This is a genomic window from Chitinophaga sp. Ak27 (assembly GCF_012726295.1).
Classification (GTDB): Bacteria; Bacteroidota; Bacteroidia; order Chitinophagales; family Chitinophagaceae; genus Chitinophaga.
Genome location: NZ_JABAOB010000001.1, coordinates 1,787,814 through 1,845,484, shown reverse-complemented (window position 1 = coordinate 1,845,484; position 57,671 = coordinate 1,787,814). Strand labels below are relative to the sequence as shown.

Here is a 57,671-nt window from a genome sequence, read left to right as displayed (position 1 = left end):
CCGGATCACGCTTTGAATGGGAAAGCGGGCTGGGTGCTGGTTATCTTCATGATCGAACGATACCTGCTCCAGGTATTCCAGCAGGGTATCGCCCTGGTACCAGCTGATGGTACCGGTGCGGCTGGCTACGTTTTCGCCATATAGGGACGAAATGGGAATGAATTTTACTTCCTGGCCTTTGAAAGAGGCGTTGCTCAGCATTACCTGGAAATCTTCCACGATCTGGTTAAAACGTGCTTCGCTGTAATCTACCAGGTCCATTTTATTCACACATACCACCAGGTAAGGGATGCGCAGCAGGTTGGCAATAAAGAAGTGACGGTGGGTTTGTTCCACAATTCCCTTGCGGGCGTCGATCAATATCAGCGATACCTGTGCATTGGAAGCACCTGTTACCATGTTGCGGGTATATTCAATATGTCCCGGGGTATCTGCAATGATGTATTTGCGGGTAGGCGTGGAAAAATAGATATGCGCCACATCGATGGTGATGCCTTGCTCACGCTCGGCTACCAGTCCATCGGTGAGCAGCGACAGATCCGTAAAATCAAGTCCTTTTCTTTTGCTGGCGGCGTGGAGCGCCTCCATTTTATCCTGGGGAATAGAATTGGTATCGTATAATAAACGGCCTATTAAAGTACTTTTACCATCATCTACACTACCGGAAGTGGCTATACGTAAAACCTCCATAATATTTTAGCTTTAAGATGCAGCGGCTTGCCGCTCAAAAAATGTGTTCAGTTAAATGAAAATACCCGGATACTAATTAAAAATATCCTGCCTGTTTTCTCTTTTCCATGGCGGCTTCTGAGCGTTTGTCGTCGATACGCGCACCCCGTTCAGAGATTTTAGCTTCCATGATTTCGGCAATAATATCTTCCAGTTTGTCTGCTTCGGAAAGTACTGCTGCGGTACAGGTCATATCGCCCACGGTACGGAAGCGTACTTTCTGGCGGAAAGGCACTTCATCGGCAGTTGTATTAAGGAAGGAGGAGTAAGGCCAGTAAAGACCATCCCGTTCAATGATTTCTCTTTCATGAGAGAAGTAGATAGATGGTATTTCCAGCTTTTCACGTACAATGTAATTCCATACATCCAGCTCAGTCCAGTTGGAGATCGGGAATACCCTTACGTTTTCGCCTATATTGATTTTTCCGTTGAGGATGTCGAACAGCTCAGGGCGTTGCATTTTAGCGTTCCACTGACCGAATTCATCTCTCACCGAAAATATTCTTTCTTTAGCGCGTGCTTTTTCTTCATCGCGGCGGGCGCCTCCGATACAGGCATCAAACTTGCCTTCTTCAATGGCATCCAGCAGGGTAACAGTTTGCAGGGCGTTTCTGCTGGCATATTTGCCGGTTTCTTCCTGCACTTTTCCCTGGTCAATACTGTCCTGTACATTTCTTACAATGATATCCAGCCCCAGTGTATTTACCAGCCAGTCGCGGAAAGCGATGGTTTCAGGGAAGTTGTGGCCGGTATCTACGTGCAGCAAAGAAAAAGGAATTTTACCGGGATAAAATGCCTTTTGGGCCAGTCTTACGAGGGTGATAGAATCCTTCCCGCCGGAAAACAGGAGCACCGGTTTTTCGAACTGTGCTACGGTTTCGCGGAGTATATAAATGGCTTCATCTTCCAGTGCCTGTGGAAATTCCCAATTGATTTGATTAGTCATAGACTATAAATGATTTATGCTGAATTCTAAAAGCTATACTTGATCATTTTATCCGTGCAGGCCGCATTCTTTGTGCGACTGTTCCCACCACCAACGGCCGGCGCGCGGATGTTCTCCCGGCTCAATGGCGCGTGTACAGGGTGCGCAGCCAATGCTGATGAAGCCTTTATCATGCAGCTTATTGTAAGGGACATTGTACTTTTCCAGGTGGGCCAGTACTTCGTCGTAACCCCAATGAATCAGCGGATTGTACTTATAAAGGTGGCGTTGCGCGTCCCACTCAAGGGTTTCCATACCCTGGCGGTTATCGGATTGTTCTGCCCGGAGCCCGGTGATCCACACTTTTACGCCTTCTAGTGCCCGGTTGAGCGGCACTACTTTGCGGACACCACAACATTCCTTGCGGTTTTCCACCGATTCGTAAAAGCTGTTAGGCCCTTTGGCAGCCACCAGTTTTTCTACGGCAGCCGTTTCAGGATAAAATACTTCTACAGGTTGTTTGTAGCGGGCCATGGTGAGGTCCATTACATCGTATGTTTCCTGGAACAGGCGCCCTGTGTCGAGGGTAAAAACTCTAACCGGCAAATGGTTACGCCAGATAATATCTGCTATTACCTGGTCTTCCTGACCAAAGGAGGTTGAGAAAGCCACAGCCCCTGGGTATTGCTCTACCAGGTACTGTATCGACTCCTCCACCGATTTGTTGGCCAGTGCGGTGGTAATGTCTGTCATGTAGCTCTTCCTTATAAATTGATGTGTGTAGTGCCAGCGGAGCAATTACGGTCACTCCCGTAACAAAAATACATAAAACCTATAAAAAAGATAGACTAATAGGGTAAAAATTTATTTCTTTCTTTTAAATGAGCCATGGGAGGGAAGCTGGGATGGCAGCACTTAAAATAAAAAAGCTATTAAAGCAAATAATACCTGCGAAGTATTAAGATATTCGCTTATATCATTTGCTTTAATAGCTTTTTGCTTTCTGCTTTAAGCTGGTCGCTTTAGGCCTAGCTCCGTGTCAGGATATCTTTCAACGTCTTGTTTTCCAATATTTTCAGGGCGGAATCCCTTACTTTCCCCATCACTTCATTCAAGCCGCAAACGGCTTCGTCACGGCAATTTTCGCAACGCTCGTAGTAGTTGAGGCTCACGCAGGGAAGCAGGGCGATAGGACCATCCAGCAAGCGGATAATCTTAGCCAACGCAATCTCTTTGGGAGGCCGCATCAGGTAATAACCACCTCCTTTCCCTTTTTTACTGCCGAGAATCCCGGCATTCTTCAATTCCAACAGGATATTTTCCAGGAATTTGATAGAGATATTTTTCTCCTGGGCTATTTCAGAAATAAGGATAGGGCCCTTATCTACATTTTCTGCCAGGTGTACTAAAGCGTGAAAAGCGTATTGTGTTTTTTTTGATAACATACTGACTGATTTGCATCCCTCCCGGATGAACGAATAGTGCAGCGGGCACTTTTTTATTATTCCTGTAAAGATAAGCAGTTTTTCGCTAGCAGCCAGTGGGGCTAAAAGCAGAGGCTCAGGCACTATAGGCCCAATACCTCCCGCATAGTAAACACACCGGTTTTGCCCTTCAGCCATTCTGCCGCTACTACAGCGCCCGCAGCAAATCCTTCGCGGGAATGCGCCGTATGCGTAATGGTAATATCATCGATGGCAGAAGTATAACTGATAATATGGGTCCCCGGCGCCGGATCTATTCTTTTAGAGATGATGGACAGCGTGTCGGGTTGGTTGCTTTCTTCATTTACCCACTTGGTTTTGCGCGTGACAGACGACATTACCTGTTCAGCCAGGGAAAGTGCGGTGCCGCTGGGGGCGTCTTTCTTTTGGGTATGGTGAATTTCTTCCATCCACACATTATACTGTGGCTGATGCGCCATTAGCTCGGCCAGTTTTTTATTGACTTCAAAGAAGATATTGACGCCTATGCTGAAGTTGGTGGTATGTAAAAAAGCCTGTTTCTTTTCTTCACACAACGCTTTTATGGCCGGCAATTTATCCAGCCAGCCGGTAGTACCGCTCACTACGGGTACATTGGCTTCAAAGCAGGTGATAATATTCTGGTAGGCGGTTTCCGGAACGGTAAATTCAATGGCTACATCTACCCCTGCCAGCTGTTCCCTTGTCAGCGGCTGCTGGCTGCTGGTACGGAGCACTATTTCATGCCCTTTCGCCGTAGCAATGGCGTCTATAGCCTTTCCCATTTTCCCATATCCGATGAGCGCTATTTTCATGACCCTTTGTAGTTGTATGTTAGATGATGATTGATATATGTATGATCAGCGACCGGCAAAGTACCGGCTTCCTTTGGACTTTTTATTGCCAATGGAAAGATGAATGCCGATGCCCAGTGTACGGTTATTAATCAATGTTGGAGATATCCGCATGCTGAGGTCATCAGACATATCGAAATTACGCAGGTGCGCAAACACCGTGGCATCCACGATGTTTAAGCCATAAGCCAGTACAAAAAATAATACGGAATAATCTACATACTGCCGGAACTGATCCCGGTTGAGCTTCAGCGATTCGGTATCGAATTTCACGGTTTCCCCGGTATCATTGGTATCGGGGTTTCCGTCTACCCGTAACCGGTATGCGTCGCGAAACATTTTGTAGGTCTTCATATTGTCTATAAAGAAATACGTACAGGTACCGACAGCAGCGTATACCAGCGGTACTTTCCAGTATTCCTTGTTGTAAACCTGCCCAAGGCCGGGCAGTACAGCCGAGTAGAGAGCTGCTTTACGCGGACTATGAGGCAACCTGGAATCCGGAACATAGGAGGAATCGGTCAGCAATGCTTTATTCGCTTTTTTTACCGTGTCTGTACCGGGCGCCGGAACGGGCCGGATAAGGGTGTCCATGGTTTTGGCAATAGGGCGCAGGGTATCCTGTTGTGCCCGAAGCGGCAAAGCCGCTACCATGATGAACAAAAGCAGTAAGCAAAAACGTTGTGATAAATGAAGTATTTGTTGAGCCGTGTTAGCCACCGTATATATCTATTTTTTCCAGGATGCTATCCAGTTCTTCGTCCGAATAGAATTCAATCAAAATACTGCCTTTGCCGCTCTTACCCCTGTCCAATTTTACTTTGGTAGAGAAATGAGAGGAAAGCTTATCCTGGATCTTCTGAAATGCAGGAGGTAACTTTAATTTAGCAGATGGCTGCTGACGGTTTTTGTCGGTTTGATTAATTCTGCGGGCCAGGTCCTCTGTTTGTCGCACCGACAGACCGGCTTTCAGAATTTCGTTATACAGGAAAAGTTGGTTTTCCACATTTTCCACGCCGGTCAATACACGGGCGTGTCCCATGCTTAACTGGCCATTGCGTACAGCCACCTGGATATCAGGCGGGAGTTTAAGCAGGCGTATATAGTTGGTAACGGTACTTCTTTCCTTGCCCATACGGTCGGCCACCTGTTCCTGTGTAAGGGTACATTCTTCCATTAACCGTTTGTAGCTCAATCCTACCTCGATAGCGTTGAGGTTTTCGCGTTGGAGGTTTTCCAGCAATGCCAGTTCCAGCAGTTCCTGGTCGTTCACCTGGCGAACATAGGCGGGGATATCTTTTAAACCAGCCAGTTTGCTGGCTCTCAAACGTCTTTCGCCGGCTATCAGCTGGTATTTCTTGCTGTTGACTTTTGCTACTGTAATAGGTTGAATAATGTCGTGCAGTTTGATAGACTGGCTCAACTCCTGTAAAGAAACTTCATCAAAGTCGCGACGCGGCTGTTTCGGATTGGTTACAATCAGATCCAGCGGTATGCGTTCAATACCGGTAGCAGCAGCTACTACCTTATCACCCAGGGTACTGGCAGTATGCTTCAGGTCTGTATCAATGTTTTGAAGCAGAGAGCGGATGCCCTTACCCAACGCCTCTTTCTTACTTGGATTGGTCATCGTTAATAGCTAGGATTTTATCTTTGGATTTAATTTTGGTGTAGTTATGTTTTTGCAGGATTTCCTTGGCCAGGTTCAGGTAATTGATAGCTCCCGTGCTGGCTGCGTCATACATAATTACAGATTTACCAAAGCTGGGAGCCTCTCCCAATTTGGTGTTACGGTGAATGATGGTATTAAACACACTCTCTTCAAAATGTTGTTTTACTTCATCCACTACCTGGTTACTCAGGCGCAAACGACCATCGTACATGGTCATCAGGATGCCTTCTATTTCCAGCGCGGTATTTAAGCGGCTTTGTACAATTTTTATCGTGTTCAGCAATTTACCCAAACCTTCCAGGGCAAAGAACTCGCACTGCACGGGGATAATCACCGAGTTGGAAGCCACCAGGGCATTTACCGTGATCAGGCCCAGGGAAGGAGAGCAGTCCACAATCACAAAGTCATAGTCTGCCGCTACACTATCAATCACCTGTTTCATTACCCGTTCCCGGTTGGGGTGGTTGATGAGCTCCAGTTCTGCTCCTACCAGGTCGATATGGGAAGGCAGCACTTTTAGGTTGGGAGTATCTGATTCCAGTACTACGTCTTTGGCTTGCACATCGTTCACCATACAATCATACAAACTCTGCTGCACATTGCGCAGGTCGAAACCCAGCCCCGTAGTGCTGTTGGCCTGCGGGTCGGCATCTACCAACAGTGTTTTAAATTCCAGCACAGCCAGGCTGCTTGCCAGGTTTATTGCACTTGTAGTTTTTCCTACGCCACCTTTCTGGTTAGCGATTGCGATTATTCTAGCCATTGTGTTGTTTAAAAATTCTAAGGTTATTTATAGGATAAAGGATAAATCAGCTATGATCACTTCCTCCTCAAACCTCTATAGTACTCCCTATTTCAGGAAGTATCAGATCCAGACCAGCATCTCCGAATTGCCCGATAGCTTCCACGGGATCAATTTTTACGTAGCCAAAAGTATTGTAATGAACACCCACTATCCTGTCGCATTCTATTAATTCTGCTGCTGCAATGGCATCTGTAATACCCATCGTGAAATTATCGCCAATGGGTAGTACGGCAAAATCCAGGGTAGCAACAGACGGCACCAGCTCCATGTCCAGGGTGAGCGCCGTATCGCCGGAATAATAAAAATTTCCTTCTTCCGTCATAAATATAAAGCCCATTGGGTTGCCGCCGTAAGTGCCATCCGGTAAACTGCTGGAATGCTGCGCCACCACACATTTTACGGTGCCAAACTCAAAGGCCCATTTACCACCGGTATTCATGGGATGTAGTTTTGTTAATCCCTGCTTACCTGCCCAGGTAACAATTTCATAATTGGAAACCACGGTAGCCCCTGTACGCTTTGCCAGGTCAATCAGGTCGGCGGTATGGTCTTCATGCCCATGGGACACAAAAATATAATCCGCCTTTATGGCATGAATGTCTACTTTTTTTGCCAGCTCGTTATGCGTAATAAAAGGATCAAAAAGAATGTTTTTTCCTTTGATTTCCACTGCAAAACAAGAATGTCCGTAACAAGTATACTTCATAATCAATTCATTTGAATAAAACCACTTACCAATGGCGAACGATAAATCGTCCGGTAACTGGTAATTAATCTACGCCTTATATTTAAAAGTAACGATTAAAAGTAGCTCAATCGGACAAAAATACAACGATTACCTAAAAATCGGGTGCTGCAGTATATTTATTTATACACAAACTGTTCGCAAAACAGGCCCCCGTCTTCTGTTAACGGGTTAATTTTTAGCCGGTTTCGGTCTCCGCATGACTAATATATTATTAAAATATTAAAGTTATCTTCGTTAACCGGTCAGCCAGCAAATGTACTGTTTCCCCTAACTTAACAAAAAAAATAAAACATACAATTCTCCTCCTTGTTATTCGTCTATATACTTGCAAGACCTGTTTTAACTTTTTTGAGCAGTTTACTTGCGCTAAATTGCTATCTGGTTATAAACTATATTAAAAATTCATAATGCGACCTGGGTTGAACTCTATTATTCTGATTTTTTTTCTACTGTTGTTAGATATTTACGTTTTCCAGGCCATCAGAGCCATGGTTTATATGTCGGCTCCGCGGGTCAGGAACATTACCTATACCGTTTACTGGTTTATTTCTATCAGCTGCCTCCTGATGGTGGCCCTGTTGCCCTATATCAACTGGCATAGCTGGCCGCCGGTGTTAAAATCGTATCTCATGGCCATTTTTATGGGCCTGGTGGTAGCCAAACTCCTCGTATCCGTGTTTTTATTGATCGACGATCTCCGGAGAGGGGTGGTTTGGATCATTCGCCGGTTTTCAGGTAGCACACCAGCCTTACCTGATGGCAGCGGGGTAGTGAGTGGGCTCACACGCTCCCAGTTCCTTAACCGCCTGGGGCTCATTGCCGGAGGTACCCTCTTCGCCTCCCTGGTATACGGGTTTTCCAATAAATACAATTACCGCATTCACCGAATTAAAATGGGCTTCCGGCACCTGCCCGATGCCTTCAGAGGCATGCGCATCGTGCAGATATCCGATATCCATTCCGGTAGTTTTGCCAATCGGGAGGCCGTACTCAAGGGCATTAAAATGATCAACGATCAAAAGCCGGACCTGGTACTATTTACCGGCGACCTGGTCAACGACCGCGCCGTGGAAATGACCGACTGGATGGATGTGTTCAGGGAGGTAAAAGCGCCTATGGGCGTGTATTCTACCCTGGGCAACCACGACTATGGCGATTATTACCCCTGGCCCGACAAAACGCCCAACGGCTATAGCGCTATGCAGCATGCTAACCTGGACCGGGTAAAGGCCTTACACGGCGAGCTGGGATGGAGACTGATGATGAACGAAAACGTAGTACTGGAGCGCGGGGGCGAAAAAATAGCCCTGCTCGGGGTGGAAAACTGGAGTTCCATCAAGCGTTTTCCCCGTTATGGCGACCTGAAACGGGCCTATGAAGGCGTGGCAGACATTCCCTTTAAAATACTGATGTCGCACGATCCTACCCATTGGGATGCACAAGTGCGGCCGGAATATCCCGACATTTCCCTGACCCTCGCTGGTCATACCCACGGTATGCAGTTTGGCGTGGAAATCCCTGGCTTAAAATGGAGCCCCGCACAGTACTTTTATAAACAATGGGCCGGATTGTATAAGAAAGGCGATCAGTTCCTGTACGTCAACCGCGGATTCGGCTTCCTCGGTTATCCTGGACGGGTGGGCATATTGCCGGAAATTACAGTAATAGACCTGACCTGATTTTCTGGCCGGACGACAGAAAAGCGCTGTTTAACCCCCTATTCCCCTTATTCACGGGATAGGGGGTGTTAAATCCTGAATTACTCTTATCTTGCAGTCTGTACTTTTATAACATGCGCCTATACTTCTTAACGTTCCTGTTGTTATGTAGCCGTGTTGCAACGGGACAGACTTTAGCAGAGCTGGAGAAACAGCTGGACTCATTGCTGCAGAAGCAGCAAAAGAGCGAAGTGGTGGTGGGCGTTGGGTATGGTAATAATCCTGCTTACGGTAGTAAAGTCACCAACTTTGAGTTGCCAATTGTTTTAAAAACATTTGTAGCTCCCTCTCTGAGTTATTATCATAAAAGCGGTATATATGCAAGCGTTAGCGCTTATTATCTTTTCAATTCAGATCACCAGCCATGGTTTGAATGGGATCTGACTGCCGGTTATGACTATACGAAAAACAAGAATTTTCTCACTGGTATTTCCTATACCCGTTACCTCTTTGCCGATTCGACAGATGTGCCTGCCACACCTATCCGGAATGAAATATTTACTTATTTTTATTATCGTCGTTGGTGGCTGCAGCCTGGTGTGAGCCTGGATTATGGATGGGGAAAGGACGTATCCGAAGGTATGCACAAAAGAGAAACCCTGCGGGGCAACGATTTTAATACTATCGTATCGGTACGGCATCCATTCATATTTTCCAGTGTATTAGGCCATATGGATATATTGATGCTGACCCCTTCCGTTAACTTCACAATGGGCACCGCCAACTATTACAGCAATCTCAAAGCATTTCAATATATCACCCGCTCTCCCAAGTTGAGTAAAATAGTAAAGCACCCGGGAAAAGAGCTGAATTTTGAAGATCATACCGAATTTGCGCCCCGCGCCCTGGATCTTACCCTCAATTTATCGTATTTTATTGGTCGCCTTAACCTGGCTCCCGCCTTCACTGTTTTCAAGCCTTTCACCGGTGTGGATCAGGGAATTATGAGTTACTTCACTGCCCGTATGGCCTACAGTTTTTGATTTTTTTAACAAATAGCACGGAATTTGTAATTACGGAAATCGTAATTACAAAATAGGGGTAACGTTTCCCTGGGACGTCTATATTTTAACCATTACTAACAATTCAAGATTTATGAAAAAACTGTTTTTCGCCGCAGCGTTGCTGACGATGACCGCCGTAACCGCCGTAAATGCCCAAACCACGAAGTTTCTGCGCTTCGGTATCAAGGGCGGTGCCAACCTTGGAAAGCTTGACGGAACTGGTTTTCAGGATGGATTTAAATTAGGCTACCACCTGGGAGGTTTCGCCCAGTTAAACCTGGTAAAAGGATTTGGAGTACAAGGAGAGGTGATTTTCTCTTCTACCAAAACTAAAACTACCAGTGATTTCAGCACTATTTATAAGGATGTACCAGGTATAAGTAGCTCAGACAATGACAAGAATGTTAATCTGAATTATCTGAGTATTCCAATATTGGCAAATATAGATTTAGGTACACCACGTCTGAAATTACAGGTGGGACCCCAGTTTGGTGCGATGGTAAGTGATAGAAAAGTGTTTGATGCTGCCAACAAAGCTTTCAAAGGTGGGGAAGTTTCCGGTGTTGCCGGCTTATGGCTACAACTACCTATTGTTAACGTGAGTGCCCGCTATATCATTGGCTTCAATGATGTCAAGGGAATAGGAGATGTTACAAACACCAGCAACTGGAAAAACCAGAGCATTCAGCTGGGTGTAGGAGTAAGCTTTTAATAGTCGCGCAAAGTATAGCTTTCCATAAAAAGCAGCGAAGACAGATGTGTGTCACATTTGTCTTCGCTGCTTTTTTGCTATTAGCTGGTTAAGGGGCCTAACAGCGGTCTGCCAGAGCGTCACTTGGCATCAAACTTGACAATGTAGGGGTATCTAAAAAATTGAAGACTTTTGTGGGAATGTCTGACAGAATGTCTTTTTAAATATCACAGATGAACAAATTTTATTTAGGAAATTCGGAAGATGAAATGGAGTTCATGCCTATTATCCCTTTGAATGAAGATGGGGAGGGACAGGAGGATGAGAAGATTCCCGATGAACTGGCATTATTACCATTACGAAATACAGTATTATTTCCGGGTGTTGTGCTGCCAATTACGGTAGGCCGGGATAAATCGATAAAGGCGGTAAACGATGCGTATAAAACCGACAAAGCGATCGGGGTGGTAGCGCAGAAAGATAGTACGATAGAAGACCCGTCGGTGGCAGATCTGAGTGATGTGGGTACGGTAGCGCGTATTGTGAAGCTGATCAAAATGCCCGATGGGGGTACCACCATCATCATCCAGGGCCGCAAGCGCTTTAAGATAGATGAAATTGTGTCGGAAGATCCTTATTTCAAAGCCAAAATCAATATACTGCATGATGAGGCGGCGGAAGATGACTCCGAATTTGAAGCCTATATTTCTTCCATCAAAGACCTGGCAGGGCAGATTATCCAGTTATCCCCCAACTTGCCATCTGAAGCCAGCATTATACTGAAGAATATAGAGAATCCTTCGTTCCTGGTGCACTTTGTTTCTTCCAACCTTAATTCAGACCTGAAGGAAAAGCAGCAGTTATTAGAAATCAATAACCTGCGTACCAGGGCTGAATTACTGATGAAATTGCTGCAGACAGAGTTGCAGCTGGCAGAGCTGAAGAATAAAATTACCAATAAAACCAAGGCAGACCTGGACAAGCAGCAGCGGGATTACTTCCTGCAGCAGCAGATGAAGTCGATCAAGGAAGAACTGGGCGGAGATGCCAATGACCGCGAGCTGAAGGAAATGAAGCGCAAGGCTGAAGAGAAGAAGTGGCCTGCCGCCGCAGCCGAAGCTTTTGCCAAAGGCATTGAGAAACTGGAGCGCATGCATCCCAGCACCCCTGATTACAGCGTGGTATACAACCACCTGGATCTCATGCTGGACCTGCCCTGGAACGAATATACTACCGATAGCTACGATCTGAAAAAGGCTAAGAAAATACTGGACCATGACCATTATGGCATGGAAAAAATCAAGGAACGTATTCTGGAATACCTGGCAGTACTGAAGCTGAAAGGGGATATGAAGTCACCTATCCTGTGCTTTGTAGGCCCTCCGGGTATTGGTAAAACCTCCCTGGGTCGTTCTATTGCTAATGCAGTAGGACGCAAATATGTGCGTTTGAGTTTAGGTGGACTACATGATGAAAGTGAAATCCGCGGTCACAGGAAAACCTATATCGGCGCCATGCCAGGTCGGGTGGTACAGTCGATCCGCAAGATCAAGTCATCTAACCCGGTAATGATCCTGGATGAGATTGATAAAATTGGCAATGACATGCGGGGCGATCCTAGTTCTGCGCTGTTGGAAGTACTGGATCCTGAGCAGAACGGTACTTTCTATGATAACTACCTGGAGCTGGAATATGACCTGAGCAAGGTGTTGTTTATAGCGACCGCCAATAACATCAATTCTATTCATCCTGCGCTGCGCGACAGGCTGGAAATTATTGATCTGAGCGGGTATTCAATAGAAGAGAAAGTAGAGATAGCCAAGCGGCATCTGTTGCCTAAGCAGAAAGATGCCCATGGCCTGAAGGATATCAAAGTCAAAATCAGCAGCCAGGTGATTGAGCAGCTGATTTCGGATTACACCCGTGAGAGCGGAGTACGTGAGCTGGACCGGCAGTTTGCCGCCATCATGCGTAACCTGGCTAAACAGGTAGCCATGGATAAAACATTGCCGGATAGCCTGACAGAGGCCGATTTGCAGCGGATACTGGGTAAGCCCCGTTATTCCAATGAAATCTATAAAGTGGGCAATCCTCCTGGAGTGGCTGTAGGCCTTGCCTGGACGTATGTAGGAGGTGAAATCCTGTTTATTGAAAGCAGCCTGAGCGAAGGAAAGGGTGATCTGAAGCTGACGGGTAACCTGGGCAATGTGATGAAAGAGTCTGCGGTAACAGCGCTTACTTACCTGCAATCACATGCAGCGGAGTTGAAGCTGGATCCGAAGCTGTTTTCAAGCAAGAGTGTGCATATACACATTCCGGAAGGGGCCGTGCCCAAAGATGGGCCGAGCGCGGGTATCACGATGCTGACAGCGTTAGCGTCGGTATTTTCCGGTCGTAAGGTTAAATCGTACCTGGCTATGAGTGGTGAAATTACGTTACGCGGACAGGTATTACCGGTAGGAGGGCTCAAGGAGAAAATACTGGCCGCCAAAAGGGCAGGTATCCGTGAAATCATCCTCTGCTGGCAAAATGAAAAGGATATTAAAGACATTAATCCTTCTTATATCAAGGGCATGAAGTTTCATTATGTAAAACAAATGAACCAAGTGCTGGAAATAGCGTTATTAAAGAAGTAGACCGCGTAACATTGCCGTCACTCATGGCGGCAAATTATATACAGTTCATATCGGTTTGTTGTGACCCCGCTATGAACTCATGTTGATTGTTTTAAGGGTTGACAAAACCATTCCGGGGAACCGGAATGGTTTTGTTTTTTGAGCAGAAGGCAGAAAGCGGAAAGCAAAAAGCTATCGTAGCAAGTGAACAATGCGATTTCAATATTCGCAATAATCATTCGCTACGATAGCTTTTTGCTTTATGCTTTCGGCTTTCCGCTTAATCTACCAATTGTCGTTTGTAGAGTTGGATGGTATTTTCCAGTCCGAAATAAAGGGCATCTGCAACGAGGGCATGCCCGATAGATACTTCTTTCAGCTGGGGAATGTGGAGCTTAAAGAAACGGAGGTTATCTAGATTCAGGTCATGTCCTGCATTGAGGTCCAGACCGATGGCGGATGCTTCTTTAGCGGTGTTTTTATAATCGTTGAAGAGCTGCAGATTTTGTGGTTGCGTGCGTGCGTTCGTATACTCTTCCGCGTAAGGGCCGGTGTATAATTCAATACGATCGGCTCCTGCACTTTTAGCGCCCTCCACTTTGCTGACATCCGGGTTGAGGAAAATGGATACGCGGATGCCGGCTTTTTTTAATGTACCGATTACTTCTCTTAATTGCGATTGATGTGCAATGGTATCCCAGCCGGTGTTAGAGGTGATGGCATCCGGCGGATCTGGCACCAGGGTGCATTGGTGCGGCTTCACGGCCAATACCAGGTCCATAAAGTCTTTCGAAGGATAGCCCTCAATATTGAATTCTGTAGTCACCAGTGGTTTCAGGTCTCTTACATCCTGGTATCGAATATGACGTTCATCTGGTCTGGGGTGAACGGTAATGCCATCGGCACCGAAGCGTTCGCAATCCTGTGCCACTTTTAATATATCCGGAAGATTGCCACCGCGGGCATTGCGCAGGGTAGCAAACTTGTTGATGTTTACGCTCAGCTTTGTCATGCTGCAAAAATACTGAAAAAGCAGTAAGCAAACTGTAAATAGCCAAAAGCTTAAAGCATAAAGCGAAAAGCTATTGTGGAGAATGATTAAAGCGAATTTAAATACTCGCTGAGTTCTTCTCCACAATAGCTTTTCGCTTTATGCTTTAAGCTTTTGGCTATTAGTATCTGTAATAATCAGGTTTGAACGGACCTGCTACAGGAATACCGAGGTATTCAGATTGAGCAGAAGTGAGGACATCCAGTTCTACGCCAATTTTCTTAAGATGTAAGCGGGCTACTTTTTCATCCAGGTGTTTAGGCAGCACATACACTTCGTTTTTGTAGTTTTCTGAGTGCAGCCACAGTTCCAGCTGAGCCAGTACCTGGTTGGTGAAGGAGTTACTCATTACGAAAGACGGGTGACCGGTAGCGCAACCGAGGTTTACCAGGCGGCCTTCAGCCAGGAGGATAATGTCTTTACCATCGATGGTATATTTATCTACCTGTGGTTTGATTTCTACCTTAGTATTACCGTAGTTTTTATTTAACCAGGCTACATCAATTTCAATATCGAAGTGACCGATATTGGAAACGATGCATTTATCTTTCATCAGTTTGAAGTGTTCGCCGGTGATGATATCGCGGCAACCGGTAGTGGTAACAATGATATCTGCTTCTTTTACGGCATCGTTCATTTTCTTTACTTCATAACCTTCCATTGCGGCTTGTAATGCGCAGATAGGATCAATTTCAGTAACGATAACGCGGGCGCCTGCACCTCTCAGTGATTCAGCAGAACCCTTACCCACATCTCCGAAGCCAGCTACAACAGCTACTTTACCGGCAATCATCACATCAGTAGCGCGACGGATCGCATCAACGCAGGATTCGCGGCAACCGTATTTGTTATCAAATTTAGATTTGGTAACGGAGTCGTTGATGTTGATAGCGGGCATTGGTAAAGTACCTGCTTTCATGCGCTCGTATAAGCGGTGAACGCCGGTAGTGGTTTCTTCACTCAATCCTTTGATATGCTGGATAAGTTCAGGGTATCTGTCGAAAACCATGTTGGTGAGGTCACCACCATCATCCAGGATCATATTCAGCGGGCGATCAGGGCTGCCAAAGAACAGGGTTTGTTCAATGCACCAGTCAAATTCTGCTTCGTTCAGTCCTTTCCAGGCAAATACAGGGATACCGGCAGCGGCAATGGCAGCAGCGGCGTGGTCCTGTGTAGAGAATATGTTGCAGGAGCTCCAGCGCACCTCGGCACCGAGGTGAACCAGGGTTTCAATTAAAACAGCTGTTTGAATAGTCATGTGCAGGCAACCGGCAACGCGGGCTCCCTGTAATGGCTTGCTGTTACCGTATTCCTCTCTTAAAGACATCAGGCCAGGCATTTCTGCTTCTGCCAGTTCAATCTCTTTACGACCCCAGGCCGCCAGAGACATATCTTTTACCTTGTATTCGAGGCTAAAGTCAATGTTTGATTTTGCTATTGTTGACATTCTGAATTCTTTTTTGCAAATCTAGGGTTATTTTAACTTTTAACATAATGATATGGCCCTGGCTCCTGTCACAGGAAACTTAAATTTTTGTTAACCACTGCGCCTATTTTTCCCTGATCCGCCCTAATAATTTAATTTGATTTAATATAAATAATATTATAAATTTGCTAATTAAAATATATGATTTTATATCTAATTGTTTGATAATATGCCACAGGTGGAAGGGTATAGAATAATTATAGAAATCATAAAAAGTGCCCTAAGAGCGCTTGAATATCCCTCTACCCAAAGATTTGAGATATATAGAAAATTGCCGGCGGCTGGTTTTTCAGTTATAACAGCGGAGTAGAATAGTATTAGCGCAGCCGGGAGAGCCAATTAGAGATTCGCATATAGGGTTTTACTAAGGACTGTTTCCACATTTTTTGACTAAAAATCTATATGTATAAATAGAAATTTACGAACTTATATGTTACTCCTTTCCCATCCTATGAAATCGACGAAGCAAGGTATGCCCCTTCGTATCTGCCTGTTTATGAAGAAGGTAGGGTACCTGGCGATCATTTTTTCCCTCATCACCGTTGGAGTATATGCACAGCAATTCCCGATAATTATTAATCCTACCGGGGGAACATCGGCCAACAGTGAACTGAAAATACAGATCAATGCCAACGGTACTTACCAGGTATTCCGGAAGGGAAACACTGAAACCGGATTTGCAGATCCCTATGATTCTACTACCCTGGGAATAAAAACGGCATTTAAAATAGAGAACGTTTATACAGGAAACCGTACGGAAGATCCACTACCCGTTACGTTTTGTGAAGCCTCTGACATTATGGGTACCGGTACCACCGCCGACCCTTATAAAGTTTGCCTGGTGGGGAAAACATCTTATGCCGACGGTAGCACCGTGGTTAACGATGCCACTGTATTGATGACGATCAGCTACGATCGTTCCAAGACTTATTTTCTCCTTGATTATACTTTTTATAATAACCTGATCGGACAACAGGTACATCTCTTTTTGAGTGAATACCTGGCGATGCAGGACCCTTTGGCCCCATTAGGCCCCATAAATGCTAATAATACCTGGGCGGTGAGCTACCGATTGCCTGTGGGTTCCGCTACTCCCAGCGTAATAGGTTTTTATAGAAGTGCCAGCGGCGACAATAACATGGATCCTGCCGGCACCCCTGGACCACTATCTCATACTTATCATGCTTACAATACGTTTAACTCTTTTTCCGCCGTATCATCATGGGATAGAGAAGCTACCAACGGGTTTAACCTGTTGAATAATTTTGACGGAGGTGGCGTGAATACATCCAATAAGGGGTTGGGAGCTGAGGTGTATATGGGACAAAAACCCGATAATGCAGCGATTGGAACCAGAGTAGCCATTGATTATGAAGATAATAAAGCGCCCTCACAGATTATCCTCACCGGTGGAGCACCGCTCAGCACGGGTACCCGGCCCATTACCCTGTCTTTTGAAAAAGACTCCGTGAGCGGGCCTGAAAACAACAGCGGAAATATTTCTACCGCTGTTATCAATGTAAAAGTAGGCGCAGCTACTGTTATCACCGCTCCACTATATATTAAAATGGAAGTGGCGCCTCCAGCCGCCGGTGAACAGCATGTGGCCCAGCAAGGAACAGACTACCTTTTTACCGGCGCCTATATGATCCCCGCAGGCACTTATGCTGCGAATCAGCTGATTCAGTTGCAAAATATCCGCATTATTGGAAATGATGTGTTGGAATACAACCGGCATATGACCTTCCGCCTGGTACCCATGCCCTGCAACCAGCTGGTAAATATTTCCGGGAGAACTACCTGCACATACACCATTGTAGACGATGAGCCAAGAAATATCACCCTGAGTGCGCCGGCAAAAATCCTGGAAGGTACCAGCAACAATATGCGTGTAACCCTGCCTCCCGGCGTATTTGCTTCGGAACCAGCCACGGTGGACCTGACACTGGACGCCGGTACAGTAGCCACCGAATTAAAAGATTTTACTTTTCCTCACCAGGTGACTATTGCCAAAGATTCCAACGGTGTAAATATTCCGGTATTGGCGGTAAAAGATAGTGTGCTCGAAAATGATGAACTCATAAACTTCAAGGCACAGGCAACTGTGATGGGACAGGTGCAAACATCCACCAAGTCCTTGCTGATACAGGATGCTACGCGATTAGATGCTACCCTTACCACCATCTCCCTGGCAAAAGATGCACCGGCGCTGTTAAAAGAACCGTATAATGGACAGGTGACAGCTACGTTGCCATTTAATGTTACTACCGACATCCCCATCGATATCACTCTTACCCGGGATAATGCATCTATCGCTACCGTAGACGATTATACGTTATCCGCTACGGCACAAATTCCGGCAGGTGGACATAATGTTCCTCTTCCATTTACCATCGTAGATGATAGTAAAATAGAAGGTACAGAATCACTTATTTTAGCTATTTCCGCTACTGATCATATAGCGGGGACTACTTATACTGCTGCACCAGATACTACTCAAATACTGGATGCGCAGTTGCCCATGACTGCACCGATCGTGTTACATCTTTCTGCCATCTCAATTAATGAAGGAACATCTGCTAATGTGTGGGCAGAACTGCCAGCCAGCTTATCCACCCAAATCCCGGTTAAAGTGAAATTTGCCCGTGGAGGATCTTCTACCGCCGCTGCCGGTACTTACGACTTTCTGGTAGATTCGGTGACTATTCCCGCCGGGGCTACCATTTCCAATAAAATCAATATCAACACCACTACCAACCAGGTATTCGATGATACACGCGACCTAGTACTGGTAGGCTGGACACCAGATAACGGTATCCTGGTAAAAGACAGCCTGAAGTTGACCATTACCGATGCCACCGATGCTACGCAGAAGAAACTGGTAGTAGCGCCGGTAAGCTATCACCTCAACGAAGACGACAGCACCCGCTTTACCATTGCCCTACCCGCCGGTTACACTTCTGCTAAAGATGTTATCATTAACCTGGGAGTAGGCGCTGGTACGGAAGCAGCTGCTACTGATTATACCCGTTTACAAACCAGTATCAAACTGCCTGCTGGCGCGGCTTCTCCGTTTACCACCCAGTATGCGGTTATTGCTACCACGAAAGATAAGATCATAGAAAAGGATGAACGCCTGGCGCTCACGGTGGCTGCTGCCGGTTACACCGTAGCCGATACCGCGATGATCATCGATGACGTTACCCGCCGAACAGCGGCTAATACAGCGATCACGTACACACTCTCAGCTACTGGTGTAAATGAAGGTACCACGCCTGCGATCAACTTTAATTTGCCAGCCGGTGTCACTACAGAAATACCGATTAAGATATCTTTACCTTCCAATGTGGCTACGGAAACGGCTACCCGCGGAACAGACTATGTACTGCCTGCCAGCTTTACCTTTAGCAGTGGAGGTACCGGTTCAGCTACACTCGATGTGAAAGCCGACAACCTGGTGGAAGATGTGGAAAAGATCAGCATCACGCCATCGGCGAGCGACGATTATGGTACGGCTACTTATGCCTTTACGCCTGCTTTATTTGACCTGAATATTAATGACGCGCAATATCCTTTCCCTGCCGGTGACTCTGTGTTACTGACCAGCGTACCGGATACCGTATTAGAAGGAAACAATGTACAGATCACCGCTACCTTCCCGCATGGTTGGATTGCCGGTAAAGACTGGACAATCACCCTGGCGAAAGATGCGGTGAAATCAACTGCGGCTGATAGTCGCCATGGTACCGTGCCTGCGAGCATTACTATTACTAAAGCATCTAACTCCGGCACCGCTACTTCTACGGCGTTTAATACCACTACCAATAACGTATTTGACGATGATGCCATTCTTGCAATCAATGGCAATGTAGGTAATACCAACATGCCGGCTAAGACTGCCAGCGTATATATTAAGGATAATACCAACCCTGCCCAGAAGAAATTGGTAGTAGCACCGGTAAGCTATCACCTCAGCGAAGACGACAGCACCCGTTTTACCGTTGCCTTACCCGCCGGTTACACTTCAGCCAAAGATGTAGTGATCACCCTGGGAGTAGGCGCTGGCAGCGAAGCAGCTGCTACTGATTATACCCGTTTACAAACCAGTATCAAACTGCCTGCTGGCGCGGCTTCTCCATTTACTACCCAGTATGCGGTTATTGCTACCACGAAAGATAAGATCATAGAAAAGGATGAACGCCTGGCGCTCACGCTGGCTGCTGCCGGTTACACCGTAGCCGATACCGCGATGATCATCGATGACGTTACCCGCCGAACAGCGGCTAATACAGCGATCACGTACACACTCTCAGCTACTGGTGTAAATGAAGGTACCACGCCTGCGATCAACTTTAATTTGCCAGCCGGTGTCACTACAGAAATACCGATTAAGATATCTTTACCTTCCAATGTGGCTACGGAAACGGCTACCCGCGGAACAGACTATGTACTGCCTGCCAGCTTTACCTTTAGCAGTGGAGGTACCGGTTCAGCTACACTCGATGTGAAAGCCGACAACCTGGTGGAAGATGTGGAAAAGATCAGCATCACGCCATCGGCGAGCGACGATTATGGTACGGCTACTTATGCCTTTACGCCTGCTTTATTTGACCTGAATATTAATGACGCGCAATATCCTTTCCCTGCCGGTGACTCTGTGTTACTGACCAGCGTACCGGATACCGTATTAGAAGGAAACAATGTACAGATCACCGCTACCTTCCCGCATGGTTGGATTGCCGGTAAAGACTGGACAATCACCCTGGCGAAAGATGCGGTGAAATCAACTGCGGCTGATAGTCGCCATGGTACCGTGCCTGCGAGCATTACTATTACTAAAGCATCTAACTCCGGCACCGCTACTTCTACGGCGTTTAATACCACTACCAATAACGTATTTGACGATGATGCCATTCTTGCAATCAATGGCAATGTAGGTAATACCAACATGCCGGCTAAGACTGCCAGCGTATATATTAAGGATAATACCAATCCTGCTCAGAAGAAGCTGATAGTAGCGCCAGTAAGCTATCACCTCAGCGAAGATGACAGCACCCGCTTTACCATTGCCTTACCCGCCGGTTACACTTCTGCCAAAGATGTAGTGATCACCCTGGGAGTAGGCGCTGGCAGCGAAGCAGCTGCTACTGATTATACCCGTTTACAAACCAGTATCAAACTGCCTGCTGGCGCGGCTTCTCCGTTTACTACCCAGTATGCCGTTGTTTATGCAACGAAGGATAAGATTATTGAGAAAGACGAACGCCTGGCTATTACCGGTACAACCGTTACTGGTTATACTGTAGCCGATACGGCATTGATCATTGATGACGTTACCCGCAGAACAGCGGCCAATACGGCGATTACGTATACGCTGCCTGCTACCGGTGTAAATGAAGGCGCCGCGCCCGCAATCAACTTTAATTTGCCGGCCGGTGTAACTACAGAAATACCGATTAAGGTATCACTGCCGTCGAACGCCGCTACAGAAACCGCTATTCGCGGAACAGACTATGTATTGCCAGCCAGCTTCATCTTTACCAGTGGTGGCACCGGTTCAGCTACGCTGGATGTGAAATCGGATATCCTGGTGGAAGATGTGGAAAAGATCAGCATCACGCCATCGGCGAGCGACGACTACGGCACTGCTACCTATACCTTTACACCTGCATTATTTGACCTGAATATTAATGATGCGCAATATCCTTTCCCTGCCGGCGATTCCGTACTGTTGACCAGCGTACCTGACAGTATCAACGAAGGTGGTAGCGCCGTTATCACCGCTACCTTCCCGCATGGATGGAAAGCTGGAAAGAACTGGCAGATCAGTTTACAGAAAAACGATCCAGCCTCCACTTTCCCCACCGCGCGCCTGTCCGGACTGCCGGCTACGATTACCATCTTAAATAACCAGTCATCCGGCAATAGCGGCGCCATTACCACTACCGTAAGCCCGCTGTTGGACGATGAAGGAACGATCGTAGTAGATGGTAATAAAGGAAATGCCCAGATGCCGGCCACCACTACCGCCATTTACGTTAAAGATATCACGCAATTGCAACCAGGTGCCCGGAAGATTACACTGACGCCGGATGCTACCCTGGTGCCGGAAGGCAATAAGGTAATGGTAACTGTATCTACGCCTTATGCCTCTACGAAAGATGCAACTATTCAAATGGCGGTCGACAACAGTCAAACTACTGCCAGCAACCCGGCCGACTTTACGCTGTCTGCTACTTCCTTTGTGCTGCCGCATGGCCAAACAACGGCTACTTTTGAACTGTTGCAAACCAAAACCGACCCCGTACTGGAAACAGATGAAACGGTAACCGTCAATGCTATCGTAAATGGCTACACGGTGAATAACCTGCCATTGAAGATTAAAGACCTGACCAGAACGAATGCCGCGAATCTTCAACTAAATGTAACCTTCTTCAAATCACCGTTGGCTGAAGGCGACAGTGGGGCCGTGACAATCAGCCTGCCAACCGGCATTACTACCGTTGTACCTATCAAAATACAGTTGCCACAAACAGGAGGTACTGCAGAGGCAGGACTGGATTATGTGCTGCCAGCCAGTGTAACCCTGAGCAATGGTAACAGTATAGTGACCAGCGTGAAAATTAAAAACGACAATTTCACAGAAGGGCCTGAAACCATCACGCTGTCGCCAGCGGCATCGGACGGTATCAGCAACTACACAATCGCGATACCTACACTTACCATACAAGATGATCCGCATCAGTACCCGTTGCCGGCGCCTATTGTTATCAACAGCACTTTAGCGGCTATTGATGAGGGTGGTACCGGGGCTTCACTGAGCGTGCAGTTGCCTAATAATCTGCAGGCCGGTAAAGATATCGTGGTACATATTAATAAGGACAATACATTAAGTACAGCGGTGAATAGCGACCACAATGCGTTACCATCTCCTTATGATATTACTATCAAAAAAGGAAGTAACGTAGGTACTAACGCTTTTGTGCTGCAGGCATTAAGTGATAAGATCCTGGAAGATGATGAAACCGTGGTGTTGGCGGGTAATATCACAGATCCTGTTTTCAGCGCCAGCGTTGTAAAAGATACCACCATTACCATCAAAGACAGAACGCATGATGATCCAACCACCGGCTTTATCCACCTGACGGGCATCACGCCGGGAACACATGTGCTGGAAGGTAATACCTATAAGATGAATGTGAGCCTGGCGCCTGGTGTTACCTGTGGAAAAGACCTCACCGTAACGCTCAACACTGGCAGCAAGTCTGTGGCCACAACCACCGATTTTGATAACCTGCCGGCCACCGTAGTGATTAAAGCAGGTGATCCGGGAGTAGATTTCACCTTCACTGCTAAGACAGATTTTATACTGGAACAACCGGAAGCATTATGGATAGTGGCCGAACCACAACATTTCGTGGGAATGAAAGGCGATTCTATGGCTGTGACCATTGATGATGCTACCAGGCTGGACCCGGAGAACCTGAAAGTAACCATGCATATTGACTCTTCCATAGTTCATGAAGGTAGTGGCAGCGCAGTTACTATTGGCTTTGCTGCCAGCCAGATTACCTCTTCAGAAGATGTGGTGATCAATATCAATAAGGATATTGCTTCTACTGCCGATAATGCTGATTATAGCGGTATCCCGGCGCAGGTAGTATTAAAAGCAGGTACGCACAATGAGGCCTACCAGCTGAAGATAACAGATGACCAGGTACTGGAGGGAGATGAACAGCTGCAATTTGCGGTGCAGCTGGGTACCGCCGGATATACGGCCGTACAACCAGGTGTGGTGTTTATTCCTGAAACAGGCGATATGCGGGTGTTGCTACAAAAAACGGCCGACGCCGCAGAGCCTGCTACCAACGGTGCTTATACACTGAAACTGCCAGGTAACCTGACTGCTGCCGCCGATGTTAAAGTGGTATTTTATGTAAGCAGTATCATGGGCACTACCAACATAGCGCCGATACAAACATCTGCTGTGATACCGGCTGGGCAAAACAGTGTATCCGTACCTGTAAATGTGATAGATAATAAAATTATTGAGGGAGATGAACAGGTCCGTATATCGCTAATGCTGGCCCAGATGAAGCGGTTCAGTAAAAATATAGCGCTGGATGTAGATGATAAAGACACAGTGGCCTTAACTGTTCACGATGACGAAGGCAATTCAGCTGGTCGACAGATGGCTATTACCAAAACAGCCGATGCATCTGAACCTGCTACGTCAGGATTCTTCCGGGTACAATTTGCAGATACGCAGTTGTCGGCCGCCAAAGATGTGAATGTATACTATACCATTGGTGGTACAGCGGTAGCCGACAGCCGTTACCAGAAATTGAGCGGAACCGTATTAATTCCCGCCGGTCAACATGGTGCGGATATTAAGGTAGACCCGATTGACAATAATATTGTTGAAGGAGATGAAAATGTGCAGGTGCAGCTGGCCACCGTTACCAGCACGATCCAGGGCGTAACCTGGCCATTATCTGCTAATACAACGGCCGACGTGGTGATTCACGATAACGATACCCTGATGGTGGAAATATCTACCGCTCAAACAACCGTAGCCGAGGGCGCCGCTATACAATTCACGCTGCAATCGCCTGCTACTGCAGCACATGACGTTCCTATCCGGATTCAGATTGCCCAGGATGCTGCCCGTACATTTACGGCTGCTGAAGGCACCGTTAATGGCAACATCGTTACCATTAACATGCCGGCGCTGACCAAGCAACATACGTTCACCATCACTACCAGTGATAATGATATCAATGACGATGATGGTTACCTGAAGGCCAGCATCCTGCCATATTTGCCAGCTTCCAGCTCGCTGATATATAAGCCTGGTGTAAAAGATACGGCCAGGGTAGAAGTAACGGATAATGACCCATTAACACTAGTATTTGCTGCTGATAAGTTCAGTGTGAAAGAAGGTAATATGGGAGAAAATACGCCACTGTACTTCAATGTACAGTTGAGTCGCAAAAGCTCCCGGCCTATTACCATCAACTATGACTTTGAGGAGTCTACCGATGGCGTTTCCTTCCCGTTCATGGATTTCAAAGCTACGCCAGGAAAAGATTTCGATAATACGATCAAACAAGCGGTGATAGCGCCGATGCAGACCATTGGGCAGATAGCGGTAAACATTATTGGAGATACCACTTTTGAGCAGAACGAAACATTTATTGTGAAAATGAAGACAGTGACCGTGCCTTCTGGTCAGCATACACCAACGATTGCCAGTCCTGATAAAGCCACCGGCGTTATTCTCAACGATGATGCTATGTGTAAAACCTGCGATACAGATGGAGATGGACTCACAGATGAGCAGGAGGATATCAACAAGAATGGTGATCCATTTGACGACGATACTGATGGAGATGGTATCCCGAATTTCCTGGACCTGGATTCTGACGGCGATGGGGTGCCTGATTCGGTAAGTAAGTACAATCTCGACCAGAACAAGCATATCGATTACCTGGATGGTAAAGATGGTAAGATCCGCGTACATCCGGCTGTTTCTCCCAACAACGATGGACAGGGCAACGATGCGATGTATATCCAAAATATTGAGAAGTATCCGAATAATGAAGTAGTGATATTCAACCGTTGGGGTGGCACTGTATTTAAGCTGAAGAACTATGACAACAAGTCCAATAATTTTAGAGGAAAAGCCAATGCGGGTGGTAATGTAGGAAATGATGTACCAGACGGTTCTTATTTCTACAATATTGAAATCACTACGCCGGAAGGCAAGAAGGAACGCTATACCGGATTTATAGTTATAAAACGGTAATAGGCTGACGGAACAACAATTAATAAGATGTGTTTGACAAAATATTTAAGCTGATACCTATGAATAAGCGTCTTATGAAAGCTTTAGGGATTGCGATCTTATGCTGGTGCTGCAGCCTGCAGGCGGTAGCCCAACAGGAACCGCTGTACTCGCAGTATATGTTCAATGGTATGGTCATTAACCCTGCTTATCCATCTATGGACGAATCATCGAGCCTCACGGCAGTGGGCCGTAACCAGTGGGTGGGAGTAGATGGCGCGCCTAAAACTGCCACGGCTTCGTTTTACACACCTATTAAAGCTACCAATACCAGCTTTGGCGTGTCGCTGATGAATGAAAAGATCACCGTTAATTCCCAGACCCAGGTTAATTTCAACGTATCTCAGCGGGTAAAGCTGAATGAGAAGATTTACCTGGCGCTGGGACTGAAAGGAGGAATATCCCAATACCGGGAAGACAATTCTTCCTTATCTACCTCAGATCCTACGTTTGCTCATAATCAGAGCTATATGAAAAGTGATGTGGGATTTGGTTTTATGATATTTACCGACCGGTTCTTTATCGGTATATCTTCTCCCACTTTCAAAAGTTTCGACTTAGGCAATAGTGTGAATAAGGTAGTAGTGGCGTCGCATTATTATCTCCAGACAGGCTACCTGATTGACATTAATGACGCGGTAAAGCTGAAGCCCAACATTTTATTAAGGCAGGTAAAGGGCGCGGGTTTGCAATACGATCTGAATGCCAATATCCTGCTAAAGAACATTGTGTGGCTGGGAGCTTCCTGGCGTTCTGAAAAAACGATGACTGGCCTGATACAGGTTCAGGCTACCAAGAACCTGCAGATTGGTTACTCTTATGATACGCCGATGCAGTCGAACCTGAAGGGCGCGCAAACGGTATCCCATGAGCTGATGGTGAATTATCGTTTCTCCTGGTCGAAGTGGAAAGTGGTAGCGCCGCGATATTTCTAATTTAATTAAATCAAGAATAGTATGCGAAAGTTTAATTTCTATTCCCTCATACTTTTTCTGAGCATTGTTTCCCTGTTTGTTTCCTGTAGTTTCGTAAAGGATCATGTGCAATTGGGGGGCTTGGGGAGTATGGCTAAAGCAAAGCGTGCAGAACGCCTGTATAAGCGACAGGAATATGCCGGGGCCATCTCACTGTGTAATAGTGTGATCAATAACGGCGCTTCTGAAGAAGTATCACGCCGGGCTAAATTAACCTTAGCCAGGGTGTATTTTGAAACGAGACAGTTTGAAAAAACAATCAGCTTATACGACGAACTGCTCTATAAGCCGGAAAAAGATATCCTGGTGACCGATGTAACCAATTACATCGACTTGCTGAAACGTACCGGGAGAGTAGCCAAGGCGCAACAGATCAGCGATGTGTACGCCCAAAGCTATAAAGACAATGCCCGGTTTACCAACCTGCAGGCATCGCTGGTAGACTATTACAAGTTCTTTAACCGTGATTCAATGGCTAATATACGGGTAGACAGTTTGCGATTAAACCTGCCCGGTTACCAATATGGCCTGGCCTTATACCAGGATAACATCGTTTTTCTGTCCAACGATTTTAAGAAGAAGGATCAGCAGACCTTCTACACCAACTCCAAGCTGTACCAGATTTCAGAAGACGGTATAGAACCGTTTAATAATAGCCTGAGAGGCGTATTACAGGTGGGGCCGGCTTCTTTTTTTGATAACGGAAAGAAGGTGATTTACACCTCCAACCGGTACACCGATGTAAAGAATGATAAAAATTCTTACATCAACTATAATAATGGTACCCAGCTATTATCCGCTATTTATCAGCCGGAACACGATGTTTGGAGTAAACCGGTACCTGTAAAGCTGGGGAAAAATTCAGCATCTTACTCTTTCCTGCATCCATCAGTTGCACCGAACGGTAAACGTTTGTACTTTGCATCCGATATGCCTGGCGGCTTCGGCGGAACAGACATATACTATGCTGACTGGGATAAAGAGGAAAAGCGGTGGAAAGCGCCTGTGAATATGGGGCCCCAGGTAAATACCAATGGAAATGAGTTATATCCTTTCGTAATAGGTGAGCAGTTGTTCTTTTCTTCCAATGGCCTTCGTGGCTTCGGGGGGCTGGACATCTTCGTGATCAACATCAAAAAGCCGGAAGAAGGCACCGTGCATTTGCCTTATCCCGTAAATACACAGTTTGATGACCTGAATCCCGTCCTGGACGAAAAGAAGCTATTATTATATTTTACATCAGACCGTTCAGGGGCACATGATAATGATCATATCTATGTGTTAAACCTGAAGAAAAATCCTTTGAAACAACTGGATTTGCCTTATCCCGGCAAACCAGTAAAAGAAGACGATAGAGTGCCTTATACCATGAACCAGGCGGATAGCCGTCAACAGCTGACTTTAGTAGGTGACCAACGCTATGATAACCAACCTGTGGAACAAAAGGTGGTGATGCCTGCTGTAGTAAAGCCTGCTACCATAGCGACGGCAGAGCCGGAGCGCAAGGTAACCAACTATGCGGACGATATTACCGACAGCTCTCCTGAAATGATTCCCTGGCAGAATGCCGGTCCAGCTACCACCCAAACGGTTACTTCCGCTGCGGGCAGGGTGCCGGCAACAGCGCCTGTTTACACCAGTGATGCCACTTACAGCAGCCCGGAAATGGTTTCCTGGCAACGATCTGCCGGCTACCCAGTAGCTGGTAACGGTAAAGCGTATACGTTGCTCACAGACAGCACGGTGAAAGCGCTGGAAATGTTGTGGCGGGTTCCCGGGGTTATCTACTATGACCTTAATTCCTATGTACCGCAGGACCAGGAATGGCGCAAGCTTGATTCTATTTTCAAGGTCTGGAAAGCCAATCCGCAGAGAATAATACTGGTGAACGGGCATACCGATATTATCGGAACGGAAAAGTACAACCTGTTACTTTCCCGGAATCGTGCGGCGTATATACAGGAATGCCTGCTGAGCAGGGGCGTGTATGCGGACAAGGTCAGGATTAATTATTTCGGATCTACCAAACCGGTGTGGGTAGCTACTCACTACAGCCTGTCGGGCAACCGGGATGCTTTCATCCAGCTGCAGGGCGTGAACAGGCGCTGTGAGATCCGGATTTTATAAACTTTTTTATCGGTTATTTTTTAGCGTATATCAAATTAACACAAATGAACAAGATCTCTTCACTAATGCTTTTACTGGCGCTGGGCTCGCAAGCCTTCGCACAGGAAATGCCTGTAGTGTTTAACAAGAGCTTCAGTGGTCCCAAGAACCAGTATAAGAAACTGGCTATTGCAGACAACAACGCTATTGTTGCTATCGGCGGGGGAACAGATAATGGGTGTATTACCAAATTATCTTCCACAGGAAACCTTATTTACAATGCCAAACTGAATAAAGGCGGACTGGTAGCTTACCAGGACATGCTTTTATTACCCAAAAATGAGCTGGTGGCGGTGGGGGGCGGTACCATTGCTTATGGTAATGCCCGTATCACCAAGTTGTCGGCTACCGGGGAAGTAATATTTGACAAAAGCATTGGGAATGGCCAGGGCGGCTACTTTACCCGGGTAATTGTAGACCGTCATGGTAACTACATTACCGTAGGAGTAGATGGCAGCAAGCCTGCACAGGCCCGTATCACCAAAATGACACCGGATGGCCGCATAGAATTCGATAAGGGATTTGGCGCTCATAACGTATTTACCAATGTGCTGATAGATGAAGATGAGAACATTGTTGCTGTAGGTGGCGACGTGGGCGATGGACAAGGTAAAGCTTACATGGTAAAAGTAAATGGTAAAGGAGAAAAGCAGTTCGAACTTTCTTTCGGTAAACCAGGTGCTATTTTTGAAAAGATGCTGTTGCTGGAAGATGGCGCAGTACTGGCTATGGGCGGTGGCGCCTATGGTACCGGCAATGCCAGCCGCATTGCTAAAGTAAACGTGGAAGGACAGGTAGTATTTGATAAAGAATACAGCACCGTAGATGGTAAATTCAACGCCATCAAAGTAAATGACCTGGGACAGATTTTTGCCTGTGCAGAAGAAAAAGATAAAGGCCGTATCGTGAAGCTGCGTCCTGACGGAACAGAATTGTTCAACAAGGAAACAGACGCTGCATTATACGCCCTGGAAGTAGGTAAAAATGGCAAGGTAGTGGCTGCAGGCGGTAACGTTACTAACAATACCGGTAAGATCGTAAAGTTATTGCCCGATGGAACTACCGTGGTAGATAAAAACATGGGTTCTGTTTTTCAGCATTTATTACTCACAGAAGACGATGAAATCTGCGTAGTAACCAGGGAAGGTTACCGTATGATTAAAGTAAGTCCCGATGGTGAAATGATGTTCGACAAACAACTGGGTAAATACGATGCTAAAACCTCGCTGGCTTCCCTGCTGATGAGTCCTTCCGGCGAAATTATTGCTGCCGGTGGTGGTGATGAAGATGGCAACCGTATCATTAAGATCAGCCATGGCGTTTCTATCAACGATATCGCCGTATCTGAACCACTGAACGGTTTATCCAATGCTACGCTGACCATTACTTTATCCGGCTTTCTGAGAAGTAATGGTGTTCGTACACCCGTTAACGTACATTATAAAACCATACCTCATAAAGGTAGCGCTGGAGCGGCTGATTTCGATGTTACCGAAGGAACTATCTCCTTTGTGCCTTCCGAATTTGCAGCGGGCGCTATTATCTCCAAAAGTATACAGATACCTGTAAAAAGTGATAACCTGCTGGAAGGTAAAGAAGCTTTCCATGTAGAAATACTCGACGCTTCCGACCTCTACCTGACCAAGGCCAAAGGTGAAGTGACCATCCTCGATCAGCCGGCCATGGTGAAGTTTATAGGTGGCAGCAATGGCGCGGAACCTGGTACAGATGTGGTATTTTCTGCCGGGCTATTTAAGAGAGATAATACGCCATTGATCAACGCCACTTCCAAGCCCGTTCGCCTGACCTATAAGTTTGGTAACGGTACCGCTTTGCCTGGGGCCGACTTTGTAAGCAGCATTAAAGCGCCTTTCGCGATTGATAGCGGCGCCACTACTGCCAGCCTGAATGTAAAAGTGAAAGATGACAACCGTTTTGAACTGGCGGAAACCGTGGTACTGGTATTAAGCGAGATCAAGGCGGAAAACGAAGCAGTAGTGGGTTACAACGGAGACGTTACCTCTATTTCTGCTTCTCAATACATACAGGATCAACCGGCCTATATTACCCTGGTTAAACTGACAGATGCCAACGAATCTGCCACTGCCCCGGTAAGTATGTTTAAATGTATCCTGGTAAAGGCGGCTGACCAATCCGTACAAACCAACTGTACAGGTAGTGATATCAACATCTTCTTTGGTGTAGATTCTACCAGCACAGCTGCTTATGGTAAAGATTATGTTATCATGAACGGAGATATGGTGAAAATTACCGGTGATTGTGCGTTCAGTGAAACGGATATCCAGGTAGCACTGGTAAACGACCGTGTAAAGGAACCAGATGCACAGGTAGTTGTGAAATTGCGTGATGCTACCGCAGCCGGCAATGCAGGGATGCTGAAAATTTCCCCTGAGCTGAAGCTCAACAAAGCCATAGCCGTTATCCACGATGATGATAATGACGAAGGCACTGTGCTGACAGCCAAATAATAACGGCTTGGATCAATAACCGATATACGCGCTTCAGGCACACCTACATTCCCGCATGGTTTACTATGCGGGAATTTTTTTAGGGAGGTAGACCAATTGGATTCCTTACCATCCGAATAATAAGCTAAAAAGCAGCATCTTTTATATTATAATATAAAAGATGCTGCTTTTTTTATACCAGGGAAATCCGGGATTTGGCGCTACCCGTATATAACCATAGACAAGTAATTTTGATTTTAAAAGAGTTGTGTCTTTTAATGGTTAACTTGGGAATAGCCTGGTATATCCTTACCGGGCTTTTTTATGGCAGCGGTTTCCGCATCACATAATCTTCCATCAGGTAGCCCCTTCCGATGTCGGTATTTTTTTCCTTATACACGCTGAACCCCTGTTTTTCATAGAAATATTTTGCCTTATTGAACCTGTTCACATCCAGTTCCAGGATACTGGCTCCGCGGGCCTTTACCTGGTCGGCTACTGCCGACAGCAGCATTTTACCTACGCCTTTTCCCTGGTAGTTGAGATCAAGATAAATTTTTTGCAATTTGAAAATATCAGGCATGTCAGTGGCGCTATAGGAGGCAAAACCGATTGGGTTATTATCATCCCGCAGGATGATAAACTGATGCTGCAGGGCATTGATTTGTTTTTCGAGGGCGGCGGTGCTGTACATCATTTCCAGCATATACTCGATTTGTTCCGGGGAGAGGATAGACTGGTAGGTGGGCCGCCATATCCTGTTGGTGAGGTCCTGTATAACAGGAATATCATTTACCGTTGCTGATGTTATCTGGTACATAGTAGCTGGTGTTATAAGGTGCTGTCTTCTTTCAGTATGTTTTCGATCGTTTGTTCGAGTTGTTCCAGTGGCGTAAATCCCCGGGCACAGAGGTAAAGTTGTTTGCCCGTATCGAGGATCGCGGCTGGAAACCCGGTGATGCCCCAGTTTTGGATTAACTGGAATTCCTGGTGTGTTTCATAGCGGTAATGTTCCTGGTGGAGGCGATCGATGAATTCATCTTCCGGCAGGCTGAATTTTTTTATCAACATGCGGTAGGTGCTGTCCTGGTTCAGGCTTAGCCCGGAATAATTCAGTGCCACCTGCATATCATGTGCAAAGCTGATGGCATTTTCCGGCTGATATTGTTTGAAAACGGTTAATGCGATGCTGGGTTTTTCTGAATCCATCATTTCGGCAGAAGGCAATAATTTTTCCAGGAAGGCTGTTCCAAATTTCACGCCGGTCATATTTTCCACATTGGTATGTTCGCGTTGAATATAGGCGGCCATAGCGGAAAACGGGTGACGGTTATCACCGATGATCATTCCCCCGGAGAGAATATCGAAGGTCATGGTTCCGTTATTGCGTTCCTGTAACTGTTGAATAACGGGGGTAAATCCATAGCACCAACCGCACAAAGGATCGTAGATATATATGAGCCTCATGGTGTTTTTTTTCAAAGGTACGGGAAAGCAGAAAACGATGAAAGCGAATGGGGCTGTTGGGAGATAGTATCCGCAGCGCTCATTCGCTTTCCGCGATTGACGTCTCTGGCTGTCAGCTTTCTATATGCTGTTGTCCGTGTTCATGTATTTCCTTCGACAGGCGGGCATCCTTTCGTATAGCCCTGATGGATAGCCGTATGGCAAAGATGAGCGTTATCACGGAAGCGCCCATCAGGAAGATATTATTACCGAGAAACAAGAAGAAATCGAAGCTGCCATGGAAGAATATGGCGATTAACAGTCCCCTGAACAACAGGTCGCTGCTGCGCTGCGGTATAAATTTGGCAAGGCCGGTGTAGTAGCCCATCAATATGGCAAAGGTGGCATGTGCGGGTACAGAGAGGAACATGCGTGCTACGCCGGTGCCGAATCCATATTGCGCTACGTAGGCAATATTTTCGAGGGTAGCGAAGCCCATTCCAATCATCACGGCGTATACGATACCGTCGAGTGGTTCATTAAACGCTTTTTTGGGGTAGGCGTAGAGGAGGAGTACCATGAATTTGGCCAGTTCTTCCGATAATCCTACAATACCATAGGCAAAAGCGGCGGTGCCCAGTATGGTACCATTGTTTTCATGCCAGCCCATGGCGGCTGCCAGTCCCTGTATCACAAGTGGAAAAACCACGCAGCCCATTCCCAGTAAGAAGCTCTTTATGAGCAGGCTGGTGGGTTCGCGGTCATATTTATCTATCAGGTAAATAAACAGGCAGATGGCAAAACCGGGAGCCACGGCCAGTGCCAATAGCATCATGGAAGCATATTTTTTTGTTGTCTGCGTTGCTGCAGGTAATTATCCAGCCTGTCAACAGTGTAACTGCTTAGATTGTTTGCTTTGGTGATGCCTCCTTTTTGGGCGGCCAGGGCGCCGTAATGAATATCTTTAAATCCACTGATGCTGTGGGCATCGGGATCGATAGAGATGAGTACTTTTTTCTCGAGGGCATAAGGCAGCCAGGTCCAGTCGATATCGAGGCGGCGTGGGTGGGCATTGAGTTCAATGACTACCTGGTGTGCTGCACAGGCATCGATAATGGCTTTGTGATTGACGGGGTAGCCGCTTCTGCTGAGGAGCAGGCGACCGGTCATATGTCCAAGTATCGTGGTGTAAGGATTTTCGATGGCTTTCAGCAAGCGTGCCATCGCTTTTTCTTCTGTCATTTTGAGATTGGAATGCACAGAAGCGATGACGAGGTCAAATTTAGCCAAAATTTCATCGGGATAATCGAGGGTACCGTCGTTGAGGATATCGGCTTCTATGCTCTTAAAAATGCGGAAGGGAGCCAGTTTTTTGTTCAGTGCTTCAATCTCTGCATGTTGGGCAGTTATTCGCTCGATGGAGAGGCCATTGGCATAGAAGGCGGAGCGGGAGTGATCGCTGATTACGAGGTATTCGAACCCTTGTGCTTTGGCGGCGAGGGCCATTTCTTCCAGGGAAGATTCGCCGTCGCTCCAGTTGCTATGGGAGTGTATAATTCCTTTGATATCGGCGGCGGTAATGACTTCGGGCAGCTGGTGTTCGCGGGCGAGGGACAATTCCTTGTTGCCTTCCCGTAAGAATGGCGGAATATAATCCATATCGGCGGCGGAGAAGATGGCTTCTTCCGAGCTGGCGCCGGAAACGAAGGCGGCGCCTCCGGCGGCGTTGAATTTATCGATGAAGGCGGAGCTACCGGTGGAGGCAAAGAGTTGTGCGTAAAAGTCGCCCGTGTTGCAGCTGTGGGTAATAATTTTCAGTTTCCCATCGAGTTGCCATACGAGGTGCTGGCCGTTATCCATGAGGAGGGAAAATCCTGGCAGGGTGCTGAGTTGCGCCGTGATGGTGGTGGCGGGAGCAGCTATTAAAAATTCGATTTCATCGATGATGATGCTATGACGGCGGAAGGCCCCGGTAACAGATACGTTGGCGGGCGCGAGTAATTCATGCAGTTGTTTTTCCAGTTGATAGCCAATGGTGGCTACTTCTGCATAGAGGAAGCGGTGGCGGTTAGCGAGATAGAATTCAATGTTTTGTTTTACGCTTTCCTGGGTTTTGGCGCCGAAGCCTTTGAGGAGCATGAGGCGGTTTTCGTTACAGGCGTAGAGTAATTCTCCCATCGATTCCACTTCCAGTTCTTTCCAGATGGTGGCTATTTTTTTGGGTCCCAGGCCTTTGATCTTCATGATTTCGAGGATGCCGGCGGGAGTTTTTTCCAGGTATTGATTGAGCAGGGGAAATTGTTGGGTGTCCAGCATTTCGAGTATGCTTTTACCGGTAGATTCCCCGATGCCTTTGATCCGGAATATATCTTCGCGGGAGGTGTCTTTGAGTTGGGAGGGCAGTTTTTCTATCGTAAATGCTGCGCTGGCGAATGATTTGGCTTTAAAGCTATTTTCTCCGTGTATGTCCATGAGTTTGGAGAGCAGGGAGAAGTTATCTGCAATTGAGTAATTGTCCATGTGGTAAATTTAAAGCAGAAAGCTGAAAGCGTAAAGCAAAAAGCTATGCTAACCGGTGATCTTCATTAATACTGTAGAGTTTGCTATGGTCAATCATTTCAATAGCGTTTTGCTTTAGGCTTTCAGTTTTCTGCAATAAAAAAGATCCTGGCTATATAGCCAGGATCCTTATAACTACATTTTGTAATTCCGATCTTAGTTAGCCGGAGCTTGAGGTGCAGCTGGAGGAGTAGCAGCAGCTTTTTTAGGAGCAGCTTTCTTCTTAGCAGCAGGTTTCTTAGCAGCGGCTTTCTTTTTAGGAGCAGCTTTCTTAGCAGCAGCTTTTTTAGGAGCAGCTTTCTTAGCAGCGGCTTTCTTAGGAGCAGCTTTCTTTTTAGGAGCGGCTTTCTTAGCAGCAGCTTTTTTAGGAGCGGCTTTCTTAGCAGCAGCTTTTTTAGGAGCGGCTTTCTTAGCAGCAGCTTTTTTAGGAGCGGCTTTCTTAGCAGCAGCTTTCTTAGGAGCGGCTTTCTTAGCAGCAGCTTTTTTAGGAGCAGCTTTTTTAGCAGCAGCTTTTTTAGGAGCGGCTTTCTTAGCAGCAGCTTTTTTTGGTGCAGCTTTCTTAGCAGCTGCTTTTTTAATTGTTGCCATTGTTTTTTGAATTTGGGTTAGTAAAAAAATTGGGTATTAAAAAAAACTTTATGGCTAACACTGATTAGGCTTCTGCCTGAGCAGTGGTGTCAAATGCTTTAACAGAAACGTAAGTCTTGTTTTCGCGACCTTTTCTGAATTCAACCACACCATCTGTCATTGCGAAAATGGTAAAATCTTTACCAACGCCTACGTTTTGACCGGGATGATAAACTGTACCTCTCTGGCGAACAATGATGTTACCAGAAACTGCAGGTTGACCACCAAAGATTTTTACTCCCAGCCTTTTGCTGTGGGAGTCACGGCCGTTCTTTACACTACCTTCACCTTTTTTATGTGCCATTGTATAGTTACTTTAACTTTGTCTAATAAAAAAATTTAGCCTAAAACGAATTAAGCTATTTCATTGATTTTGATTCTTGTAAAGTGGGTACGGTGACCAACTTTCTTTCTGAAGCCTTTTCTTCTCTTCATTTTGAAAGCGATAACCTTATCACCCTGAACATGAGCCAGAATCTCTGCTTTTACTACTGATTTTACATCAGTGCCTACGGACAGCTTACCAGCATTATCTGTTAACAGCACATCGGAAAACTCCACTTTGTCGCCAATATTTCCTTGTAACTGCTGTACAAAAATTTCCTGGTCTTTTTGTACTTTAAATTGCTGACCTGCGATTTTTACAACTGCAAACATAATTATCCAAAATATAATTTCCGCAAAAGTAACCTTTTGTTTTCTAATAGACAAAGTTTTTCGGTCTTTTTTAATTCACAATGTATAAACATGTGTAGAGAACCGTTTAAAGCTTAATCATTTCAAAGATACATACTTTCTTGAATTTTAAATTATTTTAACAAATTGTATGAGCCCGTATGGGGCTGCAACTACCCTATCTTCCTGCTATTCAGCGATCTTACAAAAACAGCCCATCTGCTGTGCAAACCAACGCAATTTTGTATACTTTTGTCGTTTACGTGCATTAAAACACAGATAAGATCGGGGCATTTTTTATTTCATTGTTTCGTCATTTATTATAAACCGGTGGATTTTCCCGTAGAAAAGCCACTGACGGCCATGATTAAATAGAAAAATATTCCAATCTTTAGTCTCTCAATCATAAAATAACAGGCATGAAGTTTAAATCACTGCTGGCCAAACCATTTGCTTCTATCGTACATAATAAGATAAAGAAGGAAATGTTAAGGGCGGTAGAAGATCAGGATGCTATCCTGCAGGAGTTGATAAAGACAGGCAGAAAGACTGAATTCGGAACGGAACATAAGTTTAATGCGGTACAGACCCATGAAGAGTTTGAGCAGGCTGTACCTTTAAGAGATTATGAACAGTTTAAGCCTTATATAGAAAGGATCAAGGAAGGAAAGCAAAATGTACTGTGGAAAGGGCAGCCTATCTACCTGGCTAAAACCTCCGGCACCACCAGTGGCGTTAAATATATTCCTATCTCCAAAGAATCTGTTAATAATCATATAGATACCGCCCGTAATGCGTTACTGAACTATATGGGGGAGACGGGGAACACTGCTTTTGCCGACGGCAAGATGATTTTCTTATCCGGCTCGCCCGAGCTGGAACGGGTAGGAGGCATTCCTACCGGCCGTTTGAGCGGGATTGTAAACCATCATATTCCCCGGTACCTGCGTACCAATCAGCTGCCATCGTACGAAACCAACTGTATTGATGACTGGGAAACCAAGCTGGATAAAATAGTGGAAGAAACCCTGCAGCAGGATATGACCCTGATCAGCGGGATTCCGCCATGGGTACAGATGTATTTCGACCGGTTGATGGAGCGTACCAATGGCAAGCGCATCAGGGAAATTTTCAAACACTTTGATGTAATGGTATATGGAGGGGTGAATTTCGAGCCTTACCGGGCTAAGCTCATGGCTTCTATCGGCGCGCCCATTCATACAGTGGAAACTTTCCCGGCCTCGGAAGGCTTTTTTGCTTTCCAGGACTCGCAGGAGCAGGAAGGGCTGTTGCTCAACACCAACTCGGGGATTTTCTATGAATTTATCCCTGCCAACGAAATTTTTAATGAACATCCTACCCGACTATCGCTCAAAGATGTGCAAACAGGTGTAAATTACGCCATGGTGATCAACAACAACGCGGGCTTATGGGGATATAACCTGGGAGATACGGTGAAGTTTATTTCCACCAATCCTTACCGCTTGCTGGTAACGGGGCGTATTAAGCATTTTATATCGGCCTTTGGCGAGCACGTTATTGGGGAGGAAGTGGAACATAGCCTAATGAAGGCGGCCGCAGAAGAAAATGTGCATATTACAGAGTTCACGGTGGCGCCTATGGTGCAAACTAATGGTGAATTGCCTTACCACGAGTGGTTTGTTGAGTTTGAGAATATGCCGCAGGATATGGCCGCATTTGCGAGGAAAGTAGATGATAACATGCGTCAAAAGAATATCTATTATGATGATCTGTTGACCGGCAATATATTACAACCCCTGAAAATAAGGACTGTGCGTAAACAGGGCTTTATTGACTATATGAAAGCAATTGGAAAACTGGGAGGCCAGAATAAAGTGCCTCGTTTAAGTAACGACAGGAAGCTGGCAGATGAGCTGGCAGCGTATTTACAAAAATAAACGGCGATTCAAGCTGTATTACCGGCTGTTGGGCATACGCCGGCAGCTGATTCTTCATTTTTTGTTAACTGTAAAAAAGTAAATCACCGTAATGAATAAACGAAAGATTGCCATTTTCGGATCCACCGGTTCTATCGGCATACAGGCCCTGGAGGTGATCGCTGCGCATCCGGAAAGGTTTAGTGTAGAAGTGCTGACCGCTCAGCAGAATGCGGACCTGCTCATAGAGCAGGCGCTGAAATTTAAGCCCAATGCGGTTGTTATAGGCAGCGAAGCAAAGTACAAGCAGGTAAAAGACATTTTATTTGATAAAGGCATTAAAGTATTTGCCGGTCCGAAAGCGATGGTAGAAGTAGCTGCCTGGAGTTCGATCGACATGATGCTGGCGGCTATTATGGGATTTGCCGGTCTGGCGCCCACATTAGCTGCTATTGAACAGGGTACGCCCGTGGCGCTGGCCAACAAAGAAACCCTCGTAGTAGCTGGGGATATTGTGATGGCTACTGCCCGCAGGAAAAATGTGCCCATTATCCCGGTAGATTCTGAACATTCGGCTATTTTCCAGTGTTTGCTGGGAGAGCCGTTTACCAAGGTGGAAAAGGTAATACTCACCGCTTCCGGCGGGCCTTTCCTGGGAAAAAAGCCGAACTTCCTGATTAATGTAAAGAAAGACCATGCGCTGCAACATCCCAACTGGAGCATGGGCGCTAAAATCACCATCGATTCCGCTACCCTGATGAATAAAGGGTTGGAAATGATTGAAGCCCGCTGGCTGTTTGGACTGGCCCCGGAAAATATTGAGGTGGTGATACATGCCCAATCCATAATTCACTCCATGGTACAGTTTGTAGATGGCTCACTGAAAGCTCAGATGGGATTGCCGGATATGAAGTTGCCTATACAATATGCCCTGGGATATCCTGACCGTTTGGCCAACGATTTTCCCCGGTTTTCCTTCAGAAATTATCCATCCCTCACTTTTGAGCAGCCGGATACCAAAACTTTCCGTAACCTCGCCATTGCCACAGATGCCATGCATAAGGGCGGTAATGCTGCCTGCGTGATGAATGCGGCGAATGAGGAAGTGGTCAATGCCTTCCTGAAAAACAGGATAGGCTTCCTGCAAATGACGGAAGTAATTGAAGAAACGCTGGTTAAAGTACCGTTTATAGCCACCCCTTCCCTGCACGATTATTACGAGTGCGATAATGCTGCACGTGAACACGCCGCATCCCTTATCAATGCTATCGTTATATAAACTACCGGTAAAAAATTAACAAAGAGTTTTGCCTGAATATGTATTAAAACTGATATATTAGGCAGATTAAAGCAGAAACAACTAAATGACTACAGAGGTAATATTGGTGAAGGCCGGGCAGTTATTACTGTCACTCTCTATTTTGGTAGTATTGCATGAGTTAGGCCATTTTATCCCGGCCAAACTATTCAAAACCAGGGTGGAAAAATTCTATTTATTCTTTGATCCATGGTTTTCTCTTTTTAAAATTAAAAAGGGAGAAACAGAATATGGTGTAGGTTGGCTACCATTGGGAGGATATGTAAAAATATCCGGTATGATAGATGAAAGTATGGATAAGGAGCAGATGGCCAAACCTGCGCAGCCCTGGGAGTTTCGGGCCAAGCCGGCGTGGCAGCGCCTGATCATTATGATAGGAGGGGTAACGGTTAACATTGTACTGGCATTTTTCATTTATGCAATGATGTTATGGTACTGGGGAGAAACCTATTTACCTACATCTGCTGCCAAATACGGTGTGGTAACGGATTCGCTGGCCCGGAGCATTGGTATGCAGGATGGAGATAAGATCCTGACCATCGACCATCGTACTGTTGAAGCATTTGATGCCATCCCCGGAGACGTGATCTTGCACGAAGCTAAAAGCATTCAGATCGAACGCGATGGAAAAGAGATAGACCTGCCTATCCCGGATGGATTTATCCGCCAGTTGCTGAAGCAGAAGGCGCCTTTTGCAGTGCCCCGTTTCCCTTATGTGGCCGACAGTACACAGCCTGGCAGCGCTGCTGCTGCGGTAGGCGTGAAGAAAGGCGACCGGTTGGTAGCCATCAACGGTATAACATTGCCTTACTTCAGTGATTTTGCCAAGGAGATCAAGAAGCATAAAAATGAAGATGTGATTGTGAGTGTAATCCGTGGTAATGACACCCTGAACCTGGCGGCGAAGCTGAATGATAAAGGTCAGTTTGGCGTGTATCCCAAAGATCCGTTTGAATATAAAACCAAAACCTATACTTTCCTGGAGGCGATTCCGGCAGGTTTTAGCAAGAGCATAGAAAAACTGGTGAAGTATGTACAGCAGCTGCGCCTGATCTTTGTTTCCAAGGAAGTGAAAGTGACAGAATCGCTCGGTGGTTTTATGAGCATCGGTAACCTGTTCCCTGAAGTATGGGACTGGCGTATGTTCTGGGAAATGACGGCTTTCCTATCCATTATCCTCGCTTTCATGAATATATTGCCTATTCCGGCCCTGGATGGCGGTCACGTACTGTTCTTATTGTACGAGATCATTACCGGCCGTAAGCCCAGCGAGAAGTTCCTGGAATATGCCCAGATTTTTGGAATGGTGATCCTGTTTGGTTTACTGTTGTTTGCCAATGGGCTGGACGTTTGGAGAAACCTGGTAAGTAAATTATTTTAAGTAAAAATGGAACATTTGATGAGATTGTGTTATCAAATGTTCCATTTTTTTCTTATCTTTGTAAGCTAAAATACCGGGGATGCCTGGTTTTGACAGCATAGATCTTTGAGAGTGTAAGCATGCCGTGCGTTGGATAATTAGCACGATAATCTGAATACCCAAACTCTAATTGGCGAATCTAACTACGCCATGGCTGCCTAATCAGAGATTAGACACCCATTATAGCCGCCCGGAGTTGTCGCCTTATGCGACTCCCGCCGCTGAATCATCAAACCCATAGGGATAGGTGCTCATGGTTTCTGTGAGTGAGTACTGAAGCTAAACGGATAAGAACGAGGTTGGTTCGTTATGCCCCTGCTGAGTTCCGACAAATCAATGCATAAATAAGCATGTAGAAAGCTTTCGGCGAATGTGTTTGGACGCGGGTTCGATTCCCGCCATCTCCACCAGATTGATTTTCAATCAATTACAGTACATTTTTATTTGTATTGTTAGAGGTTCTTGAGGGTTGGTGTTTAGTTACACCAGCCCTTTTTGTATTTCTATTACCTTGTTTTTTAAGGTCAGTGTTTCCATGTGTTTGAGGTTTTATGATTGCTTTAGCCAGGACCAGCAAAGCTTGACTTGAGGCTTAATAAAATGCCAATACCTATGTGGGGGTATCTCCATTTCAATTTCATCTGCTTCGTTTGGCGACAATAAAAGATTATTAAAGGCTAGATAATATTCAGATCATCTTTATAGGACCGCTTGTAAAAATCCTTCAGATTACGTGCAAGCAAAGCCTTATCTGCAACTGGTTCCCCATCTAGCCATTGCTCAGTCCCTTCAAGAGAAACCTTCGCTTCCCGCGCCGAAAATTTCTCTAGTATGAGGCAATGATCATTTTCCGCATAGAACAACCCTTCCCCCCGGTATATGATCAACATCCGATAAGTCGTGCAACCGTCCACATAGATGTACACTTTCGTGGGTGGCGCGCTGAGTAATTGTTTTGCCAGTGCTGCTTTGTCTTTTTTATTCATGACTATTTATATTTAATATAGGCCGGATAATGCTTTACTGCAATCTATTTTTTTGCATATAATGGCCTTTATATCAGATTTGCCAACATCGCTTGCATCTGGCCCTCCATGCTATTAGCCAGGTAACCATTGAGAAAATTGTTGATTCTTTTGATTGTATATTTAGTTGTAATATAGCAATGTTGGAACGGATACGTGTATAAACAGACGGTGTTCAAAGTAATTAAAATCATTTTTTGAGCCGTTATTACTTATTCGATTTTTTTTTACAGCATATGCAAATAGTAGTTGAAAACAACAAGCTTGTCATTAATGGAAAGGAAATGACAACGCTGCTATCAGTTACGGGATTACAGCAACTGTTGGGGGATGCCCGGCATACACGTACAAAACACAACCATGTATATACCTGGGATGAATGGGGTATGGTGGCTTATTCAAAAAATGACAAAGAAGTAGATCAGATTGAACTTGCCTTTCAGCCAGAACCTGGACTGAAATTTTCGCCTGCTGCTGGTTTTACGGGAGAATTTGTAATTGAACAAATTGATTACCGTGATTTTTACCGGCAGCATAAGAACGAACTGGAGAAGGTAGCAGATTATGACGATAGCGGTAGCTTGTTATCTGGTGGATTCAAAATTTGGTTTGACGTTAATAATGATGCCCTTTCATTGGTTAGTATCAGTACTTTTACACCGCCTCCTCCAAAAGTTTATTCCGATAAATATAGGTTTCGCCGAATTGATGGAAAGAAAATTGAATTTAAAGATTTTAATTTTAAGTTGGCCGTCATCCAGGTACTTATGTACGAGAAAAAAATATTACAGCCCGTGTTTGATTTATATGATTTCATTCAAAACTACGAGCAGCGGGTAATCGACATTGAGAAAGAAGGGTATCATTTTATTGCCGAAGTTACTGCCTATTTTGAGGCATTGGAAATAGATGAAAAGTATGCAAATGAAGTTACCGAAATCTCTCAGGATGCAGGCAATAAAATTTACCGCAATATGCGCTGGTTTTGGGACGGCGAAGACGACACCTTCAATATAAAGAATTTTGAGGATGTCAGGTATTTTAATAATCTACGCAAGATGTCTCTTTTTTATACAGATAATCTGGAGCTGATAAAGGCTCCACTGACTGAAAAAAATATCATCGTTGCGTAATTCGATGAATTGATGTCGGCTTCTTATTCCGGCTATCTATACACTGCCTCAAAAAGCACCTGCGTTTTGAGGCAGTGTATACAGTAATTTTTATCTTACCCTGTCCGGATGAAAATACATCCTTGCGTAATCCAGCATATATGGTCCGGGGGTTATTACATACTGCTGTACCAATCCCTTTTCTCCTGCCAGCGGCAACTGTATGCCGGAAACAGGCATCTTGCTTTTGCTTTCATCGTCTTCAAATGCCCATTGATCTGTAGTGCCGGTCCTGGTAAAACAAAGACTGGCAGCATCGTCTACATTGGTTTTAGTATTGAAGTCTGCTCCCGCTAAATAATCTACATAGATCCAGCTGCCAGGTTTTACGTTTTTAGCCAAATAAGTTCTGTATTCCTTACCGGTGGCATTATCCATCCTGTAAAGAGATATATCCAGCGGTGTTTCGTTATCTGTGTAATGAATATAGAAGCCCAGTTTATTGGTAGATATATCCGGCGTAGGTGACTGTACCTCCATCACTTTACCGTTGATGTACAGAAAATTAATAGCAGCCCTGGTATCGCCTGGCGGTAATGATTTAGTGAAAATAACTTGTTTGGTAACTGTATCAGTTATCACCACTGTTTTTTGTTGTTGCTTTTCAGTGTAGGCATATGCAACATTGAATTCAAATTTTGCTATTGGCTTAAGCACCTTATCTCCACCATATACAGTTGTATCTATCGTTACCCGGAGTGCGTTTGCTGATCCGTTATAGCCATTTACTACCACGTGCATGGCTTTCCGGACATTTTGTTCTTCTTTTTTGCAGGCAGCGAACATTGCTGATAATAACAGCAGGCAAAGCGTTGGCTTTTTATAATTAATAAATTTCCTCATTTCGTTGATGTTTAGAGTTCTAATTTTTTAGCGAATCTCATGCTGTTGCCAACAGGCGCTTCTTCGAATATATACACCCTGGATGCTGCTGTGGAAGCGGCGGGCTTGGGCGCAGTGGTGGAGGTGGCATGCCAGGTGTATTCAGAACCTGCTGTATAGAATTCGTTGGTGCCTGCTTTATAAATATAAACGAGGAATAACACCGCTGTGGGCTGTCCGTTGTATACCTGGCCTGTAGTTGAGAACGTCGGTATAGTTACTGGTGCTGAAAATTCATTGGGCTTTACATTTTTGATCCGGGTGATTTCTTCGAAGACTTTTGGTGTAAAGTAGTATTTACCCAAAACAATGTCTACAGGTTCCGCATATTTGGTAACCGTAGGCGTAAACATATAGGATATTTTGATCTTATTATTTTCGAAGGCAGGTATTTCGGGCATTTTGCTTACCTGCCCGTTGAAATAAAAGAATTCTATATTAGCGGGGCTGTCTTCCTTTTTCAATGTTTTGTTCATGACCGTTTTACCGGTACCTGTTTCCATGATGCTCAGTTGTAGGGTAGACTGACCAGCCGGGATAATACAGCCCCTGGTGGCATCAAACTTCCCTGGAGCCGCATCGGTAACGGCGAAGGTATCGAGTTTGATGGCTAATGTTTCACTGCTGGCATTGTAACCTTTCACGGTTACCGCCAGCATATTATCTTCGTAAAGAAAGTCGCGGTTTTGTTTACTACAGGCCAGTAGTGTTGTCAATAAAGTTCCTGTCACTACGGTAGATAGTATATTAATGATTTTCATTTTTTTCATTTTTAAGAAACTGGAGAAGCTTAAAACGTATAGGCTGCGGTTAAGCTAAACGAAGCGCCTACTTTCCTGACAAAGGTTTCTTTATCACCTACTCTCATTTTGGTTTTTCCGTCGGAGGAGGTTTCTAAATAACCTGCTTCATATTTCTGTGAGAAGCCATCTTTCCATTCGTAGATGTCGGACCATTCTGTAGCGGTGATATAAGATCCTCCCAGGCCAGCCCATTTGTCCTGAATTTTATAGGTATCGTTACTATTGATGTAAAAGCGGTATGGGCTGTTGGTCAGATTACTCATATTGAATCTTACATTGAGTTTTTTATTTTTCAGGAATGAATAGCTGATTTGTGCATCCAGTTGGTTACGCGGGCGTTCATATTCTACGATGTTAGGTTCCATACCTGTTGCAAAGGTTTTATAACCCATATGGTTATAGGCTACGTTGGCGCCCAGGCGATTGCCGGTATATTGCATCCCGAAGTTGTATAATACGGGTACCTGGCCGTATAGCGGGCGTTTCTCTTTCACCAGTTTTTTTGTGCGATAAGAGTAGGTGTTGCCATATATGTCGGCACTCATTGATTTCCCACCATACTCGGCTGCCTGTACCACAGAAGTTTGGAGGGTAAGGTTAGCACTGGCGTATAGTTTATCTAAGAATTTAGAACCGGGGTAAATAAAGCCCAGGCTTTTGCGCAGGTCTGCTTCCCAGCCATGTACTTTTGCCCATTCAGAGTTGCTGGTGGTTAGATATACCCGCATGCTGGCATCTGTCCAGTTACGATACAGCTCCACCGGTTGATCAAAATATTTATAGAAATAGCCGAAGGAGATCACTTCGCCGGCTTTAGGATACCACTCCAGGCGAAAGTCGTAGTGGTTGATAACGGTAGATAATACACCTTCGTTGCGGCGGTAGCCGGCAATGGACGGGTCGTAACGTATCATTAAGGAATTTTCAATCAACGCCGGGCGAACAACAGATTGGGAATATGCTGCACGGATGTTGAAGTTGCTGAATGGCGTGGCGGTAAGACTGGCAGAAGGCAGGTAGCGCCAGGTTTTCTCCTCTGTTTCAGGATTGGCGGTAGCGGTTACAATTTTCCCTGTTTCCGGATCTACATACTTTGTTTTTTCACCCAGTTCAATCAGTTTATCAATCGCCAGGTCGTTGGCACTATTTTTAAATCTTTCATATTTATAATACTCTGCTCTAACACCCCACACCAGCCGTAGCCATTTGGTAAAGCGGTTGTCGAGCATGGCGTATATTGCCTGGTTGTTATTCTTGCCCTCATATCCATTCCTGGAGAAGGCGGCAGGGTAATAAAGCAAATCTTTCAGGGGATCTTTAAAGTCCAGGAATTGCCCCCATTGCTGTACGGGTACATAAGGATAAATACTATTACCTGATTGTGCGCTACCGATCGGAAGAATGATCCAGTCATATAAGCCGCGGCGTTCCATAAACTGATACCCGGCTTTTACCGACTGTTTTTCTCCTGCTAATTTAAACTGGTAGCTCAGTGCACCTTCTGCTATTTTATTGGTTTCGCGGTAATAGTATTGAGCCCTGTTAAAGGTACCATAGCCGGGGTTAGTCAGTGCGGTAGGCGCCACGTTGTATACGGTTCCATTCAGGGTTTTATAAGGATAGAGCCAGGCTTCTACGGCATCCAGCTCATTGTTGGTAACGCTGTTGCGGGCTATGTTCCATTCGAATTTAAAGGCGCCAAAAGTATGTTCTCCATTGATACGGTTTTGCAACATGTCAATAAACTTTGGACGGTCGTACTCGCGGATTTCGGGCAGCTCTCCACCAATCTCATTTCCCCAGCCTACAATACGGGAAAACTGGTTGTTAAAAACACGGGAGTAGAAATTGCGTAAGGTAATTTTGTGGTGCTTTGAGCTCCAGCCGGCATTGAGCAGCACTCCCCAGGAGGTGACGAAGTTATATTGGTTAGAAAAGGTTGGCTGTAGCTCTTCTCCGGTTATAGCATCGTACCGGTCGTTGCCAATTTTTTCCCAGTTACCTCTTTCAAAACGTGGTATATCGTCGATCGCCTGCTCATTGCGATAGGTAAGCGAAGCTACAAAGCCGAAGCGGCTGTTGTGGATATTGTAATTGCGGCCGAGGCTGAATTGATAGTTTTGGCCGGGTGCTGTTTTGTAAGTTCTTGTGCCAAGCCGTTCGAAACCACCTATTTTGATGTTTTGCGCTGCTATCATAGCAGGGGTAATAGGTGTAATGCCGGGAGAGGGTATTGCATTAGGGTCTGTTAGCCTGTAATTGTCATTGGTAAAAGCCATCAGGTCTTTAGGAAAATGGTTCCTGCCTCCGTCATCAAATCCCAGGTAATCTTTTTTCCCACGGCCATAGCCCAGGAAATCTTTCCCTGTACTCCCGGAGATATATTTTGTACCGGCACTTATGGTGGTAAAATTTTCGTTGGGAATGGCAAATGTGTTCACCTGTATGAGGCCGCCGCCGAAACCGAAGCTCATATCGGGTGTAGCGGTTTTAGATACGATCACATTATCTATCAGGTTACTGGGAATAATGTCGAACTCGAAATCGCGTACCTGTACATCGGTACTTGGCAGAACAGCTCCGTCCATCATGGCAATGTTATAGCGTTCGGCGATGCCGCGTACGACTACACGGCGATTATCGACGGTACTAACGCCTGAAATACGTTTCAATGTTTCGCCTATATTTTTGTCTGGCAGCGCCGATATCTGTTCCCTGCTGATCCCGTTTGAAATGCCCGCTTCGTTCTTTTGGCGGGTGTATAAAGACGCTGTAGATTCCTTGCTGGCGGAAGAGGTGATCACAACGGCTGTCAGTGTACCCTTCTGTCGTTTCATGGTTATATTCAGCTGGAATACCTGTCCATCTTTTATTTCAACATCAGTCACCAGTTTGGAAACATATCCGATGGAGCTGATACGGACCTGGTATTTTCCTTTAGATAGGGGAATACTGAACGAACCATCAGTTTTGCTGGTGGTTCCCAGGTTGCCTATAAGAATAGTTACCGCTGGTAAAGGATCGCCGGTTTCATCGTCAATGATTTTTCCGGCAACACGGCCGTTTCCTGTTGATGCAGCCGCTTCGTCGAATGTGTTGCCTGGCGCAGCTGCCGGCTTAAGTATAATGGCGCCATTGCCGATACTATAGGAGATACCGGAAGTTTTATGCAGCATTTCCAGTACCTCCTTTATAGAAGGATTGTCATGATTGAAATGCAATATTTTTTCCAAACATTCACTAACCTCTTTTCCATAGGTGAATTGAACAGGTTCAATTTTTTCTATTAATGCAAGTACCGCTTTCCCTTTTATATCTTTTTGAGGAAGTTGGACCGACTTTGATGTTACCTGTGCCGAAACCGGGTGGGTGACAAGGAACATCATACTGAATAAAAAACAAATGATACAGCGTATCCTTTTTTGCATAACTTTATTAATTAAATGTTACAGACTTCTTGAACTGTGCGTTTAACAATGCTGCGCAGGGGGTGAGATACCAGCGCAGCATACTCCGGTCTGGAAACGCAGACCGGTTTTTTTATTTCTTTCATTTTTCATTTGATCATGCGCGTAATAGGTATTTAGGTTTGTTAATAAATAATAATCCTGTTATTTTCCTTTTTATATTGAAATCCGAGGGTGGCTGATAGCAATGAAAGGGCGTCAGTAAGCGACCGGTCTTTGATACGGATAGTTACTTTCTCCTGTTTCCATTTTGTACCGGTAATTTCAATGGGGACATTGTACCAGTCGGAGATAGATTGAACCACCTCCTCAAAAGGTGACTGGTTGAAAACCATTCCATTATTCCACCATTCGCAGAGCATGGCGGCATTTACTTCATCGATCGCAAAATTGTTTTGTTGCACATCATATCTCAGTCGTTTCCCGGGGCTCAGGTCGGCCAGTTGCCGGCCATCGTATTGTATGCCCACCTTACCGGTACGTACAATAACGGCAGTATGAAAACTGTCTTGTGCCGTTACTTCAAAGGAGGTACCCAATACGAGGGTACGTAACTTGCCCGACTGCACGTAAAAGGGGCGGGCGGGATCCTGTTTTACTTCGAAAAAGACTTTCCCGGAAAGGGTGACGGGCCGTTCTTTGGTATTAAAATTACCAGGGATTACCAATGTGGCGCCGGGAAAGAGATGCGCTATACTACTGTCTGGCAGCTGCACTGTTTTGTGGACGCCCTTTAACGCAATAATTGTTTGTGCAGCGGGTGATTGCTTTTTAAATAAGGGGGTAGTTAACCACACGGTACCGGAGAGTATCACAATAATGGCAGCGGCATATCCTATCCACGAACGGTAATTAGACAGGGAATATGATTTACGGACCACCGGCGGTGTGGCGAAAGATGACCAATTGGTACGATGTGTAAATGATTGCCAGAGCGCCGTATGAATCGTATGCCTGTCCCGGTCCTGTAAAGATTGCTCATCTTCGGGCCGTGCCTGCAGCCATTTTTCTATGAATTGTTTTTCCTGGCCGGTTGCCGTGCCTTGAAGGTACCTGTCAACCATTTCCCTGATTGTTGCTATGTTCATATAACCCGGAGCTTTTTATGTTCCTGACTATATGCCTCCAAAAACGGGATTTTAACTATCCGGGCATTGTTACCAAATTATTACCAAATGGGAAGACTTAGTTGCTGTGTAGAAATATGGCGATCAGCATCGCTTCTTTTAAATGCTTTTTAAGCTTTTGATAGCTTGAATTAAGTTGATTACGAACGGTTTGTTCAGAGATATTTAACAGGCGGGCGATTTCTTTTACAGATAGATTTTTTTCCTGGCGTAGCCGGTAAACCTGTTGCATTTTTTCGGGCAGCCTGGTTATTTCAACTTCCACCAGTGCTGCCAATTCTTTCATATGCAAGGGTGCTATATAGCTGTTTAATTCGGGTAAGATGTTTTGTTCGTATTCCTGGCTCCGGCCGGCATTTTTAGCGGCCCGGGAAAAATGGTTCAGCACTTCATATTGTACGGCAGCATGCAGGTAAGCGGCCAGGGTAGTTTCGATATCCAGGGAGGCGCGTCGCGACCATAGGCTGATCATTACTTCCTGTACTATATCCTGCGCGTCTGCTTCCGACTTTAAGCGGTTAAATGCATAGATATATAGCTTTTCCCAGTACCTGTCGAAAAGTGTTTTAAAAGCAGAACCCTTGTCTTGTTTTACCTGGAGCCACAGATTTAAGTCAGTCAGTTCGTTAAATGCCATTGAGTGCAGAAAGTACAGTTACTACTGACAAAAGTATATGGCTTTCGGGCAAATAATAAATTTTGGAATGGAAGATAATGGCTTGTTTAGCGCTTCCTTTGGCGCGTATTGGGCCATGGATGGAGCTGGTAGGCCGAATGTTATCTTACTATTAATCTATAAAAAAAGAAATAGGGCCGCATTTTGCCCAAAAAATCTTTTAAACATCTGAACGAAAACGGATTATCTTTAGGGGACCAACCATTGTCTATATTTTTTTATGTCCCAGTACGATATACATACAGATGAGCAACTGATTGCGCTGCTTAAATGCGGCGATGAAGGCGCTTTTACTGAAATATATGATCGTTACTGGAACCAGCTTTACAGATCCGCCTGCCGTAAGAAAGCAGATAGGGAGCAGGCCAAAGAAATTGTGCATGACGTATTCCTGGATATCTGGAAACGCCGGGAAACGCTAAACATCAGCTACCTGCCTGCCTACCTGGAACAGGCGGTCCGATTCAGGCTGATCAATTACATCAACCGGAATAAGATTCCTGCTTTTTTTGATTTATTCGAAACCTTGCTTTTTTCCCCTTACGAGGCGGACCAGGTATTGAAACAAAAGGATCTCATAAAGCTGCTGGAAGGCTGGGTAGATATATTACCGGAAACCCAGCGCCGGATTTTTATACAATATTTCCTGAAGGAGCTGTCTGTGAAGGAAATAGCGGTTGAAATGAACCTTTCGCCCAAGACGATACAGAATAATTTAAGTCTATCTCTCCGTCACCTGCGTACCAGGTTTGGTACGCTGGTAGCCATTCTTCACTTTTTCATCTGATAAAGGAAAAAAAGTTATTTTTTTTCGGGAAGAGGTGTCCTTTTTTGTGACTATACTAAAAAGGCGTTTTATGCAACTTTCTGACTGGCACCAGAAGTATTTGCTATCCATACTCAAAAAATATGAGGCAGGGCAGGCGAGCCCCGCTGAAGTGCGTTTTATTGAAAGTTATATGGATAGCCTGGATAACCTGAACACCGGATCAGACAATATGGAGGACAGCAGCGGGTTGCAGGATGATATAAAGGCGGAGTTGCTGAAGAGTATTCGCCAACCCGATGGCAAAAGGATAGAAATGCCTTTTGTCAAAACGATGCAATTGTCTTACCGACGCCGTATGCGGATGTGGGCTGCTGCTGCAGCTATCGTTTTGCTGTTGGCAGGCGCCGGTATGTATTGGTGGCTGCAACATGCCAGGGGAGCAGGTTCCCCGATGCTTGCTGCCAGAACGGATATTGCACCCGGAGGTAATGGCGCGGTACTGCACCTCTCGGACGGCAGTACACTGGTATTGGACAGCGCAGGTAATGGTACGGTGGCCATACAGGGGAAAGTGAAGGTGATAAAAGAGAATGGAATGATAAAATACCAGGGAACAACCAGTGAAGAAGTGTATAATGAAGTGACTACTGATAAAGGCCGGCAGTGGCGAATGGTGTTGCCGGATGGAAGCGGGGTATGGCTGAACGCTGCCAGCTCTATCCGTTACCCGTTAAGTTTTAACGGCAAAGAGCGGATCGTGGATATTACAGGCGAGGTTTATTTTGAGGTAATACATAACGAAAAGCAACCTTTTAAAGTGCGGGTGGACAAACATGTGATAGAGGATATTGGTACTGCATTTAACATCAATGCCTATACCGACGAGCCGGTCATGAAAACGACCCTTGTAGAGGGACTGATACGGGTAAACGGCATATTGATGAAGCCTGGAGAACAGGCACAAGTGGGTGTTGGGCAGGATCAGGTCACCGTTAGTAAAGTGGATAATCCGGCCGATGCGATGGCCTGGATAAATGGCCAGCTTTCCCTGGAAAGTAACAACCTACAGGCGCTCCTGAGAAAAATAGCACGATGGTATAATATTGACATAAAAGTTGAGGGAACATTACCGGAAACCGGCTTTATAGGTATGATAGACCGGAATGTATATTTATCTGACGTAATAAAAGCATTAACTGTATATGGCGTTAACGCACGCCTGGAAGACCGGACACTGATCGTTTCCGCTAAATAAGAATTTATTCATCAACCAAAAAACATTAATATGACAACAGGATAGTTGTTAGGCCACCGGTATGCCCTGAAAAAAAGGCCGGAAGTGATTAGGACTCACCCCCGGCAGTTATTCAGGATACCTTGTGAACCAAATCTGCTTAAGGACCTCGTTTTTAAAGTACCACCGAACAAACCAAATTTATGAAACTTATTGTTAATGGGAATGCCCTTACGGGCAGGGGTAAACTATTGCCCCTTTTAATCTGGAAGATCATGCGGCTGACTATATTATTACTCATCATCGCACTGCATCTGAGCGCTAAAACCTACTCTCAGTATATCACTATCAAAAAGGGAAGCCTGACCATAAGACACGCGCTCAGCGAAATTAAAAAACAGTCCGGTTATTCCTTTATAGCCGACAATACGTTGCTGGAAAGTAATACGTTGCTGGATCTCCAGTTAAAGAACGTAACGATGAAAGAAGCGCTGGATGCTTGTTTAAAGGGATTACCCTACGCGTACAGTATAGAAGACCATCTTATTATTGTGAGGCGCGTACCCAGCAGGCTTTTTCCATCGATTCCGTTGCAGATGCTGGTGGCCACTACTATTCGTGGTCGTATTACAGATGAAAATGGTAAAGCGCTGGCCGGTGTGAGTGTACGTGTAGAGGGAAAAGCTATGGGAGCCATCACTAACGAGAACGGCGAGTTTACGCTAACCGGCGTGGCAGACAATGCCATCTTAATTATCGGTAGTGTGGGGTATGAAACGCAAAGAATGACAGCGGATGGCAAAAATTTTCTCTCCATTGTATTAAAAACAAAAACCAATGTGCTGGATGCTGTGGCCGTAGTATCTACCGGCTATCAAACCATATCCAAAGAGCGCGCTACCGGTTCGTTTGATGTGATCAGCAAATCGCAGCTCGACAAACCGGCTGTTAATATTGCCCAGCGCCTGATAGGCACCACAGCCGGTATGCAGGCCAAGCTGGACATTGATGGGAACCCTACCTTTGAAATCAGGGGAAAAACCAGCTTATATGCCACTGCTACCCCGCTTGTTGTAGTGGACGGTTTTCCTATCCAGGGCGATTTCAATTCTGTTAACCCCAATGACGTAGAAAGTGTCACCATCCTGAAAGATGCGGCAGCAGCGTCTATCTGGGGCGCCAGATCTGCGAATGGCGTTATTGTTATTACCACAAAAAAATCTGCCCACGGTGTGCCGCTACGGGTGGAGCTTTCCGCCTTTACCCGTGTGGGTAATAAATTTGATCTTGATTATGTAAATCCACTGGCATCATCTGCAGAAACTGTGGAATATGAGAAACTGACCTTTAACAGATGGGGAGCACAGGTCAACTCTGGCGACCTGACTACTAACTATGGTAAGCAATGGTCACAGGCTACAGTGGCACTGAGTGAAAATTATCTCGGTTACCTGTCAACTGCCGATCGCGATGCCGTGCTGCAAAAGCTGAAAACACAGGATAACCGTTCCCAGATATCAAAAAACCTGCTGGCTAACCCGTTAGATCAGCAATATAATCTTACCCTTTATGGCGGCTCCCAGCGGATGAGCAATGTACTATCCCTGTTGTTTGGAAAAAGACAATCAAACTTCAGAGGAACAAATGCCAACAACTATATGTTTAATTATCGCGCCAATGCCAATATATTTAAATGGCTCGATTTTAATGCTAATGCTATGCTGCAGTACAATGACGCGCATAACAACGGCGTAACGCTGGATGATATCAAAGGATTATCGCCCTATGATATGTTGACGAATCCCGATGGCTCTCTTACTAATATCAGCCAGTATTACTGGCCAATATTAACCCGGTCGGTACCCATGAATAAGTTTCCTTATCCTGACTGGACTTACAACCCTATCCAGGAAGTGAATAACCGGGATATCACCGCTAAGCAGCTAAACGCCAGGATGCAGGCAGGGCTAACATTCCGATTAATGAAAGGGTTGTCGTTCGATAGCAAAATTCAGTACGAGCTGTTTAACACGTTTAACCGTGGGTTGTACAACGACCAGACATTTTACGTCAGAAGCAGGGTGAATACTGCTGCCAGCTGGAATCAATCGACGGGCGCCATCACCCTGAACCTGCCTAAAGGAGGGATGCTTACACAAAGCAGGAACAAGGCAGAGTCGTATAATTTCCGTAACCAGGTTAATTTCAGCCGAAGGTTCGGAAAGCAACATGAAGTAAATGTAATTGCAGGCTCGGAAATCAACAGCCTGGTTGCGCAAACTTTCGGTAATCCTACGGCTTATGGTTATAATGATCAAACCCTTACCCTGGGCACCTTCCCGAACGGACCAGGAGGCACTTTTTCACCGATTAAAAACTGGCTGGGTAATAACCAGACATTCTCCTACACCAATACTTTCTCTTACACAACAGAAAGATATTTTTCTTTCTATGCCAACGGCGCATATACGTTCAACAATAAATACACCGTATCCGGCAGTTATCGTACAGATGCCTCAAACCTGATCACCGATGATCCGCAATATCGCTACGCACCTTTCTGGTCGGCAGGCCTGGCCTGGCAATTGCAAAAAGAACGCTTTATGTCAGGTATTTCCTGGATCGATTGGCTGAACCTGCGGCTCACTTACGGATTTAATGGTAACGTGGATAAGTCTACCGCTTTTCGTCCTTTGATAGCCACCACGGCCACACCGGACCTCTATACACAGGATTTTAAAGCCTCTGTTTCCAGCTATGGAAATCCTACGTTACGTTGGGAGAAAACAGGTACCTGGAATTTCGGGGTCGACTATACGCTATTCAATGACCTGCTGCATGGTAAGGTAGATGTTTACAATAAGAAAGGCCGGGATCTGATCGCAGTATTATCTATTCCGGCGGTTAATGGCACCACCTCACAGAAATTGAACAATGCGGAAATGAGCAACCGCGGGATAGAGATTACCATAGGCACTAACATCCCCATTAAAGGAAATGATATCATTTGGAGAGGTGATGTAAACTTTGCTTACAATAATAATAAAATCACTAAACTGTTTGTTGCCAACTATGCCGCATCTACGCTGTATTCCGGTGGTAGCGGCGCCTATGTGGAAGGGAAGGACGCGAATACGCTCTGGAGCTTTCAATACGCAGGCGTATATGATAAACAGCCTTATGTAAAGGGCGCGGGAAAAGACATGTATAATTTTACCGGCTGGACACCTGGCGATGGCAGGGATTATATGCTGGATATGGGCACACAGGTAGCGCCCTATACGCTGGGATGGGTCAATGCTTTCAAAATATATGACTTTGATGTATCATTTATCATTACCGGAAAATTCGGCCATGTGTTTAACCGCATGTCATTTAATTATCCCGTACTCTGGGGATCGCGGGTATTGCCCAACAAGAAACTGAGTGAGGTCATGAATGGCGATCCCATGAAGATAGTGCCCCTGCCCCAGAATGATGATGAGCCTAAGTTTTATTTCTGGGACCGGTTTTATCCTTACATGAGTTACCTGGCTGCAAACGCATCGCATATCCGGATGCAGGAGTTAAATATTACCTACCGCCTGAAAAAGAGACTGACATCTGCTATGCACATTGGCGGACTGCAGTTGTATGCACAGGGGAATGATCTTTTTACCATACTGGCCAACAGTTACGGAGAAGATCCTGAATATCCATTGGGAGGTATGAAGCCTCAGCCCAAATTTACATTCGGCCTTAAATTAACGCTTTAAATCTGCCATCATGTTGATCAATAAAATATACCGCTTGTTGCCGGGTATGGCGCTGCTGACTTTATTTAGTTCATGCGATAAATACCTGAATGAACCGCCGTCAAAAACATCGTCGCTGGTAGTAACTACTACGGCACAGTTAAATGCACTGTTGAATAATTATAGCACCTTTTACCAGGAAGGTAACAGGACCGCCATTTACAGTACTGATGATGCAGATCTTCCATTGGACCTGTACAATGCCCGCCCTTCCACATTTTCCATGGCACAGGTAGAGTTTACGTTATGGGACATCAACAATCTCCCGGATGACGGCCGTGAATCGTTCTGGAGCGGAGAATATAAAAAGATCTTTAATGCGAATATGGCCTTGTCTTATGTAGATAAAGTGACCGGTACAGAAGAGGAAAAAGCGGTTATAAAAGCAGATGCACATTTTATAAGGGCTTACAGCTATTGGGTATTGGCCAACACTTACTGTTTACCTTTTACAGCTGCCAATAAGCAGGAGGCCGGACTACCCCTGAAGCAGGGCACCGGGTTTGAAGAGCCGGTAGTACGCCAGCCGCTGGAAAAGGTGTATAACCTCATCGAATCAGACCTGGCAGAAGCGCTGAAAACACCGGTATCGCTGACGGGGGGAGGAACACCCCGTCATTGGCGGGCCAGCAAAGCAGGGGTTAACGGCTTTGCAGCACGTTATTATTTAAACCAGAATAACTATACAGAAGCGCTGAAGTATGCCAACGCCGCATTAGCAGAGTACAGCCAGCTGGTAGATTATAATACAGAAATGAAATACGGGAATGACGGGAATATAACGATTAATGCGGGTACACCGAATGCACAAACAGTGACTATTAAATATCCGTATACTCATAACAACCAGTCCGACATGACAGATATGATAGGCTGGAAAGAGTTCCTGTACTTCCGGATGCTGTATCATGAATCGTGGTGGTATATACCCAGCAAGGCTTTGCTGGATCTGTATGACCAGGACCACGACCTGCGTTATGAATATCATATCGTGGAAAATTATTCTTACGACCGTGGTTTGATCAAACCGGCCTATAGTTACCCGGGTTACATTTTCTTTTTTAAAGACAGGATACCTTCAGGTCCTACGGTTGCTGAGATGTTGCTGATAAAGGCGGAGTGCCAGGCACGTGCCAACAATATCAGCGATGCGATGACAGCTGTAAATACCCTGCGGACAAAGCGCCTGAAACCTGGTCCCTGGGTGAATCTTACGGCCGCAGGTAAAGATGCCGCGATAAAACTGATCCTGGAGGAACGCCGCCGCGAAATGCCATTTACACAACGCTGGTTTGATATACGGCGGTTAAATAACAACGACGATCCCAATGATGATGTAGTACTTAACAGAACATTTTATCCATATAATAATGCAAAGGTATCGGTGGGAGAGCCTACACAGGCTTATTCGTTGCCTAAGAACGGAAGGCGTTTTGCTGCGCCGCTTCCCCGTACAGAGATTATTTCCAGTAACGGTTTAATTGAACAAAATAAATATTAAAAACCAACCATATGACTCGTAAGAAAATCATCCATACCGGTATTGCCCTGCTGTTGGCA

The 57,671-nt window shown here is 45.6% G+C and carries 41 protein-coding genes and 1 other RNA gene (2 of these 42 cut by a window edge); 18 read left to right on the top strand and 24 right to left on the bottom strand.

What is annotated here, in order from left to right; genetic code table 11:
- The 9 genes from HGH90_RS07245 to HGH90_RS07205 form a co-directional block, all read right to left on the bottom strand.
- Positions 1–690, bottom strand: the 5' portion of a protein-coding gene (locus HGH90_RS07245; protein WP_168762314.1) for a sulfate adenylyltransferase subunit 1. The gene continues 558 nt to the left of window position 1, outside the view; 690 of the gene's 1,248 nt are visible here — the first part of the coding sequence; the start codon lies at positions 688–690; its stop codon lies off the left edge, out of view.
- A 76-nt stretch (positions 691–766) separates the two neighbouring features.
- A complete protein-coding gene (gene cysD, locus HGH90_RS07240) occupies positions 767–1,675 on the bottom strand; it encodes a sulfate adenylyltransferase subunit CysD (protein ID WP_168739408.1) in 909 nt (302 codons plus the stop codon).
- Positions 1,676–1,723: 48 nt separating this feature from the next.
- The gene (locus tag HGH90_RS07235; protein WP_168762315.1) at positions 1,724–2,407 is read right to left on the bottom strand and encodes a phosphoadenylyl-sulfate reductase; all 684 of its coding nucleotides are present in this window, start codon (positions 2,405–2,407) and stop codon (positions 1,724–1,726) included.
- 275 nt (positions 2,408–2,682) lie between these two features.
- Complete coding sequence (locus HGH90_RS07230; protein ID WP_145671430.1) at positions 2,683–3,099, bottom strand: RrF2 family transcriptional regulator; 417 nt, start codon at positions 3,097–3,099, stop codon at positions 2,683–2,685.
- A 122-nt stretch (positions 3,100–3,221) separates the two neighbouring features.
- Positions 3,222–3,932 (bottom strand): 4-hydroxy-tetrahydrodipicolinate reductase, encoded by a 711-nt coding sequence (gene dapB, locus HGH90_RS07225; protein WP_168762316.1) that lies wholly within the window; start codon positions 3,930–3,932, stop codon positions 3,222–3,224.
- Positions 3,933–3,977: 45 nt separating this feature from the next.
- Positions 3,978–4,691: a DUF5683 domain-containing protein gene (locus HGH90_RS07220; RefSeq protein ID WP_169190735.1), complete on the bottom strand. Its 714-nt coding sequence runs from the start codon at positions 4,689–4,691 to the stop codon at positions 3,978–3,980.
- Positions 4,684–5,601 carry a ParB/RepB/Spo0J family partition protein gene (locus HGH90_RS07215; protein WP_168762318.1) on the bottom strand — a complete coding sequence of 306 codons (918 nt, stop codon included), beginning with the start codon at positions 5,599–5,601 and terminating at the stop codon, positions 4,684–4,686. The genes HGH90_RS07220 and HGH90_RS07215 overlap by 8 nt, the downstream gene beginning before the upstream one ends.
- Positions 5,585–6,406 carry a ParA family protein gene (locus HGH90_RS07210; RefSeq protein WP_168762319.1) on the bottom strand — a complete coding sequence of 274 codons (822 nt, stop codon included), beginning with the start codon at positions 6,404–6,406 and terminating at the stop codon, positions 5,585–5,587. The genes HGH90_RS07215 and HGH90_RS07210 overlap by 17 nt, the downstream gene beginning before the upstream one ends.
- 67 nt (positions 6,407–6,473) lie before the next feature.
- Positions 6,474–7,154 (bottom strand): metal-dependent hydrolase, encoded by a 681-nt coding sequence (locus tag HGH90_RS07205; RefSeq protein ID WP_168739398.1) that lies wholly within the window; start codon positions 7,152–7,154, stop codon positions 6,474–6,476.
- A gap of 494 nt (positions 7,155–7,648) precedes the next feature.
- Between HGH90_RS07205 and HGH90_RS07200 the strand changes: the two genes are divergently transcribed.
- The 4 genes from HGH90_RS07200 to lon all read left to right on the top strand — a co-directional run bounded on the left by HGH90_RS07200 (position 7,649) and on the right by lon (position 13,245).
- Positions 7,649–8,875 carry a metallophosphoesterase gene (locus HGH90_RS07200; protein WP_248276971.1) on the top strand — a complete coding sequence of 409 codons (1,227 nt, stop codon included), beginning with the start codon at positions 7,649–7,651 and terminating at the stop codon, positions 8,873–8,875.
- A 113-nt stretch (positions 8,876–8,988) separates the two neighbouring features.
- Positions 8,989–9,897 (top strand): hypothetical protein, encoded by a 909-nt coding sequence (locus HGH90_RS07195; RefSeq protein WP_169190734.1) that lies wholly within the window; start codon positions 8,989–8,991, stop codon positions 9,895–9,897.
- Between the two features lie 112 nt (positions 9,898–10,009).
- On the top strand, positions 10,010–10,630 hold the full coding sequence (locus tag HGH90_RS07190; RefSeq protein ID WP_169190733.1) for a porin family protein: 621 nt from the start codon (positions 10,010–10,012) through the stop codon (positions 10,628–10,630).
- A 212-nt stretch (positions 10,631–10,842) separates the two neighbouring features.
- Entirely contained in the window at positions 10,843–13,245 is a 2,403-nt protein-coding gene (gene lon / locus HGH90_RS07185) for an endopeptidase La (RefSeq protein ID WP_169190732.1), read from the top strand.
- Between the two features lie 259 nt (positions 13,246–13,504).
- Here lon and HGH90_RS07180 read toward each other — a convergent pair whose 3' ends face one another.
- On the bottom strand, positions 13,505–14,236 hold the full coding sequence (locus tag HGH90_RS07180; RefSeq protein WP_168762324.1) for a pyridoxine 5'-phosphate synthase: 732 nt from the start codon (positions 14,234–14,236) through the stop codon (positions 13,505–13,507).
- Between the two features lie 160 nt (positions 14,237–14,396).
- Positions 14,397–15,725: an adenosylhomocysteinase gene (gene ahcY / locus HGH90_RS07175; RefSeq protein ID WP_169190731.1), complete on the bottom strand. Its 1,329-nt coding sequence runs from the start codon at positions 15,723–15,725 to the stop codon at positions 14,397–14,399.
- 490 nt (positions 15,726–16,215) lie between these two features.
- Between ahcY and HGH90_RS07170 the strand changes: the two genes are divergently transcribed.
- Genes HGH90_RS07170 through HGH90_RS07155 form a run of 4 tightly spaced genes read left to right on the top strand, consistent with a single transcriptional unit; the run spans position 16,216 to position 31,240 of the window.
- On the top strand, positions 16,216–25,572 hold the full coding sequence (locus HGH90_RS07170; RefSeq protein WP_169190730.1) for a Calx-beta domain-containing protein: 9,357 nt from the start codon (positions 16,216–16,218) through the stop codon (positions 25,570–25,572).
- Positions 25,573–25,631: 59 nt separating this feature from the next.
- Positions 25,632–26,546: a type IX secretion system membrane protein PorP/SprF gene (locus tag HGH90_RS07165; protein WP_168762327.1), complete on the top strand. Its 915-nt coding sequence runs from the start codon at positions 25,632–25,634 to the stop codon at positions 26,544–26,546.
- 21 nt (positions 26,547–26,567) lie between these two features.
- Complete coding sequence (locus tag HGH90_RS07160; RefSeq protein ID WP_169190729.1) at positions 26,568–28,712, top strand: OmpA family protein; 2,145 nt, start codon at positions 26,568–26,570, stop codon at positions 28,710–28,712.
- A 44-nt stretch (positions 28,713–28,756) separates the two neighbouring features.
- Positions 28,757–31,240, top strand: coding sequence for a Calx-beta domain-containing protein (locus HGH90_RS07155; RefSeq protein WP_168762329.1), 2,484 nt, complete (start codon positions 28,757–28,759; stop codon positions 31,238–31,240).
- Between the two features lie 301 nt (positions 31,241–31,541).
- Here the strand turns inward: HGH90_RS07155 and HGH90_RS07150 are convergent, their stop codons facing one another.
- The 7 genes from HGH90_RS07150 to rplU form a co-directional block, all read right to left on the bottom strand.
- Entirely contained in the window at positions 31,542–32,039 is a 498-nt protein-coding gene (locus HGH90_RS07150; RefSeq protein WP_168762330.1) for a GNAT family N-acetyltransferase, read from the bottom strand.
- Positions 32,040–32,050: 11 nt separating this feature from the next.
- Positions 32,051–32,686: a DsbA family protein gene (locus tag HGH90_RS07145; protein WP_168762331.1), complete on the bottom strand. Its 636-nt coding sequence runs from the start codon at positions 32,684–32,686 to the stop codon at positions 32,051–32,053.
- 112 nt (positions 32,687–32,798) lie between these two features.
- Positions 32,799–33,500, bottom strand: coding sequence for a PrsW family intramembrane metalloprotease (locus HGH90_RS07140; protein ID WP_168762332.1), 702 nt, complete (start codon positions 33,498–33,500; stop codon positions 32,799–32,801).
- Positions 33,497–35,185 carry a DNA polymerase/3'-5' exonuclease PolX gene (locus tag HGH90_RS07135; RefSeq protein ID WP_169190728.1) on the bottom strand — a complete coding sequence of 563 codons (1,689 nt, stop codon included), beginning with the start codon at positions 35,183–35,185 and terminating at the stop codon, positions 33,497–33,499. Before HGH90_RS07135 ends, HGH90_RS07140 begins: the two co-directional genes overlap by 4 nt.
- Positions 35,186–35,380: 195 nt before the next feature.
- Positions 35,381–35,812: a histone H1-like repetitive region-containing protein gene (locus HGH90_RS07130; protein ID WP_145671410.1), complete on the bottom strand. Its 432-nt coding sequence runs from the start codon at positions 35,810–35,812 to the stop codon at positions 35,381–35,383.
- Positions 35,813–35,876: 64 nt separating this feature from the next.
- Positions 35,877–36,155: a 50S ribosomal protein L27 gene (gene rpmA / locus HGH90_RS07125; RefSeq protein WP_145671409.1), complete on the bottom strand. Its 279-nt coding sequence runs from the start codon at positions 36,153–36,155 to the stop codon at positions 35,877–35,879.
- A gap of 50 nt (positions 36,156–36,205) precedes the next feature.
- On the bottom strand, positions 36,206–36,508 hold the full coding sequence (gene rplU / locus HGH90_RS07120) for a 50S ribosomal protein L21 (protein WP_168740011.1): 303 nt from the start codon (positions 36,506–36,508) through the stop codon (positions 36,206–36,208).
- A 437-nt stretch (positions 36,509–36,945) separates the two neighbouring features.
- Between rplU and HGH90_RS07115 the strand changes: the two genes are divergently transcribed.
- From HGH90_RS07115 to ssrA, 4 genes are all read left to right on the top strand, one after another.
- Positions 36,946–38,445, top strand: a complete 1,500-nt coding sequence (locus tag HGH90_RS07115) for a GH3 auxin-responsive promoter family protein (protein ID WP_169190727.1) — start codon at positions 36,946–36,948, stop codon at positions 38,443–38,445.
- 91 nt (positions 38,446–38,536) lie between these two features.
- Positions 38,537–39,703 carry a 1-deoxy-D-xylulose-5-phosphate reductoisomerase gene (locus HGH90_RS07110; RefSeq protein ID WP_168762335.1) on the top strand — a complete coding sequence of 389 codons (1,167 nt, stop codon included), beginning with the start codon at positions 38,537–38,539 and terminating at the stop codon, positions 39,701–39,703.
- 85 nt (positions 39,704–39,788) lie between these two features.
- Positions 39,789–41,123, top strand: a complete 1,335-nt coding sequence (rseP, locus tag HGH90_RS07105) for an RIP metalloprotease RseP (RefSeq protein WP_168762336.1) — start codon at positions 39,789–39,791, stop codon at positions 41,121–41,123.
- Between the two features lie 75 nt (positions 41,124–41,198).
- Positions 41,199–41,572: a transfer-messenger RNA gene (gene ssrA / locus HGH90_RS07100) on the top strand.
- Positions 41,573–41,839: 267 nt separating this feature from the next.
- Here the strand turns inward: ssrA and HGH90_RS07095 are convergent.
- Complete coding sequence (locus HGH90_RS07095; RefSeq protein ID WP_168762337.1) at positions 41,840–42,148, bottom strand: hypothetical protein; 309 nt, start codon at positions 42,146–42,148, stop codon at positions 41,840–41,842.
- 236 nt (positions 42,149–42,384) lie between these two features.
- Between HGH90_RS07095 and HGH90_RS07090 the strand changes: the two genes are divergently transcribed.
- Entirely contained in the window at positions 42,385–43,320 is a 936-nt protein-coding gene (locus HGH90_RS07090) for a DUF6892 domain-containing protein (RefSeq protein WP_169190726.1), read from the top strand.
- Positions 43,321–43,410: 90 nt separating this feature from the next.
- Here the strand turns inward: HGH90_RS07090 and HGH90_RS07085 are convergent, their stop codons facing one another.
- From HGH90_RS07085 to HGH90_RS07065, 5 genes are all read right to left on the bottom strand, one after another.
- On the bottom strand, positions 43,411–44,202 hold the full coding sequence (locus HGH90_RS07085) for a hypothetical protein (protein ID WP_169190725.1): 792 nt from the start codon (positions 44,200–44,202) through the stop codon (positions 43,411–43,413).
- A gap of 11 nt (positions 44,203–44,213) precedes the next feature.
- On the bottom strand, positions 44,214–45,002 hold the full coding sequence (locus HGH90_RS07080; RefSeq protein WP_169190724.1) for a hypothetical protein: 789 nt from the start codon (positions 45,000–45,002) through the stop codon (positions 44,214–44,216).
- A 29-nt stretch (positions 45,003–45,031) separates the two neighbouring features.
- Positions 45,032–48,472, bottom strand: a complete 3,441-nt coding sequence (locus tag HGH90_RS07075) for a TonB-dependent receptor (protein WP_211092859.1) — start codon at positions 48,470–48,472, stop codon at positions 45,032–45,034.
- A 164-nt stretch (positions 48,473–48,636) separates the two neighbouring features.
- Positions 48,637–49,599, bottom strand: a complete 963-nt coding sequence (locus HGH90_RS07070; protein WP_168762341.1) for a FecR family protein — start codon at positions 49,597–49,599, stop codon at positions 48,637–48,639.
- Positions 49,600–49,696: 97 nt separating this feature from the next.
- A complete protein-coding gene (locus tag HGH90_RS07065; protein WP_169190723.1) occupies positions 49,697–50,275 on the bottom strand; it encodes an RNA polymerase sigma factor in 579 nt (192 codons plus the stop codon).
- Between the two features lie 259 nt (positions 50,276–50,534).
- Here HGH90_RS07065 and HGH90_RS07060 point away from each other — a divergent pair, with 259 nt between their 5' ends.
- From HGH90_RS07060 to HGH90_RS07040, 5 genes are all read left to right on the top strand, one after another.
- On the top strand, positions 50,535–51,101 hold the full coding sequence (locus HGH90_RS07060) for an RNA polymerase sigma factor (RefSeq protein WP_169190722.1): 567 nt from the start codon (positions 50,535–50,537) through the stop codon (positions 51,099–51,101).
- Positions 51,102–51,171: 70 nt separating this feature from the next.
- Positions 51,172–52,338, top strand: coding sequence for a FecR family protein (locus tag HGH90_RS07055; RefSeq protein ID WP_169190721.1), 1,167 nt, complete (start codon positions 51,172–51,174; stop codon positions 52,336–52,338).
- A gap of 182 nt (positions 52,339–52,520) precedes the next feature.
- A complete protein-coding gene (locus HGH90_RS07050) occupies positions 52,521–56,072 on the top strand; it encodes a SusC/RagA family TonB-linked outer membrane protein (RefSeq protein ID WP_169190720.1) in 3,552 nt (1,183 codons plus the stop codon).
- A 10-nt stretch (positions 56,073–56,082) separates the two neighbouring features.
- Positions 56,083–57,612: a RagB/SusD family nutrient uptake outer membrane protein gene (locus HGH90_RS07045; RefSeq protein ID WP_168762346.1), complete on the top strand. Its 1,530-nt coding sequence runs from the start codon at positions 56,083–56,085 to the stop codon at positions 57,610–57,612.
- Between the two features lie 11 nt (positions 57,613–57,623).
- Positions 57,624–57,671: the 5' end (the start) of a TlpA disulfide reductase family protein gene (locus HGH90_RS07040; RefSeq protein WP_169190719.1), read on the top strand. Its footprint extends 1,479 nt past the window's final position; 48 of the gene's 1,527 nt are visible here — the first part of the coding sequence; its start codon is at positions 57,624–57,626; its stop codon lies beyond the right edge, outside the window.

Coding starts and splice junctions, on each gene's coding strand:
- cysD (WP_168739408.1), bottom strand. CDS start 1,675: ATGACTAATCAAATCAATTGGGAATTTCCACAGGCACTGGAAGATGAA.
- HGH90_RS07235 (WP_168762315.1), bottom strand. CDS start 2,407: ATGACAGACATTACCACCGCACTGGCCAACAAATCGGTGGAGGAGTCG.
- HGH90_RS07230 (WP_145671430.1), bottom strand. CDS start 3,099: ATGTTATCAAAAAAAACACAATACGCTTTTCACGCTTTAGTACACCTG.
- dapB (WP_168762316.1), bottom strand. CDS start 3,932: ATGAAAATAGCGCTCATCGGATATGGGAAAATGGGAAAGGCTATAGAC.
- HGH90_RS07215 (WP_168762318.1), bottom strand. CDS start 5,601: ATGACCAATCCAAGTAAGAAAGAGGCGTTGGGTAAGGGCATCCGCTCT.
- HGH90_RS07210 (WP_168762319.1), bottom strand. CDS start 6,406: ATGGCTAGAATAATCGCAATCGCTAACCAGAAAGGTGGCGTAGGAAAA.
- HGH90_RS07205 (WP_168739398.1), bottom strand. CDS start 7,154: ATGAAGTATACTTGTTACGGACATTCTTGTTTTGCAGTGGAAATCAAA.
- HGH90_RS07195 (WP_169190734.1), top strand. CDS start 8,989: ATGCGCCTATACTTCTTAACGTTCCTGTTGTTATGTAGCCGTGTTGCA.
- HGH90_RS07190 (WP_169190733.1), top strand. CDS start 10,010: ATGAAAAAACTGTTTTTCGCCGCAGCGTTGCTGACGATGACCGCCGTA.
- lon (WP_169190732.1), top strand. CDS start 10,843: ATGAACAAATTTTATTTAGGAAATTCGGAAGATGAAATGGAGTTCATG.
- HGH90_RS07180 (WP_168762324.1), bottom strand. CDS start 14,236: ATGACAAAGCTGAGCGTAAACATCAACAAGTTTGCTACCCTGCGCAAT.
- ahcY (WP_169190731.1), bottom strand. CDS start 15,725: ATGTCAACAATAGCAAAATCAAACATTGACTTTAGCCTCGAATACAAG.
- HGH90_RS07170 (WP_169190730.1), top strand. CDS start 16,216: ATGAAATCGACGAAGCAAGGTATGCCCCTTCGTATCTGCCTGTTTATG.
- HGH90_RS07165 (WP_168762327.1), top strand. CDS start 25,632: ATGAATAAGCGTCTTATGAAAGCTTTAGGGATTGCGATCTTATGCTGG.
- HGH90_RS07160 (WP_169190729.1), top strand. CDS start 26,568: ATGCGAAAGTTTAATTTCTATTCCCTCATACTTTTTCTGAGCATTGTT.
- HGH90_RS07155 (WP_168762329.1), top strand. CDS start 28,757: ATGAACAAGATCTCTTCACTAATGCTTTTACTGGCGCTGGGCTCGCAA.
- HGH90_RS07150 (WP_168762330.1), bottom strand. CDS start 32,039: ATGTACCAGATAACATCAGCAACGGTAAATGATATTCCTGTTATACAG.
- HGH90_RS07145 (WP_168762331.1), bottom strand. CDS start 32,686: ATGAGGCTCATATATATCTACGATCCTTTGTGCGGTTGGTGCTATGGA.
- HGH90_RS07140 (WP_168762332.1), bottom strand. CDS start 33,500: ATGATGCTATTGGCACTGGCCGTGGCTCCCGGTTTTGCCATCTGCCTG.
- HGH90_RS07135 (WP_169190728.1), bottom strand. CDS start 35,185: ATGGACAATTACTCAATTGCAGATAACTTCTCCCTGCTCTCCAAACTC.
- HGH90_RS07130 (WP_145671410.1), bottom strand. CDS start 35,812: ATGGCAACAATTAAAAAAGCAGCTGCTAAGAAAGCTGCACCAAAAAAA.
- rpmA (WP_145671409.1), bottom strand. CDS start 36,155: ATGGCACATAAAAAAGGTGAAGGTAGTGTAAAGAACGGCCGTGACTCC.
- rplU (WP_168740011.1), bottom strand. CDS start 36,508: ATGTTTGCAGTTGTAAAAATCGCAGGTCAGCAATTTAAAGTACAAAAA.
- HGH90_RS07115 (WP_169190727.1), top strand. CDS start 36,946: ATGAAGTTTAAATCACTGCTGGCCAAACCATTTGCTTCTATCGTACAT.
- HGH90_RS07110 (WP_168762335.1), top strand. CDS start 38,537: ATGAATAAACGAAAGATTGCCATTTTCGGATCCACCGGTTCTATCGGC.
- rseP (WP_168762336.1), top strand. CDS start 39,789: ATGACTACAGAGGTAATATTGGTGAAGGCCGGGCAGTTATTACTGTCA.
- HGH90_RS07095 (WP_168762337.1), bottom strand. CDS start 42,148: ATGAATAAAAAAGACAAAGCAGCACTGGCAAAACAATTACTCAGCGCG.
- HGH90_RS07085 (WP_169190725.1), bottom strand. CDS start 44,202: ATGAGGAAATTTATTAATTATAAAAAGCCAACGCTTTGCCTGCTGTTA.
- HGH90_RS07080 (WP_169190724.1), bottom strand. CDS start 45,002: ATGAAAATCATTAATATACTATCTACCGTAGTGACAGGAACTTTATTG.
- HGH90_RS07075 (WP_211092859.1), bottom strand. CDS start 48,472: ATGCAAAAAAGGATACGCTGTATCATTTGTTTTTTATTCAGTATGATG.
- HGH90_RS07070 (WP_168762341.1), bottom strand. CDS start 49,599: ATGAACATAGCAACAATCAGGGAAATGGTTGACAGGTACCTTCAAGGC.
- HGH90_RS07065 (WP_169190723.1), bottom strand. CDS start 50,275: ATGGCATTTAACGAACTGACTGACTTAAATCTGTGGCTCCAGGTAAAA.
- HGH90_RS07060 (WP_169190722.1), top strand. CDS start 50,535: ATGTCCCAGTACGATATACATACAGATGAGCAACTGATTGCGCTGCTT.
- HGH90_RS07055 (WP_169190721.1), top strand. CDS start 51,172: ATGCAACTTTCTGACTGGCACCAGAAGTATTTGCTATCCATACTCAAA.
- HGH90_RS07050 (WP_169190720.1), top strand. CDS start 52,521: ATGAAACTTATTGTTAATGGGAATGCCCTTACGGGCAGGGGTAAACTA.
- HGH90_RS07045 (WP_168762346.1), top strand. CDS start 56,083: ATGTTGATCAATAAAATATACCGCTTGTTGCCGGGTATGGCGCTGCTG.